Raw genomic sequence first — 57,671 nt, 5'->3', positions numbered from 1 at the left:
ATAATCTGTGTCACACTGCCTTAAATCTGAGGGCGTTCCCACCGACGGCACTTGAATGATACTGATCTCAAAAGTCGCCACTGCTCGGCAATAGGTGCCATCATCGATACGTGCGTAAATCGCCTGTGGATTGGTGCTGTTTGTGTAATTTAAGGGCACCGGGTTTAAATTGTTTTGCGCATCATATTGAGACTCGTGAAAGGAGACGTCCAGATCTTGTGGCGAACCTGCAATGATTTCGTCAACTTTTTGGCTGAGGTCATAGGTCTCAACGGCATCATTGCTTATGTCGTCACAAAGAAAAACACTGGTGGGTGCATTGAAAATGGGTAAAGCCCCAACCAAAACCACAAAAGAGGAGGTGCCAAAACAGCCTTCATCAGTAATGCTTTCAACCCGAACGTGAATGGTTTGGGGGCTGGATAGATTTTGATAAGCAACATATTTATCAATGATATCAACCCGATCAATGGCGTCTTGAGCGGTTTCAAAATAGAGCACCTGCTTCCCGGTTTGGTCGTTTAGAATGTCTTGATCCTTCAGATAAAAAAAGAAATCTGCTATGGCATTACCATCGGCCTCACAGTTTTCAAAGTCTGCGATGGCTTCAAATACGGGTAAGGTATTGATATCAGCATAAAAGGACACCACGCTAAAGCAGCTGGTCGTCTCATCCTCAACACGCACATAAATAAATTGGGAGATGGAATCATAATTTTCCGGAGTGTCAATGGCATTGGAGGCGCTAAGTGCTTCATCGTAATCGGTATGGAAAGAAAACGCGATTCCTGTGGTATCGGTAGTGATTTCGGGGATTTTGCTTTCCAGATCAATCGTATAAATCCCATCTTGATCGTCGTCACACACAATAAGATTTGATGGTGTATTGGCAACAGGCGAATTTAAAACGTTGATGGTTAAGGGAGCAATGTCAAAGCAATTGGAAAGGGAACTCTCCACGCGAACCCAAACTTGTTGTGGGTTTTCAAGATTGTAGTAAAATGGAGGCAATTCATTGTCTTGAGCTATGGCATCCATTTCTGTGAGATAATAGGAAACGCTGGCGCCATTGACTCCAGCTGCCACTTGGGTGTTGAAACTGTCCAGTGCTATGGATGTAAATCCATCGGTATCGTTATCACAGTAATTCACATCGGCAAGCCCTTGAATGTTGATTGGCGGTACAACGTCAAGCACGATGGTTGTTGAAGTTTCGCACTCATCGTCTATGACCGTTACATACAATGTCTTAGAATTACTTACCGAATAGGGCAGCTCTTTATTTAAAGGATTGCTGCCAGCATTTAGATCCTCTTCAGATTCATAAAATAGAATCCCGTAGGTCTCATAGCCGTTGGTAAGATAGAGTTCCACTTGATTGAGGTCGAAATTTTCTATGCCATCTTCCGAAGCGTCATCACAAAGATAGAACGGGATCGTACTAAAGCCAGTGATGGTAATGTCGGCATGCAATTCTAAGGGCAAAATCACAAAACAGCCGGTGGTATCGTCCACGATTCTTATATAAACTGTTTGTAAGCCTGCCACTACGTTTTGATAGTTATTGGCATTGGCAATGGGATTGTTGCCAGTTTGGGCTTCTGCCAATTGGGCATGGAAGCTTACCGTAACACCAGTTAGACCTTGCAGAATCTCGCCAATAATTGAACTGAGGTCAAAGGCCTCGGTACCGTCGCCATCCTGTTCACAGGCATTGATGTGAGCTGTGCTCTCAGGGTTTACGATTGGACTGTCTTGAACGCTTATCTCTACAGAAGTTGTATTGGAACATCCAGTTGTGGCGTCAAAAACCCTTATGTATAGCGTTTCGTTTGGATTGATGTTGGTGTACGGGGAATACAACGGGTTTTGACCAGATTTTGCGTCCTGCAGTGTATAGTGATAACTCACAAAAAGATTAGGGTCTCCTCCAGTGAGTTGATCGTTGGTGTTGCTAAGATCGATTTGGGTAATGCCATCTGGAAGACCGTCATCGCAAACAGTGATTGCAGTGGGAGGGTTGGCCTCTGGCAATGGGTTGACCACTAAATTGAAGCTTGTGAAAACAATACAGCCATTCAATGCATCTATGCTTCTAACATAAATGGTTTGCGGGGAAGCCGTGTTTTGATAGGGGCTAGGCAAGGGATTTAGGTTATTTTCCGCATCTTGTTGAGAAAGATGATAGGTCAATAGGTACGTGGAGGGAGTCAGAGCATTGAGCACTTCTGCATCTTTGGAGTCTAATTCGAAGGATTCTATGGCATTATTGGAGCTATCATCGCACAATATATAATCGGATATAGGCGCTAAACTTGCTTCTGAATTAAGGGTAACCAAAACGCTATCTTGAATCACACAGGACGTTTCGTTGAGCTGAATACTGATTTGCACCTGATAATTACCGGAAGCATTTGCCTGCAAGCTGGGATTGGTTTCTCCAGCAATGGGCATCCCATTTAAAAACCACTCATAGGTGGCCAAGCTGTTTTCAATATCTGCGTTGAGTTGGTAGAAATTGGCACAGGTCACAATATCTGGTCCTAAATCCGCCGAGGGTTGAAAACTGTTGCTTTCTATAAATACTGCGGAATCGTAGAATTTATCACCTTGATCTGCAATAACCAATTTGATACGGTACTTCACATTGGGTTGCACTGCAGCAGTTGCGGCTAGAATTGTGGTACGACCATTATAATTGGTGTCGCCAAGATTGTAGCCTGCAAAGTATTCAGGGTTTGAAGCCGGACAAAACTCTACAATCTCGTTATGAATGGTATTGGTGTTTACAGGAATATTAGTGCCAGGGATCAAGGCAATATTGGTGTAAGGTTGACTGGATCCAACAGGACGGATTAAAAAGGCAAATCCATCAGAATAAGAACAGGGATTCGCATCCAGATATTCTTCAGATGCCAACAGATAATTGAATTCAATTTGGTTCGCCGCTGTGGTAAAGTCGAATTCTACGGAAGTAGCGTTCATTACATCTGAAATCCCAAGCGCAGTCTCAAGATCAGGATCTGTGCCCCAATTATCATCGCCTTCATTTAAAGGATTGGTGTTTAAAACATTTCCTGCGGAAGAAATCGTCCCGGTGCTTAAGATAATCCCGCTTTGAAAAGGGAAATCGGAAGATGCCCGATTGAACGAGCCATAACTATCAATGCCACTGGCTTGCCCATTCACGGTTGAGGAAATGTTGGTTATCTCCACACAACCTTGCCCCAGATTTTGCTGAATAAGCGCCTCAAGCGGGATGGAAGCGTCCGTTGTAATTTGCTGGGCAAATACAAGGTAGCAGCTCCCTAAAAGTATTAGGAACAACACAGAGTCTCTCATTCTCATCATAATAGCAGTGGTTGCCACAAATGAGGTTATTAGTTTTGATAGAATTTAGGGAGTTGTAAAATTACAATTTTTGAAACTATGAAAAAATCTATGGTAAAAAGATTTTTGCACCAAAAAATCCATTTTATTAGTTGTATCGCAAATATAAAGGTTCAAGCAGGGTCAGGAAACTATTTATCTTCTTAATGTAAAATGGCCCTTCAATTCAAATACTTGGTCGCCCTGTCTTACTTTAGCTACATACCAATAATCTGAAGCTGGCATCGCTTGACCATTGTAAGTGCCATCCCAACCTCTGGAAAAGGCTGAAAGCTGTTTCAATAATTTGCCATAGCGATCGTAGATATTTATGATCGTTCCAGGTAAATTTTCAACACCTGTGATATGCCAGGTATCAAAATAAGTATCGCCATTGGGTGTCATGAATTTTGGCGTATCCATGACCACAATCTCTCGGCTGACTTCCCCACAACCATTTTGATCTATGATGGTAATGGTATGGTAACCTAAGGGCACATTCTGAAAAACATTAAATTGCTGTGGTGGCAAGTTGTCCAATTGATAGAGGTAATCACCACTACCTGTCACGGTCACCGTCACATTGTTGGGGTCGTCAAAATTGATGACTTCTGTGAATTCTATGGAGGCAATTTCAGATTCTGTTACCTCAAAACTTCTGGTGGTGGCACAACCTAAAGCAGAAGTCACGGTAACGCTATAATTGCCAATGCTGCTTATTTCAATTTCGGGAGTGGTTGCCGTAGTGGACCAAAGGTAGCTGTCTCCAGGTATGTTTGTATTTGCGCTAACCAATAAAGGGGAGGTTTCCAGACAGAGGATTTGATCATCAATATTGACCACTGGCAACGGATTGACAAACACCGTAAAGGATGTGATGTCATAACAACCGGTAAATTTATGTTCTAAGCGGGCATAGAGCGTCTCATTATTTGAGGCTGCATAACTTACGTAAGTAATAGGATCAAAACCTTCTTGCGCAAAAACCAAATCGTTGTAATAATAGATAAAGAAATCGCTCGGGTTTGCACTTCCTAAAATGCTGGCATTTTGTTGGTTTAGGTCAAAAGCCAAAAGCCCATCGTAATCATCATCACAGGCTTCAAGATCCATGGGTGGGCTGGCTATTGGCGTTGGGTTTACTTTCAGATTAAATTCCTTGATGAATAAACATTGCGTGGTTGAGAACTGCACCCTTGCAAACAAGGTATCGTTATTGCTTGCATAAAAATAGGTGTCGTCTAAGACATTTATTTGATTTATTGCATCGCTTTCCGAAGCATAATAACTTACCAGTACATTAGCCGTTTGCTCCAATAATTGCTGATTGAAGCTAGAAAGTTGGGTGCTGCCTTCATCATTGCTGCATATCTCAACAGTATCAATAGCACTCAAAGCGGGTGGGCCGTTGGCTATAAGCGCCACGGGAACAATCGCTGCACAATTGGACAGGATGTTGTTTACTTTTAAATAAATGGTTTGTGGGTTGACGGTATTGTCAAAATCCGTGGCTGTGGGTATGATTTGAGTATCGGTTTCAGCACCTTCAAGGCTCAGGTGATAGGTTATATCCACGTCGCTAAAACGCACTTCTGTGATTTGCGTTACTACACTGGTAATGTCCCAGTTGACTAAACCGTCGTAATCAACATCGCATTGTACGAGTTCATAAGATGGGTTTAAACTAGGTACAGGAATTACGTTGACCAAGATATCCACTAGCGAGAAGCAACTTTCGCCTTCATCAATCCTGGCGAAAACTTGCTGGGGATTATTTGAAGTGGTATAATTCAACGGTAATTGGTTCACTTGATTTATGGCATCAGCTTTAGACTCATAAAACGCAATGTTCAAATCATCGGTGATCCCACTGGTAATTTCTATAAGCTTGTCATTCAAATCGATGCTGGTAATCCCGTCATTACTAATGTCATCGCAGATAAAAAGATCTGTGGGTTCATTGAAATTAGGTAAAAAACCAATCGCCAAATCAAATTCGGAAGTGCCAAAACAAGTCACATCCGTAATGCTCTCGACCCGCACATAAATGGTTTGTGGAATGGAAATGCTCGTATAAGCACTAAATTTATCGATAGCATTCACACGGTCTATGGCGTCTTGTTCGCTTTCAAAATAAAGCACGTCTTTCCCGGTCTGGCCATCTAAAACATCCTCATCTTTAAGGTTGAAGAAGAATTCTGAAACTACCGAGCCATCGGGCTCACAGTTTTCAAAATCGGCAATATCGCCAAATACGGGGGTGGTATTTATAAAGATTGGTAATTCAACAACGCTAAAACATCCCGTGGCCCCAATAGTTACTCGTGTGTAAATGGTTTGTGTGCTTGCATTATAACTGCTTGGGCTCAAAATAGGAGCTTCTTCATTTTCGGCATTGATTTGGCTTTCGTAAAACTTTATCTCCAGATTGGCAGTGCTGCTTACAATTTCTGAAATCTTACTGCTCAGATTTACGGTAAAGAATCCATCTTGATCGTTATCGCAGATAATAATCGGACTTGGTTCTGAAGTTACCGGAGCCGGGTGGATATCAATCGTCAACGGGGCGACATCAAAGCAGCTTGTGGCATTGTTGGTCACTCTCACGTAGAGCAGTTGGGGATTTGCAGTATTAGTAAAGTTGTTGCCGAGATTGTTCTCGTCGTTGAGCGCATCAGTTTCGGTTAAATAATATCTAACTGAAGGTGAACTAATCCCTACATTCACGATGGCATTAAAGCTGGGCAAGGAGATGTTGGTAATGCCGTCTTGATCGTTGTCACAATAATCCACGGTGCCAAAAGCTTGAATTTCAATTGGCGGATTGATCCCTAAATCCAAAACCACCTCTCCCGAACAGGATCCATTGGAAACACTCACATAAATGGCTTGGGGCGCTGTGCTTATAGTATAGGGCACCGATGTATCGATTGCATTGCTATTGCTGTCTTGATCGCTTTGTGATTCGTAAAATATAAGATTGAAACCTTCCAAATCACCAACGATATCTGCTTCAACTTCAGTAAGATCAAAATCCACAATGCCATCTAAAGAAGCATCGTCACATTCAAACGCCGTGTTGAGGTTGAGACCGGTATTGAAAATATTGGTATGCAATTCAATGGGTTCTACGGAAGGGCAGCCAATGGTATTATCCACAACCCGCATATAAACCGTTTGAAAATTGGCATTTGTGTTTTGGTAATTGCTGCTATTTGTTATTGGGTTTGCGCCAGTTTCAGCCTCTGTTTCCAGTTCGTGGAAGCTTACGTCCACACCTGTTAAGCCGTCAAGAACAGCGGCGGTAACGGAATTTAAATTGAAGTCGGCAAATTGGCTTCCGTCAGAGAGGCAGGCATTGATATAATGGGTAATGCTGCTGTCTAGCGTTGGTTTTTCAAGTATCGTAATGTCTAAAGTGGTCACAGCGGAACAGCCGGTTTCGCTATCGGTCACTCTTATGTAAAGCACATCATTAAAGGGTCTGGTATTGTAAGGCGAATTTATGGGATTGCTTCCGCTTAGCGCTCTTACATAGGAGTTGTGATACGTCAACGTGAAATTAGGATTGCTACCAAGAATTTCCGCAGTACTGTCGTCCAAATCTATGCGCGTTCTTCCGTCGGGAGCATCTTTATCACAAACTACTATTGGAGTTGGTGCACTAACCACTGGCGGACTTATCAATACCAAATCGAAGGTGCTAAAGGCCAAACACCCACTGAAGACGTCTTTGATGGCCACATAAATGGTTTGTGGATTTGAAAGGCTGGTGTAATTATCTGGAAGCGGATTGATATTATTGCTCGCATCTGCTGCAGAAGCATGATAGGAAATCGTGTAATTGGAGTCTGGCACGGCAGCCAGTGCTTCATCAGTTTTAGTGGATAGGTCAAAAACCTCCACGCCATCGCCTGAAGGATCATCGCATTTGATGAAATCGGAGATCACACCCGCAGATTGCTCGGCGTTTAAAACGATTTCAACCGCATCTGTTATGCTGCAGCTGGAGCTCAAAAAAGGAATATTGATTGCTACGGAATAAGTTCCAGATTCGGTTACCGTTAAATTGGGATTGGTCTCTCCCGGGATAAGCGTACCATCTTTGAACCAACTGTAAATGGCTGCGTTATTTGGAAAACTGCCGTCAATGGTCAACGATTCTGCACAGGTGGTAATATCCTCGCCCAAATCTACGGAAGCCTCAAAACTACTGCCTTGAATAAAGACCGCACTGTCAAAAAAGGAATCTTGTTTATCGGCAATCGCAAATTTAATGTGATAGGACACATTGCGATTAATGTTGGCAGTGGCAGTCAATACGGTGGTGCGACCGTTAAAATTGGTGTCGCCAATACTGTAACCTTCAAAAAATTCAGGATTTTGTGCTTCACAAAACCCAAATATTTCTTGTCTTATGTTCTGCGAATTTGTTGGGAGGGTGGTGCCAGGCACTAAAGCAAGATTGGTATAAGGGCCAGTGCTGCCAACTTCCTTGATTAAGATCACAAAAGCATCAGACTCATTACAGGGGTTGGTGCCAAAATATTCTTCAGAAGCCAAAATGTAATTGAATTCAACGGTGTTGTTTGCTGAAATGAAATCAAATTCTATAGAAGTCGCATTCAAGGTATTGCTTAAGCCTAAAACGGTTTCGAGGTCACTATCGGTTTGCCAGCTAGCGTCGCCTTCACTCAAGGTGGTGGCGTTGAACGTATTTGCTGCGGAAGCGATACTGCCTGTAGAAAGTATCAAGCCATCAACAAAAGGAAAATTGGAATTTACTTGCTGAAATTGTCCATAACTATCTATGCCGGTGCTGCTTCCGTTCACAGCTGAAGACACGTTGGAAATCTCAACACAGCCTTGGCCCAAACTGTTTTGGACGAGATCAGTCAAGGACGAATTAGTGTTGGTGCTGAGTTGTTGCGCCCTCACGGAATGGCAAAGTGAAAAGAACAATACCGCGTATAGGAAACAACTTTTGTTGAATTTTAACACAAGATCGATAATTGGGGTTAAGTTAAGTATTCTGTAAATGGTTGGGACATCAAAATTAACGAAAAAACTTAAGTAACTGTGATTTAAAAGATGTAACTACTCATTTCTTAGCTGTATAGCTAAAATGGAAGTATTCGATTAAAATCCTGCCCCTATATCAATGTCTTATTGCAAAGTGGCCCTTGACTTCAAACTCGATGCTGTTCTTCTTCACTTGCGCGAGATACCAGTAATCTGCAGCCGGCATTTTCTGACCGTTGTAATAGCCATCCCAGCCTTCAGAATTGGCGGTTAGTTTTGTGAGTAGCTTGCCATATCTATCATAGATGAAAATGACGGTGCCTTGCAAGGTTTCCACACCAGTGATGTGCCAGCTGTCAAAATAACCATCGCCATTTGGGGTCATGAATTTGGGTGCGTCAATCACAACAATTTCCTTGCTCACACGTGAACAACCGTTGAGGTCGATAATGGTCAAGATGTGATAGCCTAAAGGCACAGATTCAAAAAAGTTGGATTCCTGTGGCTCAAGATCGTCGATTTGGTAAAGATAATTCCCAATACCACTTACGGTAACCGTCACGTTGTTTGGGTCCGAAAAATCAATCACTTCAGTAACTTCAATGTTGGCGGCCTCAGATTCTATAACAGAAAACACTTGCGTAGTCTCACAACCAAAAGCAGAGGTCACGGTTACAGAGTAGCTGCCCACCTCAGTAATCTCAATTTCTGGAGTGGAGGCATTGGTAGACCATAAATAAGAGTCGCCAGTAATGTTGGTGTTGGCGCTTACCACTAAGGGTAGGTTTTCTAAACAAATCACTTGGTTATCAATGTTTACGATTGGTCGCTCATAGATGATGAGTGTAAACTGCGTGATTTCATAACAATCGGTGAATTTATTCTCCAGTCTAGCGTAGATGATTTCGTTGTTGATGCCTTCATAGATCGTACCGATATCGGCAACACCTTCTTGGGCAAATACCACATCGGTATAAAAAGTGATTTCAAAATTATTTGGGTTCTGACCACCTAGAATACTGCTATTCTGTGTGCTAAGGTCAAAGTTCAAAAAGCCATCAAAATCATCATCACAAGCGGCCATGTCACTCGGTTGATTCGCAACTGGCAAAGCATTGACTTTTAAGTTGAAATCGTGGATGATAAAACAGTGTGTGGTAGAAAACTCGACACGGGCAAATAACAGGTCGTTGTTGCTTTGGTAATTATAGTTGTTATCCAACACGTTTGTTTGATTGCGTGCATCTTCTTCCGAAGCATAATAATTGACCAGCACATTCGCCGTTTGGTCTAATAAGCTGCTGTTGATTTCGGTTAGATCGGTACGTTGATCTTCAGTAGCGCAAATGTTGTAATTGTCAATAAAATTAATAGTTGGTGGGCGATTTACAATTAACCCGACTGGGACGTTCACAAAACAGTTTGAGATGGTGTTGCTCACGCGCACATAAACGGTTTGTGGGTTTGAGGTATTTGTAAAATTCGCTGGATCGGTTATTTCATTGCTTTCCAAGACGGCATCAGCTTGGGTTCTATAATACCCGACTTCAATATTGTCCTGTCTTACATCTAAGATATCCAATGTGGATAGTGTGAGGTCAAAGCTGGTAATGCCATCATAATCGGCATCACATTGCTCCAGGGGATCAGGAATGTTAACGTCTGGTGCTGCAATCACGTTGAGTACAAAGGAGGTGTAAGATTCACAAATAGAGCCGTTATTGATACGTGCATAAATTTGTTGCGGGTTGACATTGTTCTCAAAATCCAAAGGTAACGGATTCACGTTATTGATTGCATCCTGCTGCGAAGCATGTAAGGTCACTTCCTCAATGTCTTGAATACCGGCAGTGATTTCGCCCATTTGAATGCTGAGGTCAAACATAACGCTGCCATCATTGGTAATGTCATCACACACAAAAATATCGGTGGCTTCGTTGAAATCAGGATTGGTGCCCACTTCAATAGGAAAGGAGGAAACTGCATAGCAACTTGGGTCACTAATGTTTTCAATTCTTATGTGAATGGTTTGTGGGTTGGAGGAATTGACGTAGACGTCGTTCTTATCAATGGCATTGGTATTGTTTTCGGCATCCATGGCAGTTTCATAGTAAAATACCACTTTACCTGTCTGAGCCTCTAGAATATCGGCATCTTGTGATGAGAATACAAACTCCCCAAAACCATCATCGCCAACTTCGCAAAACTTATATACGCTTATTGGGTTGATCACGGGTAAGGTATTCACTATGATTTCAAGATTCTGAAGGCTATAGCAACCTGTAGAGACATTTTCAATTCGTACGGTTAGATCTTGGGTTTGTGCATTGAAATTTGAGGCGTCCAAAATTGGATTGCTATCTGTTTCAGCATCTGCAACACTGGTATGAAACGTTACCGCTCGGTTGGCGGTATTGCTAATCACTTCTGGAATTTTCGCATTGAGATTCACAATAGAAAATCCATCTTGATCGGCATCACAAATAATGATGCCTGTAGGTGCGGCACTAATTGGCGCTTCTAGTACGGTGACTTCAAAAGCCTTGACATCGGCACAACCGGTTTGATTGAATCGTGCCCGGTAATAAAAGAGCTGCGGGTTGCTAATGTTGGTATAACTTGATGGTACGGCACCTGAGTTGTTGATGGCGTCTTCTTCGGTAAGGTAGTATTTTACATTAAAACCAGGTTGGCCAGCAGTAATCACATCGTTGAACTGGTTGAGGTTTAAGGAGGTGAATCCGTCTTGATCTTCATCGCATACCAATTGGGAGCCTATGGCAACGCCTTCAATAACAGGGTTGATGATCAACTCGATCGCAGCGACTTCGCTACAGGTTGGATTGCTAAGCGTGATGTACAAGAATTGCGGATTGGAAGTTGGCACAAAACTGACCGTAGGGTCTAAAGGGTTTGTGTTGGTGTCGCGATCCTCTTCAGTAAGGTAAAAATCAATAGTCACATCTTCCAAACCATTAATGATATCCAGTGCAATGCCCCCAAGATCAAAAGATTCTTGGCCATCGTTATCGATGTCACATTGCGTGACCTTTTTTATATCTGTCCCTGTTAAAAGTAAGTTCGTGTGTATTTCAATGGCAGTGATCGCGGCACAGCCTGTATTTTGGTCTTCAACTCTTATGAAAACGACGCTGTCATCGGCAACCACATTGGCGTAGTTAGTGGCATCTGCAATGGCATTGGCGCCGAGATTGGCATCTTCAAGGGTTTGGTGGAAGGTCACGTTAACGCCTGTCAAACCTTGAAGCACATCATCAGTGATCGTGGTAAGGTCAAAAAACGCAAAGCCATCATGGTCTTGGTCACAGGCATCAATCATATGCAAACCGGCATTGATCACGGGTTTGTTGATCACTTCAATCGTTAGTGTTGTTGTGCTCACGCAACCCGTAACCGTATTGGTCACACGCACGTACACTTGTTCGTTGGCATTGCTGTTAACGTAAGGCAGTGGGATGGCATTCACACCATTTTCTGCATCTAGGGGGTCCAAATAATAAGTCACGTTCAAATCTGGATTACCACCAGTGATTTCTTCGTCTTTTTCTGATAAATCAATTATGGCAGAACCGCCAGCATCTACTTCGGCACAAGCCACGAATACGGTTGGTGTAGTAACAACTGGCAAGGCATTGACTTTGAGTTGAAAGGAGGAATAGGCCAAACATCCATTCAAACTGTCTTCAATTCTCACAAAAATGGATTGTGGATTGGACGTATTCTCGATAGGTGTCACAATAGGGTTACTATTGTTTTCTGCACTTGCAGAAGTGTAGTGATACGATATCACATAGCTGGAATTGGGAACTGCATCCAGCACCTCCGCATCCTTGATGGACAGATCAAAAATTTCCCTACTGTTTCCATTGTCGTCACATAATTGATAATCGGTAATGGCTTCGGCAGATTGGGTAGAGCTTAAAGAAATCGCAACACTATCTTCAATCACACAATTGGATCCGGCCAATGGGATTTGGATTTCAATTTTATAAATTCCAGAGGCGATGGCTTGTATCGTGCTTGTAATTTCACCAGGAATCAAAACGTCATCCAAATACCAGGCATAGGTAGCCTGTGGGTTTGAAATATCACCTTCCAAAGTCACATTGCTCGCGCAGGTGGTGATGTCTTCCCCCAAATCGACGTTGGAATTGAAACTGTTGCCTTCAATGAATACTGCGGAATCGTAGTTTTTATCGGTCTGGTCGGCAATAACCAACTTGATGCTATATTGGGTGTAAGGCGTGATGGCGGCAGTGGCACTCATTACGGTGGTACGCCCGTTGTAATTTGTGTCGCCAACATTAAAGCCTTCAAAATAGGCTGCATTTGAGGCAGGACAATAGCCCACAATCTCGTCATGTATGGTGTTGGTGTTTACGGCGGTTGTGGTTCCTGGGATGACCGCAATGTTCACATAGGGATCGCTTGAACCCGCTTCTTTGATCAAAAATGCAAAACCATCGGAATATTCGCAGGGAAAGTTCCCAAAGTATTCTTCGGAAGCTAAAATATAATTGAACTGAATGCGATCGGTTATGGAGGTAAAGTTGAATGAAATGGAGGTGGCATTGAGCGTATTTGAAATTCCCAAAGCCGATTCTAAATCTGGATCTGCAATCCAGTCGTCATTGCCTTCGTTGAGAATGGTATTGTTTAAGGTGTTGCCGCCAGACATTGGATTTCCTGTGGAAAGCATGATGCCATTTTCAAACGGAAATTCAGAACTGCCTTTTTCAAAATAAGCATAACTGTTGAATCCGTTGACGCTTCCATTAAAATCGGATACCACATTTGAGGTTTCTACGCAACCTACAACTAGGTTATTGGTTATAAGCGCTTCGGCAGTAAACGAGTTATCCACGGTAATTTGTTGGGCGAGGGACGCGCTACCGTAAAGGCATATAAGCGCAATGAGGGTTTTTTTTAGAAATACCATATTAAAGCGGTTAAGTTCATTAGAGAAAGGCTCAAATGTTTGGGACTGAGAACCTCTTGAAGAACAAATGTGATAAAATTTATTTGATTTAACAGGTAAAATACATAATAATACGATGAATTACATTTTTATTTAACATCTTAAGGTTTAAATTGCGTTTATTGTAAGAAAAAGAATACTAATTAACAATTGCTTGTGATGCTGAAAGCCAATATTTTATATTTTTTTAGGAGGCTCCAGCTTGTGAAAGCATTACAGATGCCTTGCTCAAGTAGATTTTATAACTAAATTTAATGTGGTAAGTATTCTGACAATCAGTTAGTTGAGGAATAAAAAATCGGCAATCTGCGATGGTCTTAGTAAACCTATTGATGGGTTGTGCTGGCAGAGCTCCTAATCCAAGGCGCGTTTGGTCACAAAAACCCGCCACCCGATTAGCGCCATTTGAAATTTTGAGGCCTTGCTGAGGTCCAATTCTTGTTTGGAGTAGCTCGGCAATACCAACTTGTTGAGTTTGGCTAGTAGTTTAAAGAAGTTATGCTTCATGGGTCTCAAGTAGTCTTGAAAATTGATCTAGGGTAAAAGTAAGCCTTTTGATAAAAGCAAGCAATTAAATCACATGCTTTGTTCCGTGATCATTTGATTATCAGTTCTAAAAACTGACTTAATTGGATGAATAATGTAAAACCCATTCTAGACTGAGTTTTACATTTTAATACTGTCATTTTTTCTGCTGAATTAAAACAGAATTGAAAAAATAATGGCGATTGCTACTTTTGTTAGGGTCATCATAATCATTGATTTTAGTGGGTTAAATTGCATTTTATTCCTCCCGATGTCTCGGAAGAATTTTCAATATATAAAAGTAGCAAGGCATCTTCCAAACGTTTCAAGCAAATTCTATCAAACTGAATGCGATAGTATAACTAAAATGACAGATAGTATTTCAGTATGAAATAAGTTATCTATAAAAGGGAACATTTTGTAATATGAATTTATGTTTTAGGCTCTAAATGTAACTAATCAAGGGCTGTTTTAAACCTTTTTCTAAATTTCTAGGCCACTTTCATTACAAAAACCGCCAATTTGCTTCGTTTTGTCTTTTTGCTGCGGCTTCCACGCGCTAAGTTGGAGCGGTTTTTCTTGGCTTCTGTGTGATCGGCATTAGATTTTTGAAGAATTAGCTCATTTTGAATGCGTTATATTGAAATGCTGCTTATTTTTACTAAAACTAAATGACCAGATGAAACAATTGTTACTTATTGTGAGTGCCTTGATTTTTATGCCTTACAGTTTTGCCCAAGTGGTCATCAACGAATTGGATTGCGACACCCCAAGTACCGATGACCGGGAGTTTGTTGAATTATTGACCGCCACGCCAGAAGCGGCATTGGATGGCTATGTGTTGGTGTTTTTCAACGGTTCCAATTCTGGTGGCAATTCCAGTTATTTTGCGCTGGATCTCGATGGTTATGTGAGTGATGTCAACGGACTCCTACTTATTGGCAGCAATGATGTGAGTCCTGTGCCTCAAGTGTTGATTTCAGCCAACACCATTCAAAACGGTCCAGATGCGGTCGCCATTTATCAGGCCGATGATCTCGATTTTCCAGAATTCACGGTGGCGACCATCGACAATTTGATTGATGTGTTGCTGTATGACACCTCCGATCCCGATGATCAAGATATGATCGCCATTTTTAGTGCAGATCCCAGATTTACTTCCATTGAACAAATTAACGAGGGCCCTGGTAATAACACCAACTCCATCCAAAGATTTGAAGATGCCAGTGGCAATGTGACTTATACATCCACAGTGCCAACGCCTAGGCAGCTCAATGATGGCAGCGGGATTGTTCTCAATGGCATTCGCATTGACCTGGAGCAACGTCAATACGATGAAGACGCAAGTTTTAACATCACATTCACTTCCGAAACGCCGGTTGTAGAGACTCTTGACTTCAACATTCTCTTTGATAATGACACTTTTGATACCAACGATTTTACCGGAAACACCTCGTTGAGCATCCCAATGGGAACAACAAGTACCATGACCAGCATAAATCTAATTGACGATGCGCTTGATGAAGGGGACGAGGTGACCCGATTGCGTTTTGAGAGCTTGCCAAGTGGTTATTTGGCGCTTAATAATAACATCGCCATCCGTATTGTGGATAACGACTATACAGCTTCCGGTTTTGGAACACCAGTCAATCCTACCTTCGGTAATGTGTCCAGCACGCAGCCTTCTGGGTATTATAACAGTCTAGACGCCTTGGGCGATACCAATTTGCGTCAAGCCTTACAAGACATCATTGCAGATCCAAGCATTGTGCGCGAGCAGTCTTATGCCGATGTGATCGATATTCTCAAGGAAGCCGATCAAAATCCAGAGCACAGCAATCAAGTTTGGTTGGTCTATACCGAGCAAGGTCGCCCAAAATTGGATTTTCAGGTCAATAATCAAATTACTGGTAAATGGAATCGCGAGCACACCTTCCCGCGCTCTAGGGGTGGTTTTTTTAGCATTGAGGAAGATGAGATTGCCGATGGGAAGGACCTGTTTTGGACCACAAGTGCCGATTCACTGCGCCACGGAAACTCTGATGCGCATGCACTTAGAGCAGCAGATGGTATTGAGAACAGCACCCGAAACAATCAGTTCTACGGGCAGTATACGGGCCCCGCAGGTACGCAAGGCAGTTTTTATGGCGATGTGGCGCGCAGTGTGTTTTACATGGCAATTAGATACAACGGCTTGGAGGTGGTCAATGGCTATCCCGAGGGCAACCTTGGCCAAATGGGGGATCTCGCGACTTTGTTGGATTGGCATAGAAATGACCCGCCAGACGATTTTGAAATGAACCGAAATAACCTAATCCAGACCTGGCAATTCAATAGAAATCCGTTTATTGATCAGCCCGATTTGGTGGAATATATTTGGGGTAATAATACAGGCGATCTTTGGAGTCAAGCGTTGGGCGTTACAGATTTTAATGCCAACAATATCTTCATATATCCCAATCCTGCAGGCAATTCAATCTATGTGAAGGGGCTTGTGGCAGAAACCACCATTGCTGTTTTTTCTATGGAAGGTAGAAAGATCAAAACCTTTCGAAGGGATGCAAACTGCAAATTGGATTTGGATTTGCCACCTGGAATCTACTTGCTTCACTTTTATTCGGAAAACAAGCAACGTGTGAAAAAATTAGTGATCAAATAAAAGTTCAATTATAAGAGTAAACCCTTCAGGATTTGATGTCTGAAGGGTTTTTTTAGTTGGTTTGGACAAAAGCTTAGTGTTCAACTGGGCTAATGAACAATGTGTCATCTTTGGATTTCCCCATGACAATATCTGGTATTGCCTGCTCTTTTTCGTTCCAGATCGAACTTGATTTCCTGCCTTGATTATCGTTTAGCGTGATTTTCAAGCTTGTTATTTCTCCTGCATCATTTCTTTCGATTTTAGAAAATTTCGCTTCGATACCGTATGTTTTCAAATCGATCTTTTGTTTCTCTAAAAATGCATCTGAAGCATCTTTGGTGATTACAAGCGCTATGGTTTTCACCTCTGAACTGTCAATTGGATTGAATGGCGCAATCGATCTTGAGCGCTTTGCGCTTTGAGTTTCTTCACTTGACATTGCAGTTTTTGTATTTTTCGAGTCGGTTTTTTTCTGATCATTGAAAACAACGAAGCTCGGTTTGCTTTGCGCGTCTGCAGGAGGAGCATTAAGATTGTAAGTGTTCCATATGCGAGTTTCTGAAGCGTGTATTAGGAGATCATTCTCTAGTTTAAGATAGAAGGGCTTGATGGGTGTGTTGCTCTTCGTGTTAAAGTTCCACTTTTCAAAGAATGTCCTTTCGGTTTTTTTAAATTCGATGCTGATAGAAAATATTTCGTTCAATGCATTTCGTTTTGTGTTTGGAAATTTCAGATCGACACCTTCAGCTTTAAATTGGGATTTGATGCGCTCTAACTCTAGATCTGTTGTTTCCTTTGTGATTTTGTGGGATTGGCCAACGATGACAGGCGCTAACAGGCTAAATTTGCTTAGTTTGACAATTTGGGTGTTCTCCTTATTGAAACCCATCATTGAAACAGCCAGAATAGCCAGTGCAAAAAAGGCTGTCAATTTTATTTTTGAATTATGCATTGCTGAATGATTTTAAGTTAATCGGTTGAAAAATCATGACCCACATAAGTTGGAAGGCGTTATGAAATTTAATCTATTCACTAATTTAGTGAAATTATAGATTGCTAGTGCCAATCTTTAAGCAATAGGTTTTCAGTTTCTTTCACCTTTCACAATAGTTGAAGGATGGGTTTGTTGCACTTTCCTTCGGAAAAAAAAGCAAACTATGGAAAAATGGTTAATCGGTTGGAGGGTGCCATTACGATTGATAACCATTCAGGATTTTAAGTCTTGAAGGGTTTATTGATTTTGGTCTAGAATAAAAGTGGCTTATTGTCCAATTGCTCTAATAAACATTTTGTCATCTTTGGATTTTCCCATGACAATATCAGGTATTGCCTGATCTTTTTCGTTCCAGCTCGAACTTGATTTCCTGCCTTTATTATCGTTTAGTGCGATTTTCAAGCTTGTTATCTCACCTGCATCATTTCTTTTGATTTTAGAAAATTTTGCTTCGATACCATATGTTTTCAAATCGTTCTTCTGTTTTTCTAGAAATGGGTCTGAGGATGTTTTGGTAACTATAAATTCTATAGTCTTAAGTTGGTCTTCGTGTTCGATGTACTCTACTTTGGCCAAGCTAACACTCCTTTGGTTTGCATTTTTTTCAGCTACATTGAGCCTGTGGTTTCCAGCAAGCATTTTTGATTTATGACTTTCTTTGGTTTCAATTATGATAACTCCATATTTAGCTTTGTCTCCATAAATACTTGTTGCTTTATCTTTTAAAATACTCATGATTTCTATATCATTGGGTTCAATACGTTTGAATTCCGTAAGAGACACAATTTTGTCGTCTATAATAAAAAGTGGTTGCGGCTTATAGGTTTTAGTAGATATAATATCTGAAATGACTTTGTCATTGTCAGTGACAGAAACGCCCTCACTAAAATTATAAACAATCGAGTCGTTCAATGCTGAGGTTGCAACTGTTTTTATCTTAAAAGTATTTCCCAACACCCAAGGACGAGCAATAGTGTTTTTCTCATTCTTTTTTGCTTCAGTGGTATCAGTTGGGGTCTTAGCAATTTCTTTTACGATGAAATTAGTGTTGTTTGCTGCTTTCGTAACAGCGCTGCTATCACTAGTAATGGGCTTGTTATATTGATCTGTGAGTATGTCATACATGATGTCTTGCCCCTTGACCAAAGTTCTTGCCTTGAACGTATCTGCGCCGCTCTCAAAAATGAAGGGTTGGATAGGCTCATTGCCATTGACCTTATATTCGGTAGTTTGGGTTTTCGATTTAAAAGTAACATGGATTGCTGTGATCTCATTGCTGCCATTCCGGTTGATGTCCTTATAGGTAAAAGTGATGCCCTTTTTAGCGAGAGACGCTTTTGCTTGTGCAAAATAAGACTCTTCTGCATCTTGAGTGAATGTTACAGTCAAACGGTCTTGCAAGAGGCTTGAGCGCGTCTTTGGATTTTCCAATGGATTTGAGGTCTCCACATAGATGGCTTCCGTATTGAAACTCATCACGAAACCTGCTAATAAAGGTAAAATGACCAAGAGTTTTAACTTGTGTAAGCGCTTTGATTTTGATTTGTGTAGCATAAGGATTCGTGTTTTGATTAATGAGGTATAAAAATTATTGGTGAGCTGAAAGGGGTTCGTTTGCAGACAGGTTTTTAAAAGCACGGTCTGGTAAGCCTTGTTTTCTTCGGAAGTGCCCTGCGCCACATCATCTGCAATGAATTCCAGATTTTGTTGTATCGCTCGTTTATAGCCCCAAATAAACGGATTGAACCAAAAAAGAACGCAGCAAATTTGAGCAATCAAAAGATCTAAGGAATGCCACTGCGATACGTGCACCTTTTCGTGATTGATGATGTGTTTTAATTCCTCACTATCAAATTGTTCGGGATTATAGACAATGCGATTAAAAAAGGAGAAGGGCGTGATGGCTTCAGAAGTTTCCAAAAGCTTAAAGCCTGCATTCGATTTTAATTGGGTAGCGTTTAAAAGGTTCCGAAGCGAGAACAGTTCAACGCAAAGCTTTCCGAAGAAAAACACAATTCCAGAGATATAGAGCCACATTAAAAGTTACGCATAGTCAAACGGTTCTTGAGTTATTGGAGTAGTGCCCCTTGTGCTGGTCGTGTTTGCGAAACCCGTAAGGTCTAGAGGAACGTATTCAATATACATAGGGATGACCAAAAACGGAATGCAAATGCTAACCACCAATCCTGCCAATAAAAACCAGCGATTGGTCTGGAAAAAGGTTTCTCTCCTTAAGAATAAATAATAACAGACATAGAATATAATGAGTACTGCCGATGCTTTTAATAGATAATCCATGCTGCTATAGTTTTTTGTCTTCGGAAGTGTTTGCTGCTGTATTCTTAGTTTCAATGAGTGCGATGATCTCCTTGAGCTCATCAACACTAATCTTTTCTTCTTTGGCAAAAAAGGACACCAGGTTTTTGTAGGAACTATTGAAATAATGCTCAATGGCAGTGCTCATGAAGCGCGCTCTATAGGCTTCCTTGCTCACAATAGGATAGTATTGGTGGGTTTTGCCAAAGGCGTTGTAGCTTACAAATCCTTTCTCCTCCAAATTTCTAATAATAGTTGAAAGCGTGTTGTAATGCGGTTTGTCTTCCTCGATTTCCGCAAGCACATCCTTGACAAAAGCGTTTTCGAGCTTCCATAGAATGTGCATGATTTCTTCTTCTTTATTGGTGAGTTTTTGCATTTTATTGAGAGTTGTATTTCTGTTGCAATGAAAACTATTACAGCTTCACAAAGCTACAACTATTTTTTCAGTTATACAACTGCTTTTTTAGTTGTTTGACTATTTTTTTAGTTTTAAATTAGGGATTAGGGATTAGGGTTTAGGGATTGGGAGTGGGGTTGTGGGTTGTAGGTTGTAGGTGGTAGGTAGGTGTGTGGTGCTAGGTTGTAGGTCGTAGGTGGTGGGTGTGTGATGGGTTGGGTTTTTGGTTTAGTTGGTTGTGTTGGATGAAAAAAAACTGGCATCAACCTCATAGTTGATGGTTGATGGTTGATGGTTCTGCAGTCTTTATATGTGAGAAGTGTTACTGAGTATCGCTCAAATGTCAAGTGGTTCTTGGTGGCTCGCTGTCAACACTGTCTTAAATGATTTGGTTTGGTTTTGGTTGTAAGATGGAATAGTAAGCAGTAAAACGCCAGCCTGAGTTAGTGTTAGTTGGTTTTTTGTTGTCCAACAGCGAGTGCCCGCCCCTCATTTTTCATAAATCGGATTACGCTTGAAACTCCAAAAAATGTATCTTCGCAAAAACTTATTTTATGAGTATCCTTTTATTGGTTTTAGGCTTAATTCTTTTGGTCATTGGCGGTGAGTTTTTGGTAAGGGCTTCTGTGGCGCTGTCATTTAAGATGAACATTTCCAAAATGGTCATTGGGATGACCGTTGTGAGTTTTGCGACTTCTGCGCCAGAGCTTTTAGTGAGTCTTAATGCTGCATTAACCGGTTCTCCTGCCATAGCATTAAATAATGTGATTGGCTCGAACATTGCCAATATTGGTTTGGTTCTTGGCATTACCGCGATCGTAAGTGCCATTGGTGTTGATAAATCCTTCTATAAAATCAATTGGCCAGCAATGATGTTGTTCTCAATTGCGCTGTATTATTTTCTTTACAATGATAATGAGCTTAGCCGAATAGAAGGCGGTATTTTGTTTTTGGGATTGATTGCATTCATGATCTTTTTGATTAAAGTCGCAAGAAAAGACGTTGAAACAGATGAAGTGGATGACAGCCTAGCGGTGGTGTCCAGTTTTAAAATTGCAACTTGGCTCTTGATTGGTGCCGCAGCCTTGTATTTTGGTTCGGTCTGGTTGGTTGACGGTGCTAAGGAACTGGCCATTTCATTAGGGGTTAGCGATGCAGTGATCGCAGCAACGGTTATCGCCATTGGCACCAGTGTGCCCGAGTTGGCAGCTTCTGTTATTGCAGCGGTAAAAAAGGAAAAGGCCTTGTCTTTGGGGAATCTCATAGGTTCGAATATTTTCAATATTGGCTCCGTGTTGGGCTTGACCTCGATCATAAAAGCGATTCCCGTAACCGATCCGTCCATCCTAAACTCTGATATTCTCTGGATGTTGGGCTTTTCAGCAGTATTGATTCCATTGATTGTAATTCCGAAGAAATTTGAAATCGGCCGTCTCAAAGGCATCTTACTCGTGGCCTGTTATGCTGCTTTCCTCTTTTTGGCATTTAAGGGCTAAAAATCAATTTAGTTTCGTCCGGATTGTTTTCATCTCCAAGCGCTTAGACTTATTTGCGCCGTAGGATTTATTAAATGCTAAGCCTATCGGTGTATATTATTGATATACAGTGTGCTTAGCATTCTATGGCCCTACCCACGGCATTTATTCAAAAGCGGCTTTCCTGAACTCCAACCTTTATTTTTGTGCTAATAATCTGATAAAAATGGAGGGGTGTTACTGCTTATATGATATTTTCTTTAGTTCATACCCTAAAAAATACAGGGTGTTTGCCTATGGGTTTTTAAATTTTATTAAATTTGCCCTATCGAAATAAATAAATTAAAACAAAACCACAACATGTCAACATTAAGATTCCACGCATTAAAACAGATCTACAATCTAAAGCCGGTTCTCATAGAAGAAAAGGTTCGACGTTCCGAAATATTTGGAGCCAATGTATTCAAAGAGTCCACCATGCGCCAATATTTAACAAAAGAAGCGTACGACAGTGTGATAGATGCCAATGTGAACGGTTCTAAAATAGACCGTGTGGTTGCAGATCATATTTCTACAGGGATGAAGGAGTGGGCAATTTCTAAGGGTGCAACGCATTATACGCACTGGTTTCAACCATTAACTGGAGCCACTGCCGAAAAACACGATGCCTTTTTCGAAACCATTGGTGGCGGATTGGCCATAGAAAAGTTTGGCGGAGGGCAATTGGTGCAACAAGAGCCAGATGCCTCCAGTTTCCCAAATGGCGGCATAAGAAATACGTTTGAAGCAAGAGGCTACACGGCTTGGGATCCTACGTCTCCGGCATTTATTGTTGGTACCACTTTATGCATTCCAACCGTTTTTGTGTCCTATACTGGTGAGGCACTGGATTTCAAAACGCCATTATTACGTGCTTTGCAGGCTGTTGATAGTGCTTCAGTGGCAGTTTGTAAATATTTTGATAAAAACGTGAAGCGGGTCAACGCCTCTTTGGGATGGGAACAAGAATATTTCTTGATAGATAGTGGTTTGGCAATGTCCAGACCAGATATCGTACTTACAGGAAGAACCCTTTTGGGACATTCCCCAGCGAAGGGACAGCAATTGGATGATCATTATTTTGGAACCATTCCAAATAGAGCCTTGGACTATATGAGGGATTTGGAAACCGAGTGCATGTTGTTGGGCATACCCGTGAAAACGAGACATAACGAGGTCGCGCCCAACCAATTTGAATTGGCGCCAATTTATGACGAAGCCAATTTAGCGGTAGATCATAACTCCCTATTGATGGATATAATGGATCGCATTGCCGAGCGTCACAAGCTTAAAGTGCTTTTTCACGAAAAACCTTTTGCAGGCGTAAATGGTTCTGGTAAGCACAATAACTGGAGCTTAACTACCAATACCGGGGTAAACCTTTTGGGCCCTGGGAAAACACCAATGAGCAACCTTCAGTTTTTAACCTTTTTCATCAATACCATTAAAGCGGTTCATGATAATGAGGAATTGCTTCGTGCAGCCATAGCTTCTGCTGGTAACGACCATCGTTTGGGTGCCAATGAAGCGCCTCCAGCTATCATATCGGTATTTATTGGTGAGCAACTCACTAAAGTATTGGATGAACTGGAAAATGTGACCGATGGCAAGTTGTCGCCAGAGGAAAAAACAGATCTTAAATTAAATGTGGTTGGGAAAATCCCGGATGTTTTATTAGACAATACCGATAGAAACCGAACCTCTCCATTTGCCTTTACCGGTAACAAATTTGAGTTTAGGGCAGTAGGCTCCCAAGCCAATTGCGCCAATCCAATGACGGTCTTGAACGCGATAGTGGCCAAGCAGTTGATCGACTTCAAGAAACAAGTGGATGCGCTTATCAAGAAAGACGATATGAAGAAGGATGATGCCATCTTCAACGTGCTGCGCGAATACATTAAAAAATCCAGAAACATTCTGTTTGAAGGGAATGGTTACGGTGAGGAATGGGAAAAAGAAGCTAAAAAACGCGGTCTTAGTAATAACAAAACAACGCCTGAAGCTTTAAAAGTCAAGAAATCTGACAAAACCGTTAAATTATATGAAGATTTAAAGGTCATGAATAGGATCGAAACCATTGCGCGCTATGAAATTGAAATGGACGAGTATGCCTTACGCATCCAAATTGAAGGTCGTGTCTTGGGGGATATTGCAAGGAACCATGTGGTGCCAACCGCAGTGCGCTACCAAAATATCCTTATCGAGAATGTGAAAGGATTGAAAGATATTTATGGAGATGATTTTAAAAACCTGGCTAGCGAACAAATGAACCTAATTGAGGAAATTTCTGGCCATATCGAGTCCATCAATTCAAACGTCACAAAAATGACCGATGAAAGACGCACTGCAAACAAAATAGAGGATATTGAGGAAAAAGCAGATTCCTACTGCCATAAGGTGAAACCTTATTTTGAGAAAATTCGTTACAACTGCGATAAATTGGAGTTGTTGGTAGATGATGAGCTTTGGCCATTGACCAAATACCGTGAACTTTTATTTACCTATTAAAGTTGAAATTATTAATGACAATTCAAAAAAGCCTCCTTGTGAGGCTTTTTTTTGTGCTGACTGTGTTCGTGGAAATTTCAATTTGGCTTTACATATAGTGCCAATAACTTCGTAAATAATAAGTGCAAGGCCAAAAGGCTGTGTTTTCTGAATAAAGGAATACCCATCAGTATTGTCCGGTTAAACACCATATAACGTCCGCCGCGGCGGACAATATGCCCTTAGGCATTTAATAGGGGTAACTCAATAGAATCCCTGCAAAGGCTAGACCCGTAGGGATTGAATATAGAATGGGGTTTCCCAGAATCATATATTACTTTTATCAGACAACAATAAATGCCAATAAGAACTTTTCTTTACGGAAGCACTTTAATGATTTACAATTCTTATTTTTGTCGATTAATTTCATGCCATGAGTGAAGATACAAGTAAAAGATATGCACAACGCGGGGTTTCGGCCTCAAAGGAAGATGTGCACAATGCCATAAAAAACATTGATAAAGGCTTGTTCCCTAAGGCATTCTGTAAAATTGTGCCCGATTATTTAACCAATGATGAAGATTATTGCCTCATCATGCATGCCGATGGTGCCGGTACAAAATCGTCCTTGGCATACATGTATTGGAAAGAAACCGGCGATCTTTCCGTTTGGAAAGGCATTGCACAAGATGCGCTCATCATGAACATTGACGATTTGATCTGCGTTGGTGCTACCAGTGATATTCTATTGTCATCAACCATTGGGCGCAACAAAAATTTGATTCCCGGTGAAGTCATTTCAGCACTTATAAATGGCACTGAAGCCTTGATTGCAGATCTCAAGAATTTTGGGATAAGCATTCATTCCACAGGAGGTGAGACTGCCGATGTTGGCGATTTGGTGCGAACAATTATCGTGGACTCTACCGTTACTGCTCGTATTAAACGATCTCATGTGATTGATAATGCCAATATAAAAGCTGGCGATGTGATTGTTGGGCTTGAGAGTTTTGGCCAAGCCACTTATGAGACAGGATATAATGGTGGTATGGGCAGCAACGGACTCACATCGGCAAGACATGATGTTTTTGGTCACTATTTAGCTGAAAAATATCCAGAAAGCTACGACGCTTCAGTACCAAAGGAGCTCGTGTATTCTGGCCACATGAAATTAACCGATGCGGTTGAGGGCGCTCCAATAGATGCTGGTAAACTTGTGCTTTCGCCAACCAGGACTTATGCGCCAATCATCAAGAAAATCCTGGATGTTTTTTCTTCGGAAGACATCCATGGCATGATCCACTGTTCTGGTGGTGCACAAACCAAGATTCTTCATTTTGTGGAGCAACTTCACATCATAAAAGATAATATGTTCGAGATTCCACCGTTGTTTAAACTCATCCAAGAACAATCCAAAACCAGTTGGAAGGAAATGTACCAAGTTTTCAATTGTGGCCACCGTATGGAGCTTTATGTGAATCCAGAAGTTGCTGAGCAAATCATTGGCATTTCAAAAAGCTTCAACGTCAATGCTCAAATTGTTGGTCGTGTGGAAGCTTCCGAAGAAAAAAAACTGAGTATCAAAAGCCAATTTGGTGTTTTTGAATATTAAGAACATGTTCCCCTAAATTTTCGCTATAATGAAAAGAGCTGTATGCATTTTATTGATGCTCACATTTCAACACTTTTACTCACAAAACAATTTCCCTGAAGTTCCAAAAGATTACACCTGGTTACAGACCAATCAGGCCAACTTGGATATCAGTGAGGTTACTTTTGTAAACTGGAATGCAGGTGGGAGCAATTCCATTTCCGCATTGCTTAACGTGCTTTCAGAGCTTAGATACCAAGACACCTACTATAAATGGCGCAACTCGGCAAAGCTCAGGTATGGCATCAACAAGCAGGAAAACCAAAGATTGAGAAAAACTGAAGACGAGTTGGAACTGATATCAACATTTGGCTTTAGAAACGATACGCTTACCAATTGGTATTTTTCTGGGCGTGCCAATTTTAAGACGCAATTCACAAACGGTTATCAATACCCAAATCGGGACAATGAAATCTCAAAACTAATGGCGCCAGGATACTTGTTTCTAGGAGGTGGTACCGAGTACGGCAAAAATCTCGAAAAGTTTTCAGTTTACATGTCGCCATTGACCTTCAAAGCCACCTTTGTATTGGATGCAGACCTTTCTAACGCAGGATCATTTGGCGTGACACCGGCCGTAATCGATGCTGAGGGCAATATTATAAAGCAAGGCGAGCGCGTAAGAACCGAAATGGGAGTGCTATTCACCAACTTTTATGAGAAGGAAATCTTTGAGAATATTCGGGTAAGGCATAATCTGAGCCTGTATTCCGATTATATCAATAACTTCGGAAACATTGATGTGGATTGGGAGGTCGTCTTTGATTTTAGAGTCAATCAATATGTTAAGGCCACGTTGGGCTCACACATTAAATATGATAATGACATCAAGATTTTGGAAGAGACCGCCGTAGAAGATGAATTTATAGAGAATGGTGCCAAGGTACAGTGGAAACAGCTTTTGGGAGTTGGTGTTGTGGTCGGTTTTTAAGATTTAAGAAAACGTAACTGTGGTTGCTTGATTGGGAAATTTCAGCAGCTTCAGGTCATCGATTAATTTACGATGACCATTTTCTAAGAGATACTAGACATTTGAAGTTTCGATGATCTGCTCCTTCAGGTGGTTGGTAATGAGACCAACATTCTTGTAAAAAATAACTTGATCGTTCACAATCGAAAATAGCTGGATTGATCATCCAAATGATTTCCGTGATTATTAATGACTAAGGTTAAGCGGTTTATGGAATAGCAACATAAGCTTGAGTGGCGTCATTTGGACGAAAGTAAGCGTTTTTTTCCTTAGTCCGAAATTTATGAAATTGTATAAAAAGGCTCTAGTTTAAAACAGGTATTATGACTGAGCACCACAATTTTCGGCATCATGTCGCCCTTTAGTCCCGATATCCATCAGGAGGGGCAAGAACATGACGCCGAAAATTCAATTAATTTTGCCCTGACCCTTAAGGGAATAATTGAATCTTCTAGAATTGAGACCGCTCAAAATATCTGGATTTTAAATTAAATTCAAAAAATCAACGCTTGGTTGAACTAGAGCCTATAAAACTTAAAAAAACAGCATTTCCTTCCGCATCAATCAATCGTTTTTTAGATGAAGCCACGAACCACTATAAAAAATAGACTCGTTAAAAACGCATCAAAAAGATACAGTATCCCAAAAAATCTCACATTCGAAATGCCGCTGATTCGATAGAAATGAAGGCGTTGTCGCATATTTATGTCGCTCATCACAAACCAAAATGCTAAAAGTAAACAGAGCTTGCAAAGCAAAGCCAGGATCAAATTTGGTTGGATGACAATTAGAATAAGAGTCGCCATGAAAGACCACAGGGCAATCGGTTTATAATAATTCAAAATTGAGCGCAATTGATATCTCATGTAGCCCTTAACGACAGGCAATCCCTTTTTATTTTACCAATGGAAATATTTCCTGCTGCCAACAAATCCATAAATTATCGTATTTTTGAACTACAATTTCAAAAATAAATGTTAGATAAATTACAGATAATAAAACAGCGTTTTGACGAGGTGAGTGATCTTATCATCCAACCCGATATCATGACCAATCAAAAGCGCTATGTATCCCTTAACAAAGAATACAAGGATTTGCGAAAGCTTATGGACAAGCGTGAAGCTTACATTGAGTTGACAGATAATCTCAAGGAAGCGGAAGCGATTATTTCCGACGGAAGTGATCCCGAAATGGTCGAAATGGCGAGGATGCAATATGACGAAGCCAAGGAAGGCATCCCGAAACTGGAAGAAGAGATTCGCTTTATGTTGATTCCAAAAGATCCCGAAGATTCTAAAAATGCGGTTGTTGAGCTACGTGCAGGAACAGGCGGTGATGAAGCCAGTATATTTGCAGGCGATCTTTACAGAATGTACAGCAAGTATTGTGAAAGCAAAGGTTGGAAAGTGGATACCGTTGATTATAGTGAAGGCACCAATGGTGGTTTCAAGGAAATTCAATTTGAAGTTTCTGGTGATGACGTGTATGGCACTCTAAAATTCGAGGCTGGTGTGCACCGCGTGCAACGTGTGCCACAAACAGAAACCCAAGGGCGTGTGCATACTAGTGCAGCAACTTGCATGGTTTTTCCTGAAGCTGAAGAATTTGATATTGAAATCGATCCCAAAGATGTGCGCATCGATTTTTTCTGTTCTTCTGGTCCTGGAGGTCAATCGGTAAATACCACCTATTCTGCCGTGCGATTAACCCACGAACCTACTGGTTTGGTGGCCCAATGTCAAGATCAAAAATCACAGCATAAAAATAAAGAGAAGGCTTTTAAAGTGTTGCGTTCGCGCTTATACGATATGGAGTTGGCCAAAAAGCAGGCCGAAGATTCTGCCAGACGCGGTAGTATGGTAAGTTCTGGTGATCGAAGCGCTAAAATTAGAACCTATAATTATCCCCAAAGTCGGGTAACAGATCATAGAATAGGCTTGACCCTGTATGATCTTTCCAACATTATCAACGGCGACATCCAAAAAATCATTGATGAATTGCAGTTGGCTGAAAACACCGAGTTGTTGAAAGCTAGTGATGACCATATTTAAACCAAAAATAAGCCCAATCTTAAACTTTCCCAAAGGGAAAGAAACTGTTGGGAATAATACAGCGCAAAAGCCCAAGATTATTAGAGTAGGCCCATAACAGTTTCCCTCCCTTGGAGTGATTAAGAGAGGAATTAAAGGAAGGAATGACAACACAAGAACTCATAGCGCAAATAAAAAAAAAGAAATCCTTTCTTTGTATTGGATTGGATGTGGATTTGGAGAAAATCCCAAAACATTTATTAAATGATGAAGATCCTATCTTTGCTTTCAACAAAGCCATAATCGATGCCACGCACAATCTTTGCGTTGCCTATAAGCCCAACACCGCTTTTTATGAAGCTTACGGACTCAAAGGCTGGAGAGCGCTCGAGAAAACCGTCAATTATCTCAACGAAAAACATCCTGAAATCTTTACAATAGCCGATGCCAAACGAGGCGATATTGGCAATACCAGCACGCGTTATGCTAAGGCGTTTTTTGAGGATTTAGGTTTTGATAGCGTCACGGTGGCACCTTATATGGGAAGAGACTCTGTAGAACCATTTTTGGCTTTTGAAAATAAGCACACCATTTTATTGGCACTCACTTCCAATGAAGGCGCTTTTGATTTTCAAACGAAGCTGGTAGATGGCAAATCGCTTTACAATCAGGTTTTAGAAACTTCAAAAGCATGGAAAAACGCTAAAAATCTCATGTATGTGGTTGGAGCTACAAAGGCGGAATACTTCAAGGATATCAGAAAGATCATTCCAGATGCTTTTTTACTGGTGCCGGGTGTAGGAGCTCAAGGCGGAAATCTGCAAGACGTTTGCAAATATGGATTGAATGCGCAAATTGGCTTGTTGGTCAATTCATCAAGAGGCATCATATATGCTTCAGAAGGTGTTGATTTTGCTCAAGCAGCTGCAACTAAGGCGGAAGCATTGCAGCAGGAGATGGCAGCTATTTTGAGCTAATCTCAATTGATAATTGTGGCAAGAGCTCAATCCCGCTAAAGACTTTTTCTAAGCATAGTTTGTTTATCAGGACTCCTAAGGCCTAGGATAAATTTTGATTAACTTTGGTAGGCGTCGGTTTTTTAAGAGTTAGCAAATCTTCAGTACGCAATCTTAAGCGGCCAATATAGTAGTTAAAAAAGCAACACTCATGAAAGACCAATTGGGCAACCTATTCAAATTAGCATCGACACCAAAAAGAATCGTGTCTTTGGTGCCTTCGCAAACCGAACTTTTGGTTGATTTGGGTTTGGAGTCCTCTCTCGTCGGGATTACAAAGTTTTGTGTGCACCCAGAGGAATTGCGCAATACCAAGGTCATTGTTGGGGGCACAAAGCAGGTGCATTTAGATGAGATAAGAGGCTTAAAACCAGATGTTATTCTGTGTAATAAAGAGGAGAATACCGAAGAAATGGTCAAGGAGTTAAAAAGCATAGCTCCAGTTCACATTAGTGATGTCCATACTTTTGAGGACGCGTTGGAACTCATTAAAATGTATGGGGAAATGTTTTCCGCAGCGCAAAAGGCGCAGCATTTAATTGAAGGTATCCAAAAGGAAAAACAACAATTCTCGAAATTTCTCAAAGAGCGGCCAAGATATAAAGTCGCTTATTTGATTTGGAAAAAACCATGGATGGTTGTTGCAAAACAGACGTTCATTGATGAGATGTTAAGCCTCAATAATTTTGAGAATAGTTTTAAGGATTTTGAGCGCTATCCAGAAATTGAATTGGCTGAAATTGGGGAGCGCCATCCAGATGTCATACTATTATCGAGTGAACCTTATCCTTTTAAAGAAGATCACCAGCAAGATTTGGAAGCCATTTTTCCCAAAACGAAAATTGTATTGGTTGATGGCGAGTACTTTTCTTGGTATGGTTCCCGATTATTGAAGGCCTTTGACTACTTTAGAAAGCTGCATCAAAATCATTTGGATTAGTACCCTTCAAATTGAGTATTTGATCTCTAAGCTTGGAAGCCTCATGATATAAGGTGTCACTCAAGTTAGCATCGTTGTGCATGGCATTGTAAGCATCTTCAGTGAATTTTATGTATTTTTCCTCGAGATCCTTAAGCGAAAATCGCTTGCTCAAATTAGGTCTTACGTTTCCTACTTTACAAAAATGTGTATTCATAATAACTTATCTTTAAATCTTATATACGACCGAAAAACTGCTTTAGCTTTTGGCTATAAGTTAATATTATGTCAATTTTATCTGGGGGAAATTTTCTTAGGTTCGCGGTTGAGGTAATTTAGCTTTTGTAGTTTGGATAATAATTTTATGGCCTTAAATTCTGAAATATCACTTAATGCAGAATCAGTCTGTCTGAAGTTGTATGCTTGTTCCATCAATTGCTTGTAACGGAACATAAGCTTTTGCTGATGTTTTTGAATATGTTCAAAAGGGTCCATTGCATCGTGAGGTTTGAATTTTCAATATATCTAAAATATTGTAAAACAGCAACAGGAAATAAAACAAAATCGTCAGAATTTTTACATGTTTATTGGATTCCGTTAATAAAAAAATCAATAGAGCCACTTCTGTGCATACTGAACTGTTAAACAAAAAAAAAATCGATCTTATAAAAGACCGATTTTAAGACTAACATACTAATTCAATCAAAGCATGAATGGATATTCATTAAACTAACACTGCAAAGATCATAGTATTTAGTCTAATCTATGTTAAGCTAACATTAGCCTTGTATTAACTTTATCCCTTTAAGTACTTTATGTATTAATAAGCCTTTGTAGATAGATGGCTTTTGATTTTTGGAATTTGAAATTTGACATTAGAGAATTAAGATTTGTCATTTCTTGTATCCACTTTGGTTCAATTCATTTATGATAGTGCGCTTTTATTATGGCTTCAGTCTCTTCTAGTGATTTGAACACATCAAAACCTTTGCCTTGCGTGCGTCTAGAACCAAGTGTATTCGCATAATGTGCAGCTTTGATTGGGTCATTATAAACCGTAAGCCCAAAGGCTAAACCACCTGCAAACGAGTCGCCACAACCTGTGGTATCAATGACATCCTTCACTGGTACCGATGCCACGAAGTCCTTTTGTATCGTTCCCTCTTTTTTTGAATAAATAGCACAGCCTTTGGAGTCTAAAGTCACATAGAGAACTGTAACACCTTGGTTTAATACATTGGCTGCAAAATCATCCAGATGCTCTCTGCGGTCTTCATCGTGAAAATGCACATCACTGTAATCTTTTTCAAACCAGCAGCAGAGCGATTCTTCTAAATTCATTTTAAGAACGTCAATGTATGGCAACCAATCTTCGCGGTCTTTCCAATATTTTCTAAGGCGTTTTTGCTCATTATCGACGTAGGTCGTCGTGCCATGCGCATCAAAAATAATTTTGGCGGCGCTATTGTTCTTGATATGCTTCAAAGCATCCAACTCGATCTCAAAATCGGTAATGGGCACAAAAACAAAGCAATCGGCATCTAAAAAAGGAGCAACGCTTTCCGCAGTTATGGGATGCATGTTTGCAAGCTGCTTTTCAAGTCGGTTGTTTTGATCTATAAAATTGAGTTCTATTATGGTGCCTTGGTCTTTTTCTGAATTTATGCCGCTCTTATTAATAGCTGGATAAGGTTCAAACAAAACATTGATGGCATCATGGTCTTTTTTGTGGATATTAGAGATAGGAATCACTTCGCCCTTGCCTTCCAATAATTTCGCCAAGGCAATGGTTGGGTGGGATACACAACCGTATTTAGTAATGACCTCATTTTTATGCGTGATAATGGTATCCTGCGGAATGGGACCAACAACTGCTATCTTGTATCCTTTATTCATAATCTTAATCCTGCAATGCGAAAACTCTCCTTAATAGGTCGGTACCTCGTGAGGAAAGTTTTGTTCGTATATCCTTTTCTTCCACCGCAATCATTTTATAGACACCCTTTAGTGCCTCGCCTGTGACATAATCGGTCAAATCTGGATTTACGTCACTGGTGAAGGGGATGGCGTTGTATTTCGTGATGAGATTGGACCAAATTTGGTCGGCACCCACTTTTGTGAATGAATTGTTGATTACGGGCTGAAATTTATTGTAAAGCTCGGTCTGTGTTTTTGCAGTCAAATATTGGGTTGCGGCATCATCCTGCCCCAGCAAAATAGTCTTGGCATCATTGAAGCTAATCTGCTTTACCGCATTCACAAAAATGGGTGTGGCCTCGCCAACGGCATCCTCTGCTGCTCTATTGAGTACTTTGAGACCTTCATCTGCCAAGCTGCCCAGGCCAATGTCGCGCAAGCCTTTATCGACCTTCTGCAGTTCTTCAGGCAAAAGGATCTTAACCAGATCATTTTTGTAAAATCCGTCGGGTTTGGTAAGTTTTGTGACTTGTTGCTCAATGCCTTGATCCAGTGCCTGTCTAAGCCCTGCGGCGATATCGGCATTGCTTAGCACGCCACCACCTTGCGGTAATTGGTCAACAACGCTTTGTAATTCAGCACAAGCAGTGAGATTGAAAATGCAAACGAGTAGGATAAATTTTTTATACATAAAAGTGTGGGTTTCTTACAAATATAGAATTTATGCTCAGATTTGCATTTGTTTAAGCGCTTAAAATTCGAGCAATAATGATTAAACTATTCTTAATCGGCAGGTGGTTATTTTCAAAATTCCGTAAATTGCAGACTTAAAATCAAAGTAAAATTCCGAATGAAGCAAGCTACACCCTATACTCCAAAACACAATGTAAGAATCGTAACCGCGGCCGCTCTTTTTGATGGGCACGATGCCTCCATAAATATCATGCGTCGCATCATCCAAAGCACTGGTGTTGAAGTCATCCATTTGGGGCATGACCGTAGCGTGGAAGAGGTTGTAAATACTGCCATTCAAGAAGATGTGAATGCAATTTGCATAACCTCTTATCAAGGTGGCCACAACGAGTACTTTAGGTACATGCACGATTTGCTCAAGGAAAAAGGAGCAGGTCACATCAAGATTTTTGGTGGTGGTGGCGGCGTCATCTTACCTTCAGAAATTAAGGAACTCATGGATTATGGCATCGACCGCATCTACGCTCCAGACGATGGTCGTGAAATGGGGTTGCAAGGCATGATCAACGATCTCGTGGAGCAATCTGATTTTGAGAGTCCGGCGCTAAGCCTTCCGAAGAATAAGGATGTTAGAACTTCTGTGAAGGATAAAGACGTGCCTACCATTGCGCGTTTGATTTCTTTTGCTGAAAGTCAGCATGATAAATTTAAGACACATTTTTCTTCCATTGAGAAACTTCCGAAAACTAAAGATGAAACCGTAGTTCTTGGGATCACAGGGACTGGAGGCTCTGGGAAATCCTCACTTGTGGATGAGTTGGTAAGACGCTTCCTCATTGATTTTCCTGAAAAAACCATCGGTATCGTATCTGTTGATCCTTCAAAACGAAAAACTGGCGGCGCTCTATTAGGCGATCGCATTCGTATGAATGCCATTAATTCCCCTCGGGTCTATATGCGCAGTTTGGCGACTAGACAGTCTAATTTAGCACTTTCAAAATATGTGAATGAAGCTGTAGAGGTCTTGAAAGCTGCGGAATATGATTTAATTATCCTTGAAACATCTGGAATAGGTCAAAGTGATACCGAAATCGTTGAGCACAGTGATGTGGCCTTATATGTGATGACACCAGAATTTGGTGCTGCCACTCAGCTTGAAAAGATTGATATGTTGGATTTTGCCGATTTGGTATCCATCAACAAATTTGATAAACGCGGGTCTTTAGATGCCTTGCGTGATGTGAAAAAACAGTACATGCGCAACCACCAGTTGTGGGACACGCCACAAGATGATTTGCCCATTTTTGGAACGATTGCTTCCCAATTCAATGATCCTGGGATGAACAAATTATACCGAGCGGTAATGGATAAATTGGTCGAAAAAACCAATACCGATTTAAAATCGACTTTCCATGTCTCTGAAGAAATGAGCGAGAAGATTTTTGTGATTCCACCGGCGAGAACCCGCTACCTATCTGAAATTGCTGAAAATAATCGCGCTTATGACAAAACCGCGAGTGAGCAACAAGAAGTAGCACAAACGCTCTACGGAATCTTCAAAACGCTGGCTTCCGTTTCAGGTCAAACCCCAACAATGGATAAAGCTGGGATTGATAGTGATTCGCTCGCGGCTACTTCCGAAGACAGCAAACCACTGGTAAAATTATTGGTTTCAGAATTTGACCGTGTCAAACTCAATCTCGACCCCTATAACTGGGAGATTATCACAAGCTGGGATGAGAAAGTAAATAGGTATAAAAATCCGGTCTATACGTTTAAGGTCCGTGACCGTGAAATAAAGATCGATACGCAAACCGAATCCTTGTCGCATTCAAAAATCCCAAAAGTGGCCTTGCCAAAATATCAAGCTTGGGGCGATATCTTAAAATGGTGTCTTCAGGAAAATGTGCCTGGAGAATTTCCTTACACTTCAGGATTATACCCATTTAAGCGTACCGGTGAGGATCCTGCGCGTATGTTTGCTGGCGAAGGTGGCCCAGAACGAACCAACCGACGTTTTCATTATGTGAGCATGGGACTGCCTGCGAAACGCTTATCTACTGCTTTCGATAGTGTTACCCTCTACGGAAACGATCCAGGCCTTAGACCAGATATTTACGGTAAGATTGGTAATGCAGGTGTTTCGATTTGTTGTTTAGACGATGCCAAGAAATTATATTCCGGTTTTGATCTTGCCAGTGCCATGACCTCGGTAAGTATGACTATCAATGGGCCTGCCCCAATGTTGTTGGGCTTTTTCATGAATGCTGCCATCGATCAACAGTGCGAGATTTATATCAAGGAAAATGGTCTTGAAAAGGAAATCGATGCCAAAATTACAAAAATTTATAAAACCAAAGGGGTCGATAGACCTAAATACAATGGCGAATTGCCTGAAGGTAATGACGGTCTCGGGTTAATGCTGCTCGGCATTACTGGCGATTTGGTGTTGCCTCAAGCGGTCTATGAAGACATCAAGATGAAAACCATTGCTCAGGTAAGAGGTACGGTTCAAGCCGATATTTTAAAGGAAGATCAAGCGCAAAACACGTGTATTTTCTCTACGGAATTTGCGCTGCGTCTTATGGGTGATGTTCAGGAATATTTTATTGAGAATAAGGTGCGTAATTTTTATTCGGTCTCTATTTCTGGTTACCATATCGCGGAAGCTGGAGCTAACCCGATTTCGCAGTTGGCCTTTACCTTGTCAAATGGTTTCACTTACGTGGAATATTACTTATCGCGAGGCATGGACATCAATGACTTTGGGCCTAACCTCTCCTTCTTTTTCTCTAACGGAATTGATCCTGAATATGCAGTGATTGGTCGTGTAGCCCGTAAAATCTGGTCTAAAGCCTTGAAAAATAAATATGGTGCCAATTCTAGAGCGCAGATGTTGAAATACCATATTCAGACTTCTGGAAGAAGTTTGCATGCCCAGGAAATCGATTTTAATGATATCCGTACCACGCTTCAAGCGCTGTATGCGATTTATGACAACTGCAACTCATTGCACACAAACGCTTACGATGAGGCAATTACAACCCCTACTGAAGAATCGGTAAGACGTGCCATGGCGATTCAGTTGATTATCAATAAGGAATTGGGCTTGGCAAAAAATGAAAATCCCATCCAAGGTTCGTTCATCATCGAAGAACTTACAGATCTTGTGGAAGAAGCAGTTTTGCTTGAATTTGATCGCATTACCGAACGTGGTGGCGTTCTTGGTGCTATGGAAACCATGTACCAACGCTCCAAAATCCAAGAGGAAAGTTTGTATTACGAAACACTAAAGCATAATGGGGAGTTCCCTATAATTGGTGTGAATACGTTCTTGAGTTCAAAAGGCTCGCCAACGGTGGTTCCTGCGGAAGTCATTCGTGCTACGGAAGAAGAGAAGCAAATGCAGATCCAAACCTTGGAGAATCTACACAAAGCTTTTGAGGATCAAATTGAAGCGACCTTAGATAAAGTGCAGCAAGCGGCGATTCATAATGAGAATATTTTTGAAGTGTTGATGGAAGCCACCAAAGTGTGTTCCCTAGGCCAAATCACGAATGCCTTGTTTGAGGTTGGTGGTCAATATAGGCGAAATATGTAATGCATAGGGACAGCTCGCGAGCTGTCCGTGGTGGTCAATATAGGCGAAATATGTAATGCGTAGGGACAGCTCGAGAGCTGTCCGATAATGATGGGGTAATCAATCATGATTTTTTTCTCGGACAAGTCGCGACTTGTCCGTACCGGATTGCGGGGCGCAATTTTTTATTCTGAAATATTCCATATCAATTTCCAGATTTCCATATTTTCATCAATTCATGAATTTATATATGAGGATCCCATTTTTTTAGGAATCAAAAGGGATCATAAAAATTAGAGTTTTGCATTTGCATCAAATATTTTCATATCTTAATGGTATTCAATCCATTAAAATGAAAAATCGCAAAGGTAATCGCATGAAGGGGTATGATTATTCAAGAAATAATCTGTATTTCGTTACCATTTGTGTGGATCAAATGAAATGTTGTTTGGGTCAGGTTGTGGATGCAGATTTGATTGATGAAAATCATCCCGTAGGGACAGGTCGCGACTTGTCCGTTCATTCCGATTCGAAAAATAATCCCGTAGGGACAGGTCGCGACCTGTCCGCACGGCGTGCAGATGCAGTACACCCCCAATTAAAAAAATCCAAAGAATTTTCAATAGTGCCATCCAGAAAAGTCATGGAGTTAAATGCGTATGGTAAAATTGTTGAAGAGCGATTGCAATGGTTGGCAGGGCAATATCAATATGTTGTTTTGCATAATTATGTGGTCATGCCAAATCATGTGCATGCCATCATCGAAATCAATAAGCATTTGGTTACTGAGGTCGGCATAAAAATCAAATCATTGTCAGAGCTGGTAGGAGCTTTCAAGAGTACATCCTCAAAATGGATTCATGAGCTGAATTTTCCAGGTTTTAAATGGAAGCGTTCCTTTCATGATAGTATCATCAAAGAGGATAGGGCCCATAGTATGATTTCGAATTATATAAGCGAAAATCCGAATAAGTGGATTAATGATAAATTTTATGCGTAGGGACAGCTCGAGAGCTGTCCCAATTATTAAGGATAAATTTTATGCGTAGGGACAGCTCGAGAGCTGTCCCAATTATTAAGGATAAATTTCATGCATAGAGACAGCTCGAGAGCTGTTTGATCATGATTTTTTTCAATATTTATTGAGTAAGAGGGGACAGGTCGCGACCTGTCCGTACGCAATGAGATGGCATTGAAATGCCAAATTGATTTTTTTAATTGGCATTAAAATGCCAAATCTATTGCTTTTATAGATTGATGCTCGATTTATCTTGAAATGATTCCTTCGGAAATGATTAGGAATGAATGGGAAATGAAATTTAGATTGTGGAATTAGAGCGTCAATACCCAATGGCGTTGCAGTTTTCTAAATTTTCTCAACTCGCTTCGTAAAATAGGCAAGTACTCGCTACCGTTGCTATTACAGCGCTCCAACCGATTGCAATTGATGTGAAGCCTTTGTGTCAACCGCTCGATCGAAGCCAAATGCTGGTCTTTTTTTTCGGAATAACGTCCAGCTTGTGCCTTCTCGATTTCTGGCACCAAAGATTCCGATTGTTGGATGATGTCTCCTGAAAAGTAAATATGCGCATCCTCGCTTCCGTCAGGGTTTAAATAGGAGAGATCCTGACTGAGATATGTTGAGATATTCCGCGAAAGCATTAAAATGTCCATAGCCTTCCTATAGATAGGAAGATCTGATAAATGAGATGGCAAATTATAATACATAAGTTATTACTTAATCGGTAACACCAAAATTACCGAGAAGTATCGACACTTCGCTTTAGAATTTAAACCATAATCGTATATTTGCCTTAGGATTTAAGTTATTTTTAAAATTTACTTTAAATGCATATAGACAATCTTAATTGGAAGATTTTAAAGTGTCTTCAACTAAATGCACGGCAATCGAATACCGAAATTGGTAGAACGGTCGGCATTAGTTCGCCGGCAGTATCAGAGCGCATAAAAAAGATGGAGGAGGCTGGCGTGATTCAAAATTATAATACCTTGGTAAGTCCGTTTGAGGTAGGCTATCAACTGAAGGCTTTAATTACATTGAGAGCCTTCATGGGCATGTTGAAGCCTTTTCTTGAAAAAGTGAAGACTTATGATGAGGTAATCAATTGCTATCGCATTACTGGCAATGAGAATATTGTTATGGAGGTGGTCTTAAAAAACCAAAAGCATTTGGAAGCCTTTATCGATCAATTGATTGTTTATGGTGAGACCAAAACGCAAATCGTATTATCCCACGTGATCAAACACAATGAGGTTAAACCCTTGAAATAGCTGGTAGTTTTCGTTTTAATGTCTCAAGTCTAAGTGTTTATTGATCTGTATTGACGCTGCTTTGAATACTAACTATACCTTGATTCAATCGAATGTCAAAATTTATTACGTTGCCATTCGCAAGTTAGCTGCAGTTCAAAAAAGCTAAAAGATGGTCTCGGCGATTCATAATCTTGAAAAGTGAGGGTTACAATCCCATGGCATCTTTTGCCAGTTATTAGGTTTAGTGGCTTGCGATAGCAGATGGCGATGGTTGATTCCGCAAGATATTTGAAACACAATTCTATTTTTGAAGCAGATATATCTTTGAAGCAGAATCCATTCTATTAATTGCAAATTGAAATTATAAACGAAAGCTTCGGCGGTACAAAAGCATGCTCTTTATTAAGTAGGTTAGGCCATAGAACTGATTTCTATTATTGTTTTCCCATAGTCCTATAAAGCGTCATATTTGTAAACTATAAAAGCCACTAACAAAAGGTAGTGGCTTTAAAATATCGTGTTGGTTGCGCTTTAGCTCAAGGCTTCCTTGATGCGTTTTATGGCTTCAATAATTTGTTCTTTTGAAGCTGCATAAGACAAGCGAATACAGTTTGGACTGCCAAAAGCCTCTCCTGTAACCGTCGCTACGAGTGCATGCTCTAAAAGGAATAGTGAAAGTTCTTCAGCATTGTTTATGGTTTGACCCTTAATCGTTTTTCCGAAGTAATAGGAGATGTCTGGGAACACATAAAAAGCACCTTCTGGTACATTGGTCTTAAAACCTTCAACCTCATTAAGCAAATCTAATATCAAATCACGACGTTCCTTAAATTGGTCAACCATGAATTGAATCTTCGATGGCGATTCATTCAATGCGGTAATAGTAGCCCGTTGAGCAATACAATTGGCGCCACTGGTAATTTGTCCCTGCATTTTGGTGCAGGCTTTCGCGATTTGTTCTGAAGCCCCAATGTAGCCTATGCGCCATCCGGTCATCGCAAATGCTTTGGAAACACCGTTTACGGTAACTGTACGATCGTACATGTCTTCAAATTGTGCCATGCTTTCGTGTCCGCCACCCAAGTAATTGATGTGCTCGTATATTTCATCAGAAACTATAATGATTTCTGGGTAATCTTTAAGTACATCTGCTAAAGCTCTCAATTCAGCCTTACTATAAACCGATCCGCTTGGGTTGCAGGGAGAACTGTACCAAATCATTTTCGTTTTAGGGGTAATTGCGGCCTTAAGTTGCTCAGGTGTCAACTTGAAATCATTTTCAATGGCCGTTTTTACTTCTACAGGAACACCTTCGTTCAAGGCTACAATATCACTGTAACTTACCCAATATGGGCAGGGTAAGATCACTTCATCGCCTTTGTTTAAAAGTACCGCAGCAATGTTGGCTAAAGATTGCTTGGCGCCGGTTGATACGACAATTTGAGAACGTTTATAATTAAGTTGATTGTCGCGCTTGAATTTGGTAATGATGGCATCCTTCAATTCGGTATAACCATCAACTGGTGTATAGCCATTGTAATTATCATCAATCGCTTGTTTCGCGGCTTCCTTTATATAATCTGGTGTATTGAAATCTGGCTCGCCTAAACTGAGGCCGATAATATCTTTACCTTCTTCTTTTAATTCTCTTGTTTTGGCGGCCATTGCTAAGGTAGCAGAGGTCGCCATATTCAATACGCGTTCTGAAAGTTGTGTCATTTCACTAAAGTTGATTGATATTTTAAGCTGATACGGCCGGTTTCATGCCCATGGTCTTCAAAAATTTAAAATGGGCGACAATTGCTTTTCTTGTAGTTTCGTATTCTTTATACGGAAGATTAAATTCTTGAGCTGTTTCTTTAACGATTTTAGCGATCTTCCCGTAATGAATATGACTGATATTAGGGAAAATATGATGCTCAACTTGGTGGTTGAGGCCGCCAGTGTACCAATTGATGATCTTACTTTTAGCACCAAAATTAATTGTGGTTTCCAATTGATGTATGGCCCAAGTGTTTTTCATGGTGCCATTTTCAGCAGGAAGCGGCATTTCTGCTTCGTCCATGACATGTGCCAATTGAAACACGACACTCAAGATGAGACCTGCAACATAATGCATGATGAAGAAGCCTAATAGAATTTTCCACCAAGCGGCGTCTAAAACGAGCATAGGCAAAACAATCCAAAGCGAAACATAAATAATTTTTGAGATCACGAGTTTACTCCAGTTAGCAATAGGACTTGGCATTTTTCCGTAGGAAAGCTTGCGCTTCATGTAACGGGTCATTTGCTGCCAATCTGTAGTAATTGCCCAGTTAATGGTAAGTAATCCGTAGAGTAATACTGAATAATAATGCTGAAACTTGTGATGTTTCGCCCATTTGGTATGCTCTGAAAATCTCAAGATGCGTCCTGCTTCCAAATCCTCATCATGACCGTGAATGTTGGTGTATGTATGATGCAAAACATTATGCTGTACTTTCCAATTGTAGACATTGCCAGCCAAAATGTAAATGCTGCTTCCCATAAGGCGGTTAACCCAATCTTTATTGGAGAACGCTCCATGATTGCCATCGTGCATCACGTTCATCCCCACGCCAGCCATACCAATGCCCATTACAACAGTAAGTAAAAGTTGTAACCAACCAGGAATATCTAAAGTAAGAATCAATAAATAAGGCAATAAGAAAATGGTAAACATAATGATGGTCTTCAGCCAGAGCTTCCAATTACCAGTACGTTTAATATTGTTTTCCTTGAAATAGTTGTTAACGCGTTTGTTGAGTGTCCTGAAAAATTTCGCAGAATCAGCTCGAGAGAAGGAAAGGGTTTGCTTAGTCATCCAATGTATATTTTGAAATCAAACGAAAATCGCTCAATCCGCATATTTAATAGCAAAGATAATTAATAAATGCTCTAATTTTGCCAATTATAATGTAAAAATATGGGTTGAAAAATGCCTATTTTTGCAATTAAACCAAAGTCAATGGAGCTTATACAACGCTATTTCCCTAATTTAAGTGAGCAACAAATCAAGCAATTTCAAGATTTAGATCGCCTCTACCAAGATTGGAATCTTAAGATCAATGTGGTTTCTAGAAAGGACATTGAAGAATTGTATCTGCGACATGTTTTGCACTCTCTAGGCATTGCAAAGGTCATCACTTTTAAGCCAGGCTCTAAAATACTTGATGTGGGCACTGGAGGTGGATTTCCAGGAATTCCCTTGGCCATTTTGTTTCCAGATTCTCGGTTCCATTTGGTGGATAGTATTGGCAAGAAATTAAAAGTGGTTGATGAGGTTGTTGCTGGATTGGATTTAAAAAACGTCAAGACCACCAATAGCAGGGTTGAGGAAGTTGATGACCAATTCGATTTTATTGTGAGTAGGGCAGTGGCTGCCATGCCTACTTTTGTGCATTGGGTAAAGGGTAAAATTGCCAAAAAGCAAAACCATGAGCTTAAAAACGGTATCTTATACCTTAAAGGTGGCGATCTTTCTGAAGAATTGGCAACCTATCAAACAGCTACTATCTATGAGCTGAGCGATTATTTTGAGGAAGCCTTTTTCGAAACCAAAAAAGTGGTGCACCTACCCATTAAATTCCGCACTTAAAAAAACACCATCGTTTGTAATGGTGTTTGATTTAATGTATTTATTGCTTCGGAAGCAATCTAGTTCACGATAAACTTAATCCTAATTTGAGTTTGATTCTTGGGTTCGATGTTGAGAATGTACATACCAGATTCTAAGTCCAAAGGAATACGGTTCCGTTGTGTTAAAACCATATTGGTGGCCTTGTACACATGTTTTCCGGTAATATCAATGATGCTCAAATTGGTTCTTCCCAAGAGCTTGTCACTCAAGATTACAAGTGCATCATTTATAGGATTGCTGGCAATTCGAACATCTGCTGAATTTTCAAACGATACATTGGATAAAGATCCCTGTAAAATTTCACTAAGTGCAAAAGCCACGTTAGCTTCGTTGAGTTGCACGTGAGGTTGATTCTCGGTGGGTGCATGCCAATTGACAAAGGGTGTAGTCGCATTTGGGCTGGTGGGCGTTCCCAAATCAATATCGTACCAATCGATTTCATTATTGGGAAATTCTACCGCCATAGCACTAACAGAAGGAATAAAACTGAATTCATCCAATTGCAAGGCATTTGAAAATAGGCCAATGATGCCATCGTTTCCAAGGCCTTCCGTAAAGGCATTGAGATCAAAGAGTCCGCCAGAGGCTGCATCCACGCCATCAGAATAGCTATTGGCTTGGGCATTGGCTTCTACGTCAACCAAAGTGGTGGTTCCAATAAAGTTGATCTGCACCAAAATCTTACTTATGAGTGCAGCACCTGTAGCGCTTGCAGGTGTTAAATTGAGACCGATTTGTGCAGTGGTTGGCAATGGCGAGCCAGGTACAGCAAAAGTATCATCGATTGCAGTAAATCCAGGTGTGACCTCTGTGCCATTAGATGAAAGATAAGGGTTGCCCACGCCGCTGCCGTTAACTATGGCCACGTTTCGAGTATTTTGAGGAAAACCTGTGGCGGTCAAACCATTGACGCTTGAGTCAAAAATGGCTTTATATGGATGTGCTTCGGGCAATAGTTTTGCAGGATCAAATGCCACATTGCTGCCAGTTTCCAAATGGGTCTCGAATTGGTCTATCAACATCTGTCTTGCAGCAGGTGCTTTGAGGAGACCGTTGACTACGGGTTGTAATTGGGTAATATTGAGGTTTCCTAAACCAAAGCCCAAGAAGTTGAATTGATGCTGAAATCCCAATGGCACATTGGCGCCCAAATGAGGTGCGTCAAAAGAAATCCATAATCGGGTCTCGTGGGCAATGGATTGGTTCTCCATGTAATTGAGTGTATATTTGGAAATGATGCCGCCCATACTTGGGCCAATGATTACCAACTCTTCCTCGCCAACCTTATCGGCGTTGAGCGTGTTGATGAGGTCGAGCAAAAGCATGGCATTCCGCTCTAAAAAGTCGGCACCGCCATCAATTAAACTACTTCCTGCGGGAAAATCGCTTTCATCAATAATGCTGTCTCCGTTGGTGTCTGCCACATCGGAAAGATTCAGCAAAGTGGCATCTGCCAATCGCAAATACCGCGGAAAATTAAGGATGACCACATCAAACCCTTCGGCTCTAACGAGGTCTCCTAGGTTTTGATTGCCGCTGGCATCAGTAAAATTGAGTAAATCATAAATGCCTGAAATCGTTCGCGTATCTCCTGGATCAAAGCCGTCTAATAGAATTATGGGCTTGTCTAAAATACCATCGTTGCTGTCTAAAAAGAGTTCGTACTCGCCAAGACCTGAAAAGCTGGTTGCCCCAGAATAGGCAGATAGGTCTGCAGATATCGTGGATTCAAATGCTACCGTTTGGGAGAAGGCTATAAACGGTAAGGCAAAAAGTAGTAAAGCGTAGTGTTTTATCATTGGTGTGGTTTTTATGTGCTCACAAGATATAAATTTAAGGTAATATTTTGTAGAATAAGGGCTTAGAACAACAAAAATCCCCAAACAACTAAATGTTTGAGGATTTATTTTTAAGTAAGCATCACATTTTATTTCATGTAAGGATAGCGATAATCTGTTGGTGTTACGAAGGTTTCCTTGATCATTCTTGGCGAAATCCAACGCAATAGGTTGAGAACGCTACCCGCTTTATCATTGGTGCCGGAAGCTCTCGCGCCACCAAATGGCTGATGGCCTACAACTGCACCAGTTGGCTTGTCGTTGATATAGAAGTTACCGGCCGCATTTTGTAATGCGGTAGTGGCTTCAGCAATAGCATAACGGTCTTTGGCTAAAATAGCTCCTGTTAATGCATAAGGGCTCGTTTCATCCACCAATTTCAATGTTTCGCTAAATTTGTCCGCATCATACACATAAATCGTAATGATTGGGCCAAATAATTCAGTATGCATTGTGGTGTATTTAGGATCTTTGGCCACGATCACGGTTGGGTCAATGAAATAACCCTTGCTTTTATCGTAAGTGCCGCCTACAATGATCTCTGCATCAGCATCGGCTTTGGCTTGGTCGATGTATTTTGCCAATTTATCAAAAGAGGCTTCGTGGATTACTGCGGTTGTATAGTTTTCTAAATTGTCTGGTGATCCTTTTTTAAAGGATTTGACATCGGCAACCACGTATTTTTTGACTTCTTCCCAAATGTTGGAAGGCACATAAGCTCTTGAAGCCGCGCTACATTTTTGACCTTGAAACTCAAAAGCACCTCTCGTGATGGCGGTTGCAACTTGTTTGGCATCGGCAGTTTTATGGGCGACTATAAAATCCTTACCACCAGTTTCACCAACGATTCTTGGATAAGTTTTGTAATTGTCGATATTGTTTCCTATTTGTTTCCAAAGCGCTTTAAATACGTCGGTAGAACCTGTAAAGTGTAAACCAGAAAAATCTGGACTTGCCAAAATAGTATCTGTAATCATTTTGGGATCTCCAAACACTACGTTGATGACGCCGGGAGGTACACCTGCTTCATCAAACACATCCATAATCACTTTTGCTGAATATATTTGGCTGTCACTTGGTTTCCAGACTACAACATTACCCATCAATGCCATGCAGGATGGTAAATTGCCGGCAATAGCGGTGAAATTAAATGGTGTAATGGCATAAGTGAAACCTTCCAATGGTCGATATTCCAAACGGTTCCATGCTTCGGAAGTACTTTCCGGTTGGTCGTGGTAGATATCGGTCATGTACTGCACGTTGAAGCGTAAAAAGTCAATGAGTTCACAGGCGGAATCAATTTCAGCTTGATGCACCGTTTTTGATTGCGCGATCATGGTAGCAGCATTGATTTTGGCTCTGTATGGACCTGCAATCAATTCCGCAGCTTTTAAAAATATGCCTGCTCTTTGTTCCCAATGGAGTTGAGACCAAGCCTTGCGGGCTTCCATCGCAGTGGAAATAGCGTCTTCAACATGGGATTTTTCAGCTAAATGATAAGAACCCACCACATGTTGGTGGTCGTGTGGTGCAGAAAGCGTCTTGGTATTGCCCGATTTGACATCCTTGCCATTGATATGCAGCGGAATCTCGATTTTGCTATTGAACATGTCTTTATAGGCCTTGAGCACCTCGTCACGTTCCGGACTTCCGGGAGCGTAAGTTTTTACGGGTTCGTTGATGGCTATTGGTGTGTTGAAAAATCCTTTTCCCATGTGAAATTTTAGGTTTTTATGGTTTATTGTAAATTGAATCGTAAAGGTACAATTTTTTGACAACTGCCGATTTCGAATGGTATTAAATCGGCGTTAAAATAGCCTGGGGATTGGAGTTAATCTGTTCGTTATGAAAACAGAGCAAAGCTTTTAGCTTATTGGGTGCTTCAAAATCAACTTTAATTAGCCAATCGAATTGTAAAGATAAATACCTTAACTGGGGCATTTTTCGTATTAATTGTTGATAATAAATTCTTTTTTTTTAAGAATGTGAAGATAGTCGCGATAGTGGCTTAAATGTGAATATGCTTCAGTAAAAAAATTGTGTGAGTTGGAAGTCAAAGTCAAATTGGAAGAACAAATCTATTTCTTATTGAAAGCTATGATCCGGTTCTGTTTCAAGATAAGTCAATTGCAAATGATATCGAAAATAAACGACTCATAAGGAAGGATGACACTTTTATGGAATTCACACTAAACGAATAAATGGTTAGCGGTTGCCAAATGGGTAACCGCTTTTTTAAAGTATGGAGGAATAGCGAATTAATTGAGTGCATAAGGCGCACTCAATTTAAATGAAGGAATAAAAACCTTGAAATCATCTTGGGTATTTAGATTGATCATGTTGTAGTGACCTTGCATCGCGCCAAATGGGGACGTGAGTAAACAGCCTGAACTGTAAGTGTGAGAGGCGCCAGGTCCTAATACGGGTTGCTGCCCAATCACACCATCGCCTTCAACGGTTTCCACATTATTGAGTGCATCCAAAATCGTCCAATATCGAGAAGCAAGCTGCACAGAATCTTTGCTTTGGTTTTCTATGCTAACGCGGTAACCAAAGGCGAAGTGCACTTTGTAGTTTTTGTAAAAAGTGCCTTCAAAAGTGGTTTCGACTGAAATTTTTATACCGCTAGTGACTTGTTGTACCATAATTTGGAATGCTTACGTGAATTGTAAAGATAACGAATTTTGAGAAACAAGGGAAGTTTTTCCGTTGAACAGGACTTTTAGACTGTGATTGAAGCTGAGATCGTGACGGAAACTTCAAATGTTTGATTCTGACCGTATTGTATCATTTTGAAAATTTCAGGAAGAACTTCAAAAGAAGAGCGCTTCAGTTCCGTTTAAGTCATGAGCTTTGAGCTTTGAGCCCTGCATCCTAGGTCTTAAGTCAAACAGTCCTACGTCATAAATCTCAAATCTTCGTTTCAAATTAAAAGTCGTGGTTCATTCTTCATCAATGACCTGCGAGTTTCCAACGAGTTCTTTGTTTTCGGGCTTGTTCTCAAATTCAAAGGCTTCAATCGTTTTGAAAAAAGCAATCATATCTTGCTCTTGAATCAAACTGTTGATGGTTACCAACCTCACAAATTCTTGTTCCTTAAACTTTCCGAAGCCTACCATCAATGCTGCCTGTTCATAGAGTTGCGTGCACAAGGTTTTCGCAGGAATATCTTTATAATTGAAACACACCGAAATGGAATCGTCAAAACTATACAGCGTATAATCTGGATGGTTTTTGATGTATTTGCGTGCCACATCGGCAATCATGAACTGGTGGGCCACAATTTTTTCGAGCCCTTTGCTGCCTACCGATTTCCAGAGTGTCCAGAGTTTTAGGGCGTCATTGCGTCGCCCGCATTGAATGGAGGTTTTCCCCAGGTTGTAATCGTCGTCGTTGGTTTGGTACAGATATTCGGCATCGTTGGAAAAGGATTGGTATAGATGTTTTTTATCCTTGGCCACAATAATGGAGCAACTCAATGGCGTGCCCAACATTTTGTGTGCATTTACGCTAAACGAATCGGTAAGTGCTATGCCTTTAACCAGATGTTTATAGGCATCACTAAAAATTACCGACCCACAATAGGCACCGTCCAAATGCAGCCAAAGGTCATGAGCCTTACAAACTTTACTTATGGCCTCCACATCGTCAAAAGCGCCTAAAACAGTAGTACCTGCCGTGGCATTGACGAAAAATGGCTGTAAATTAGCGGCAATATCTTTTTTAATCTGAAGATCTAATTCCGACGGAATCATTTCGCCCACGGCATTGACTTTAATGGCTTTGACCTGATTTCTGCCCACACCAATGAACGCAGCATTTTTTGCAATAGAATAATGCGAACATTCTGATGTGTAAAGCGTCATTTTATGGCTCATTCCTTCCGTCTTAGCTTCAGGGTTATATTTATCACGTGCCATCAAGACCGCCATGAAATTGCTCATGGAACCGCCAGGAGCAAAGGTGCCGTCACTGGTTGCTGTATAACCGATCATGTCGCAGATTTTTCGAAGCAAGACTTTCTCAACGCCAACTTGCGGGCCTGCAACCTTATAAGTGTACATGCTGTTGTTGAGCATCACTGCCAACAAATCACCCAAAGTGGCTCTGCTGATGCGCCCTCCAAAAAGCTGATTGAAAAACGAAGTGGAAGCGGTTTTGGGAGTGCGTTTGATGAGTTCGGTCAAGGTGGCCTTGAAATCGTTATCAATGCTAGCGTCCTCTGGCAAGCTCAAATCGATACTATCGTATAAATGTTGGGAAGGTATGGGTTTGGCTACAGGTGTTTCGCGTTCTTCGGTTAATAAAATCTCGGTAAGCTCTTGAAATAATTTTAAGTCGTTGAGCATATGCTAATGTTCATTCTGTGTTTTGGCTACTGCAAATTTATCCCTATTTTGTTGGAAAATTCAGGAATTAACAAGATACTAAAAATTAAGATATATTGAAAACACCAAGACAGATTCAAGCTTTTATAGATGCTTTGAAACAAGCGGGGATTGCCGATTATAATGGCATCTTCAATACTTTTGACTTTAGTGAGGTTAATTTTAAGGACTTTACAAGTTGGAGTGATAAGAGCTACACCCGCAATTGCCTTTACCACGACAGCGATTTTGAGTTGATTTTATTGTGTTGGTGTGAAGGACAGGAAACATCGGTGCACAATCACGATGGGGAGGACTGTTGGGTGCGTATCTTAAAAGGCGAGATCGAGGAGGAGTTTTTTGATTTTAATGCCGAAGGGGATTTGAATCTGCTGCGTTCACAAATCGTAACAGCAAGCGAAACCACCTTCATCAATGATGAAATTGCGTTGCATCGTCTCAAGAATAATTTTGAGGGTCGCAGCATGAGCTTGCATCTTTACGCGAAACCCATTGAGCAATGCAGAAGTTACAATGAGGCTAATGGCGAATTTGTGAAAAAGGAGTTGCGTTATGACAGTGAACAAGATGTACTCGATGGGACGGGGACGGCTTAAATCTTAAAGGATTTCACGGCGTTCTAGCAGTGGTTAAAGCACATTTGAAGTCGGTTCCAGATTGAAATTTCGATTGAAGACAGCGGCACAATATTAATTCGAAATATTGATGGAATTGGCTTCCCCAAAACCAATCAAACGATCATAGCGCGCGCCCAAATCACGATAATAAACCAATACTTTATAATTGTTTTCGGTCTGCCAGAAGTTTCCGCTAATGTGACCTTCATTCAATTCACCACTTTTATCGACAACCACATATTTATAGTTATAAAACCCTTGCTTTAATTTGAATTGGGATTCGTAAATACCTTCCGCAGCATTAAAAATCATTTTGTTCATGGGTTCAAGTCCGAAGTTATTGAAATTGCCGTAAACGTAAATATTGCTTCCGTCGGTAAACTTTGGATATTGCAGGCCAAAATGCACAACCGTGTAATCGGCCTCAAGCCTAAGGTCATCTACATCTAACGCATTGATCAAGAAATTGCCATTGATATCTGGATTGTAAGTATACGGTCTATCGGCTCTGGCGCCATTGACGAACAGGAAACTGTGGTATAGATCGCGTAAATCGGTAAACTGTACGCTCACATTGGAGGCTCTCACATCTTTATTCTCAAAGAAAAAATACTCATTACCACCCCAAAAAGTCGATTTCTCAACGTAACGATACACCAACTCATTGCCCAAAATAAATTGCGGCTTGAGGTAGTCAATGGCAGTGTTGAGGTTATTATTTTGAACCAGTAGCGTTTTTATGGTATTCTGCGGATTGTTGAGGTTGATACTGTTTGTGTTGATTATGATATCGACACTTTGTTTTTCGTCTATAAATTTCACATCCCTTGACCGTTTAATATCCACGCCAACGGCAACGAGTTCTTCAACCACCATAAACTTTCTACTGAACATCAATTCTTGATCGTCATTATATATGGATATCAAGTAATTGCCACTTTTAAGAAGGCCACGGGTTTGCTGGTTTGGAATACGTAATGTATAATGTGAGAAAATTTGAAAGGTATTAAAGGAATTCTCATAATCCCTAATGCGCTGGTTATCGAAGCCACTCAAGTATTCCATTTTGACGAGTTGTGAAGGTGTCCAGTCAAAGTTGTAATGTTCTATGATGTAATAGAAGTCGGCTTCCTCGCCATTCAATGCATCAAACTCCAAGAATAAAGGGTCGCCCAAATTGAGAATGGGTAACTTGCTTACCTGGGTATTGCCTCTAAACGAAATTGTTTTGATAAAGTCTGGCGGATTAACTTCAAATACCTGTGCTGCAAGAAACAAAGGGAAAATTAGAATTAAACTGAGAATTTTGAAAGTTAGTTTCATCGAATAGAGAATTTATTTTGTAAATATAAACAAAATCCATACCTTAAGTTTTGAGACTTATTTAGAATGTTTAAAAATAAGAAACTTAGATTGGCTAACTATTTTATTACTCAATTAATTCGTAAATTTGCACGGATTTTTAGACAATTAATTTCAATATAGAACGTATGTCAAACGACATTAAGATTAAAAAGGGTCTTGATATAAAATTGCAAGGCGAAGCTGAGAAAGTAGTAGAACAAGCTACTTTCAGTAACTTTTGTACTCTTAGACCTGAGGATTTTCACAGCGTTACCCCTAAATTGGTCGCTAAAGAAGGTGACATGGTTATGGCTGGAGATGTCGTCTTTCACGACAAGAGTTATGACGCTGTCAAATTTGTCTCACCAGTCTCTGGTAAGGTAGTAGAAGTTTTAAGAGGTCCTAAACGTCGTATCGACGCCATTAAGATCTTAGCCGATAAGGAACAATCACATAAAGATTTTGGGGTATTTGATAGCAACGCAAATGCTGAAACCACTAAGTCACATCTCTTATCATCGGGATGTTGGCCTTTTATCAAACAGCGGCCTTATGACGTGATTGCCGATCCTGATAGTGAGCCTAAGGCGATTTTTATCTCAGGTTATGACACCGCACCCTTGGCAGCCGATCTGGACTATACGCTCAGTGGCAAAGAAGCCGAATTGCAAGCTGCGGTTTCTGCTTTGGCAAAATTGACTCCAGGAAAGATTCACGTGGGAGTCAAATCCAATACGTCTCCTTTAGCTGGTCTAGAAGGAGTGACTGTTCACAAAGTTTCAGGTCCCCATCCTGCGGGAAATGTAGGCACCCACATCAATAAAATCAACCCGGTAAATAAGGGCGAAACGGTTTGGACCATTAATCCTGCCGATTTGGTAATTATGGGCGAATTATTGTTGACCGGTAAGTTCAATGCTGAGCGTATGGTCGCTTTGGTTGGATCTTCAGTACAAAAACCAAGATATTTCAAAACGCTCATTGGTAGCGAAGTGTCCACCATGGTCTATGATAATGGTGTAGATAAAAATGGGAATGATCGTATTATTTCCGGTAATGTATTAACCGGGAAACAAGTGAAGCCAGATGGTAACCTGGGATATTATAGCAATTTGATAAGTGTGATCCCTGAAGGTGATGATTATGAGTTTTTTGGATGGAACAAACCAGTATTTGATAAGGTTTCTACTTCAAGAGCCTTAACATTTTCTTGGATGCAGCCCAACAAAAAATACGATCTAAATACCAATACAAACGGCGAGCACCGCGCATTTGTGATCACAGGAATTTACGAAGATGTTTTTCCATTGGATATTTTCCCGATGCAAATCCTTAAGGCTTGCATGTATGAGGATTTAGATGAAATGGAAGCCTTGGGAATGTATGAAGTGGCACCAGAGGATTTTGCCTTAACGGAATTTGTTTGCGTTTCAAAACAACCCCATCAACAAATCATTAGAAACGGTTTGGATCTTATGCTGAAGGAAATCGGATAAACCAAAGCCTTCGTCTGTTAAAATACATCAAATAACTCAACACAACGGAAGCGTAGCCCGCCTCTAAATTGAAATAAAATTACAATGGGTTTAAAAAATAACTTACACACATTAAAGGAAAAGTATAAAGGAAAGAAGATGGCACCTGCCTTTAACGCATTGCACACTTTTTTATACTTACCGAATGAAACCACCCATAATGGGACTCATATCAAAGCTGCAGATGATCTAAAGCGTACGATGAATACGGTAATCCTAGCTCTAGTGCCTTGTTTGATTTATGGCATGTTCAATGCTGGGTATCAGCATTATTTGGCATTGGGCGAAATTGAAGCTTCCCATGGGTTCTTCGCATCCAGTTTCTGGACATTAGACAACTTAGTGGTTGGCCTATGGCAAGTACTGCCCTTGGTGGTAGTCTCTTATGGCGTTGGTCTTGCGGTAGAATTTGTTTTTGCCATTATCAAAGGCCATGAAGTTGAAGAAGGCTATTTGGTAACAGGGATGTTGGTGCCATTGATCGTACCTGTTGATATCCCATTATGGATGTTGGCAGTTGCTGTGGTTTTTGGAGTAGTGATTGGTAAAGAAGTTTTTGGAGGCACTGGGATGAACATCCTCAACCCGGCTTTGACCATTCGTGCCTTTTTATTCTTCGCCTATCCAACTTGGATGTCTGGCGATAAAGTTTGGGTGCATGGTGCGGTAGAGAGAGATCAAGCGATTGCTGCTGGTCAGAATCTAGATGCCATGTCTGGAGAGACCGTTTTGGGTAGCTATGCACAAAGCCAAGATGTGGCTTATAGTTATGCCGATATGTTCTTTGGGTTGATACCTGGCTCCGTTGGGGAAACCTCGAAACTGCTCATTATTTTTGGTGCCTTATTTTTGATTTTCACAAAAGTGGGGAGCTGGAGAATTATTTTGAGCACACTAGTTGGTGCCTTGGTAATGGGACTCATATTTAATGGTGTTGTTGACGCCGGATGGATTGGAGATACCAGTAAGTTCTACGGCTTGATGAGTGTGCCGTTTTGGCAGCACCTGATTATTGGTAGTATTTTATTTGGTGCCGTCTACATGGCCACAGATCCCGTCACTGCCTCACAAACCAATAAAGGAAAATACATCTATGGATTTTTGATAGGTTTTTTGTCCATCATGATTAGGGTCTTTAACCCTGCCTATCCAGAAGGCGTATTCTTAGCGATATTGTTGATGAATGTGTTTGCTCCAACCATCGACCATTATGTCATCCAGAGCAATGTTAAAAAGAGAAGAAAGCGTTTAAAACTAGCAACTGCTTAAAATTTGGTTTGATGATGCTGAAACTTTCAGCATTAAAAGACTTTAAAATTTAAAATATATAATTTCATAATTATGGAAAAAAGAACAGATAAAAATGTTTACACCATCTTATTTGCCATTGCGATGGTATTTGTGGTGGGATCATTGTTGGCTTATACAGCCTCTTCGCTTAAGCCTGCAATCACCGAAAATGAGCGTATAGAGAAACAACAAAACATCCTCTACGCTATGGGCTTCAATGAAAATGAGGAAAATACAATTGCTTTTGTATCTACAGATACTGTAGCAGGCCTTTTTGCCTCCATAGTAAAAGAACAGCTGGTATTAGAGGTTCAGGATGGTAAACTCATAAAAGAGCAAACCAGAGAAGAGTACATGGCAGCTAATAATGGTCAAGAACCTTACCTTATCGATGTCAAAAAACAACAAGCGCAAGCCAAACAAGGAAACCCAAGAAAGTTGCCTCTATTTGTAAGTGAGCATGATGGTGAAACGCTTTATGTTGCCCCTATTTATGGCAAGGGCTTATGGGATGCTATTTGGGGCTTTATCGCAGTGGACAAGGACATGATCGTGAGAGGGACATTCTTTGATCACGCAGGTGAGACACCAGGTTTGGGAGCCAATATCAAACAACGGTACTTTATGGATGATTTTTACGGTGAGCACCTATTAACTTCTCAAGGAGTTTTTAAAGGCATTGCAGTAGCAAAGGGAAATAATGATCCAAAAAATGAACGCAAAGAAGATTACAAAGTAGATGCTCTAGCAGGTGCCACCATTACTGGTGATGGCGTTTCTGCAATGATCAAAGCCGATTTGGGCCTATACGTGCCTTTTTTTCAGAACTTAAATAAATAATCAAACTAATATGGGACTACTATCAAAAAAGGATACGAAGCTAATCACAGATCCGTTAGCAGATAACAACCCGATTACCATTCAAGTACTTGGGATTTGTTCTGCACTTGCCATTACAGCCGAGTTGAAAGCCTCCTTGGTTATGGGGATTGCTGTTTTGTTTGTTTTAGGAGTAGGGAATGTGGTCATTTCGTTGATGCGAAATATCATTCCTTCAAAAATAAGGATCATCGTACAATTAATCGTGGTGGCGTCTTTGGTAATCATTGTGGATCAAGTGCTAAAGGCCTATGCTTATGAGCTGAGTAAAACACTCTCTGTGTTTGTGGGCTTGATCATCACCAACTGTATCATTATGGGACGTTTTGAAGCTTTTGCATTGGGAAATGGGCCATGGCGCTCTTTCTTGGATGGTATTGGAAACGCACTTGGCTATGCTGTAATACTTGTAATCGTAGGATTCTTTAGAGAATTATTAGGCTCTGGAACCTTATTTGGCATCCCTGTTTTAGGTGATGCTATTGAGAAAACGGGTGTGTACTCAACAGGTTATGAGAATAATGGGTTTATGCTCATGCCTCCAATGGCCTTGATCATCGTTGGTCTTCTTATTTGGATACAACGTAGTAGAAACAAGAATTTAATTGAAGATTAAATCATTCAAGAAGAAAATATAAAGGCATTGACTATCCAAAGATGCATCACTTTTAATATATAAGATAATGTTAGAACACATCGAGTTATTTTTCAAGTCTATTTTTATAGATAACATGGTATTTGCAGTCTTTTTGGGGATGTGCTCTTATTTAGCAGTTTCCAAAAAGGTATCAACAGCTATCGGTTTAGGTGCTGCGGTCATATTCGTTTTGGCTATAACCGTGCCTTTAAACTGGTTGTTGGATCAATATATTCTTCAGCCTGGAGCCTTAACTTGGATGGGAGATGAATATGCCGATTTCGACTTGAGTTTCCTCTCCTTTATTATGTTTATAGCAACTATTGCGACCATGGTGCAGTTGGTGGAGATTGTAGTAGAAAAGTTCTCTCCATCGCTTTATAACTCCTTAGGGATCTTTTTGCCGCTTATTGCAGTAAACTGCGCAATTTTGGGAGGCTCATTGTTTATGCAATCTCGCGAGATCCCAACTTTGGGCTTAGCAATTAACTATGGTATTTCATCTGGTATTGGTTGGTTTTTGGCCATTTTGGCAATAGCAGCGATACGTGAGAAAATTAGATATAGTAATGTGCCAGCACCATTGAGAGGTTTAGGTATTACCTTCATCATAACAGGTTTAATGGGAATAGGATTTTTGAGCTTTGGCGGTATGTTAACAGGAGGCGATGAAAAGGCTGCGGCAAAAGCAGAAGCACAAACAGTAGAAGTTAAGGTTGAAAATACACCTACTAAAGAACAAGTGGAATTGGCCAATAACACCAAAACAAACGAATAATTATGATTTTAGCAGCAGGAACATTAGGAACTGTAGTAGCAACAGTAGCAGCGTTTTTATTGATTACGTTGTTGTTGGTAAGTTTGTTGCTATTTGTAAAACAAAAGTTATCGCCATCTGGTCCCGTGACCATCAAGATTAATGGTGAAAAGGAAATAGAGGTTTCCTCAGGAGGAACATTGCTTTCTACTTTAAGCGGAAATAAAATATTTTTACCATCTGCATGTGGTGGTGGTGGAACTTGCATACAATGTGAGTGTCACGTACTTTCCGGTGGTGGTGAAGCATTGCCTACGGAAACGCCTCATTTCAGCAGAAAAGAATTGAAAGATGGCGCACGTTTATCTTGTCAGGTAAAAGTGAAACAGGATATGGAGATTACCATTCCTGAAGAAGTCTTCGGCATCAAAAAATGGGATGCAACGGTTGTACGGAATTATAACGTGGCTTCGTTCATAAAGGAATTTGTGATTGAGATTCCTGAAGATATGAATTATAAAGCTGGTGGGTACATTCAAATTGAGATTCCAAAATGTGAAATAAAATTTGAGGATATGGACATCACCGCGCACCCTGAAGAGCACGAAACACCTGATAAGTTTAAAGCGGAATGGGATAAATTTGCCTTATGGCCTTTGGTCATGAAGAATACTGAAACGGTAGAACGTGCATATTCCATGGCATCCTATCCAGCGGAAGGTAGAGAGATCATGTTGAATGTTCGTATCGCAACGCCTCCCTTTGATCGCAACAAAAACGGTTGGATGAGCGTTAACCCTGGTATTGCCTCTTCTTTTATTTTTGCGCAAAAGCCAGGCGATAAGGTGGTTATTTCTGGCCCTTACGGTGAGTTCTTTATTAATGAGTCTGAAAGCGAAATGCTATATGTTGGCGGAGGAGCTGGTATGGCGCCAATGCGTTCACATTTATATCATTTATTCAAAACCCTTCAAACTGGTCGTAAAGTCACGTACTGGTACGGCGGTCGTTCAAAACGAGAGTTGTTCTACTTAGAGCACTTTAGAGAATTGGAACGCGATTTCCCGAACTTCAAGTTTTACCTGGCCTTGTCTGAACCTGCGGAAGAAGATAATTGGAAAGTAAAAGAAAATATTGACGCACCAGGAGATGGTTTTGTAGGATTCATTCACAATTGTGTGATTGATAACTATCTGAATCATCACGATGCACCAGAAGATATAGAATTGTATTTCTGTGGACCACCATTGATGAACCAAGCCGTTCAAAAAATGGGTGAGGATTTTGGTATCCCAGATGAGCACATTCGTTTCGATGATTTCGGTGGATAAAAATAATTATAAATAAATTTTGTAGAGACGCGATTCATCGCGTCTTTGTAGTATATATATATATATATATATATATATAG

At 40.7% G+C, this 57,671-nt stretch carries 40 protein-coding genes (1 of these 40 running past the window's edge); 19 read left to right on the top strand and 21 right to left on the bottom strand.

Features of this window, described 5'->3' with window-relative positions; all coding sequences use genetic code 11:
- From ESY88_RS16940 to ESY88_RS16925, 4 genes are all read right to left on the bottom strand, one after another.
- Nucleotides 1-3,369: the 5' portion of a T9SS type B sorting domain-containing protein gene (locus ESY88_RS16940; RefSeq protein WP_223270871.1), read on the bottom strand. 1,482 nt of this gene lie to the left of the window's left edge; the window shows 3,369 of its 4,851 coding nt (coding positions 1-3,369); the start codon lies at nucleotides 3,367-3,369; the stop codon falls past the left edge of the window.
- A gap of 156 nt (nucleotides 3,370-3,525) precedes the next feature.
- Nucleotides 3,526-8,268 (bottom strand): T9SS type B sorting domain-containing protein, encoded by a 4,743-nt coding sequence (locus tag ESY88_RS16935; protein WP_147087791.1) that lies wholly within the window; start codon nucleotides 8,266-8,268, stop codon nucleotides 3,526-3,528.
- Nucleotides 8,269-8,527: 259 nt separating this feature from the next.
- Complete coding sequence (locus ESY88_RS16930) at nucleotides 8,528-13,351, bottom strand: T9SS type B sorting domain-containing protein (protein WP_147087788.1); 4,824 nt, start codon at nucleotides 13,349-13,351, stop codon at nucleotides 8,528-8,530.
- Nucleotides 13,352-13,744: 393 nt separating this feature from the next.
- Nucleotides 13,745-13,897 carry an SsrA-binding protein gene (locus tag ESY88_RS16925; RefSeq protein ID WP_189702638.1) on the bottom strand — a complete coding sequence of 51 codons (153 nt, stop codon included), beginning with the start codon at nucleotides 13,895-13,897 and terminating at the stop codon, nucleotides 13,745-13,747.
- A 697-nt stretch (nucleotides 13,898-14,594) separates the two neighbouring features.
- Here ESY88_RS16925 and ESY88_RS16920 point away from each other — a divergent pair.
- Nucleotides 14,595-16,574: an endonuclease gene (locus ESY88_RS16920; protein WP_147087784.1), complete on the top strand. Its 1,980-nt coding sequence runs from the start codon at nucleotides 14,595-14,597 to the stop codon at nucleotides 16,572-16,574.
- Nucleotides 16,575-16,647: 73 nt separating this feature from the next.
- Here ESY88_RS16920 and ESY88_RS16915 read toward each other — a convergent pair whose 3' ends face one another.
- The 5 genes from ESY88_RS16915 to ESY88_RS21160 all read right to left on the bottom strand — a co-directional run bounded on the left by ESY88_RS16915 (nucleotide 16,648) and on the right by ESY88_RS21160 (nucleotide 20,529).
- Nucleotides 16,648-17,508 carry a hypothetical protein gene (locus tag ESY88_RS16915; protein WP_147087782.1) on the bottom strand — a complete coding sequence of 287 codons (861 nt, stop codon included), beginning with the start codon at nucleotides 17,506-17,508 and terminating at the stop codon, nucleotides 16,648-16,650.
- 309 nt (nucleotides 17,509-17,817) lie between these two features.
- Complete coding sequence (locus ESY88_RS16910; protein WP_147087780.1) at nucleotides 17,818-19,587, bottom strand: M56 family metallopeptidase; 1,770 nt, start codon at nucleotides 19,585-19,587, stop codon at nucleotides 17,818-17,820.
- A 6-nt stretch (nucleotides 19,588-19,593) separates the two neighbouring features.
- Nucleotides 19,594-19,848: a hypothetical protein gene (locus ESY88_RS16905; RefSeq protein ID WP_147087779.1), complete on the bottom strand. Its 255-nt coding sequence runs from the start codon at nucleotides 19,846-19,848 to the stop codon at nucleotides 19,594-19,596.
- Nucleotides 19,849-19,852: 4 nt separating this feature from the next.
- Entirely contained in the window at nucleotides 19,853-20,245 is a 393-nt protein-coding gene (locus ESY88_RS16900; protein WP_147087778.1) for a BlaI/MecI/CopY family transcriptional regulator, read from the bottom strand.
- A gap of 125 nt (nucleotides 20,246-20,370) precedes the next feature.
- Nucleotides 20,371-20,529, bottom strand: coding sequence for a hypothetical protein (locus tag ESY88_RS21160; RefSeq protein ID WP_189702637.1), 159 nt, complete (start codon nucleotides 20,527-20,529; stop codon nucleotides 20,371-20,373).
- A 291-nt stretch (nucleotides 20,530-20,820) separates the two neighbouring features.
- Between ESY88_RS21160 and ESY88_RS16895 the strand changes: the two genes are divergently transcribed.
- From ESY88_RS16895 to ESY88_RS16865, 7 genes are all read left to right on the top strand, one after another.
- The gene (locus ESY88_RS16895) at nucleotides 20,821-21,762 is read left to right on the top strand and encodes a calcium/sodium antiporter (protein WP_147087777.1); all 942 of its coding nucleotides are present in this window, start codon (nucleotides 20,821-20,823) and stop codon (nucleotides 21,760-21,762) included.
- A gap of 339 nt (nucleotides 21,763-22,101) precedes the next feature.
- A complete protein-coding gene (locus ESY88_RS16890) occupies nucleotides 22,102-24,288 on the top strand; it encodes a glutamine synthetase III family protein (protein WP_147087776.1) in 2,187 nt (728 codons plus the stop codon).
- Between the two features lie 412 nt (nucleotides 24,289-24,700).
- Nucleotides 24,701-25,879: an AIR synthase related protein gene (locus ESY88_RS16885; RefSeq protein ID WP_147087775.1), complete on the top strand. Its 1,179-nt coding sequence runs from the start codon at nucleotides 24,701-24,703 to the stop codon at nucleotides 25,877-25,879.
- A 28-nt stretch (nucleotides 25,880-25,907) separates the two neighbouring features.
- The gene (locus ESY88_RS16880) at nucleotides 25,908-26,849 is read left to right on the top strand and encodes a DUF3078 domain-containing protein (RefSeq protein WP_147087773.1); all 942 of its coding nucleotides are present in this window, start codon (nucleotides 25,908-25,910) and stop codon (nucleotides 26,847-26,849) included.
- A 1,013-nt stretch (nucleotides 26,850-27,862) separates the two neighbouring features.
- Complete coding sequence (prfA, locus tag ESY88_RS16875; RefSeq protein ID WP_147087771.1) at nucleotides 27,863-28,939, top strand: peptide chain release factor 1; 1,077 nt, start codon at nucleotides 27,863-27,865, stop codon at nucleotides 28,937-28,939.
- A 143-nt stretch (nucleotides 28,940-29,082) separates the two neighbouring features.
- Nucleotides 29,083-29,895, top strand: coding sequence for an orotidine-5'-phosphate decarboxylase (gene pyrF / locus ESY88_RS16870; RefSeq protein WP_147087769.1), 813 nt, complete (start codon nucleotides 29,083-29,085; stop codon nucleotides 29,893-29,895).
- Nucleotides 29,896-30,085: 190 nt separating this feature from the next.
- The gene (locus ESY88_RS16865; RefSeq protein WP_147087768.1) at nucleotides 30,086-30,874 is read left to right on the top strand and encodes an ABC transporter substrate-binding protein; all 789 of its coding nucleotides are present in this window, start codon (nucleotides 30,086-30,088) and stop codon (nucleotides 30,872-30,874) included.
- Here ESY88_RS16865 and ESY88_RS16860 read toward each other — a convergent pair.
- The 4 genes from ESY88_RS16860 to ESY88_RS16845 all read right to left on the bottom strand — a co-directional run bounded on the left by ESY88_RS16860 (nucleotide 30,843) and on the right by ESY88_RS16845 (nucleotide 33,461).
- Nucleotides 30,843-31,070, bottom strand: coding sequence for a Lacal_2735 family protein (locus ESY88_RS16860; protein ID WP_147087766.1), 228 nt, complete (start codon nucleotides 31,068-31,070; stop codon nucleotides 30,843-30,845). The two genes, ESY88_RS16865 and ESY88_RS16860, sit on opposite strands and share 32 nt — an antisense overlap.
- A 77-nt stretch (nucleotides 31,071-31,147) precedes the next feature.
- The gene (locus ESY88_RS16855) at nucleotides 31,148-31,348 is read right to left on the bottom strand and encodes a Lacal_2735 family protein (protein ID WP_147087764.1); all 201 of its coding nucleotides are present in this window, start codon (nucleotides 31,346-31,348) and stop codon (nucleotides 31,148-31,150) included.
- A gap of 426 nt (nucleotides 31,349-31,774) precedes the next feature.
- Nucleotides 31,775-32,749 (bottom strand): carbohydrate kinase family protein, encoded by a 975-nt coding sequence (locus ESY88_RS16850; RefSeq protein ID WP_147087763.1) that lies wholly within the window; start codon nucleotides 32,747-32,749, stop codon nucleotides 31,775-31,777.
- 4 nt (nucleotides 32,750-32,753) lie between these two features.
- Nucleotides 32,754-33,461: a DUF4197 domain-containing protein gene (locus ESY88_RS16845; protein ID WP_147087762.1), complete on the bottom strand. Its 708-nt coding sequence runs from the start codon at nucleotides 33,459-33,461 to the stop codon at nucleotides 32,754-32,756.
- Nucleotides 33,462-33,620: 159 nt separating this feature from the next.
- Between ESY88_RS16845 and ESY88_RS16840 the strand changes: the two genes are divergently transcribed.
- Nucleotides 33,621-37,064, top strand: coding sequence for a methylmalonyl-CoA mutase family protein (locus ESY88_RS16840; RefSeq protein WP_147087760.1), 3,444 nt, complete (start codon nucleotides 33,621-33,623; stop codon nucleotides 37,062-37,064).
- 331 nt (nucleotides 37,065-37,395) lie between these two features.
- Complete coding sequence (locus ESY88_RS16835; RefSeq protein WP_223270870.1) at nucleotides 37,396-38,043, top strand: transposase; 648 nt, start codon at nucleotides 37,396-37,398, stop codon at nucleotides 38,041-38,043.
- A gap of 332 nt (nucleotides 38,044-38,375) precedes the next feature.
- Here the strand turns inward: ESY88_RS16835 and ESY88_RS16830 are convergent, their stop codons facing one another.
- The gene (locus ESY88_RS16830) at nucleotides 38,376-38,771 is read right to left on the bottom strand and encodes a hypothetical protein (RefSeq protein ID WP_147087758.1); all 396 of its coding nucleotides are present in this window, start codon (nucleotides 38,769-38,771) and stop codon (nucleotides 38,376-38,378) included.
- A 120-nt stretch (nucleotides 38,772-38,891) separates the two neighbouring features.
- Between ESY88_RS16830 and ESY88_RS16825 the strand changes: the two genes are divergently transcribed.
- Nucleotides 38,892-39,335: an Lrp/AsnC family transcriptional regulator gene (locus tag ESY88_RS16825; protein WP_147087756.1), complete on the top strand. Its 444-nt coding sequence runs from the start codon at nucleotides 38,892-38,894 to the stop codon at nucleotides 39,333-39,335.
- Nucleotides 39,336-39,848: 513 nt separating this feature from the next.
- Here ESY88_RS16825 and ESY88_RS16820 read toward each other — a convergent pair.
- Nucleotides 39,849-41,036, bottom strand: a complete 1,188-nt coding sequence (locus tag ESY88_RS16820) for a pyridoxal phosphate-dependent aminotransferase (RefSeq protein WP_147087754.1) — start codon at nucleotides 41,034-41,036, stop codon at nucleotides 39,849-39,851.
- A 22-nt stretch (nucleotides 41,037-41,058) separates the two neighbouring features.
- Nucleotides 41,059-42,159, bottom strand: a complete 1,101-nt coding sequence (locus ESY88_RS16815) for a fatty acid desaturase family protein (RefSeq protein WP_147087753.1) — start codon at nucleotides 42,157-42,159, stop codon at nucleotides 41,059-41,061.
- A gap of 144 nt (nucleotides 42,160-42,303) precedes the next feature.
- Here ESY88_RS16815 and rsmG point away from each other — a divergent pair, with 144 nt between their 5' ends.
- Nucleotides 42,304-42,933, top strand: a complete 630-nt coding sequence (gene rsmG, locus ESY88_RS16810; protein ID WP_147087751.1) for a 16S rRNA (guanine(527)-N(7))-methyltransferase RsmG — start codon at nucleotides 42,304-42,306, stop codon at nucleotides 42,931-42,933.
- A 59-nt stretch (nucleotides 42,934-42,992) separates the two neighbouring features.
- Here rsmG and ESY88_RS16805 read toward each other — a convergent pair whose 3' ends face one another.
- The 4 genes from ESY88_RS16805 to ESY88_RS16790 all read right to left on the bottom strand — a co-directional run bounded on the left by ESY88_RS16805 (nucleotide 42,993) and on the right by ESY88_RS16790 (nucleotide 49,162).
- Complete coding sequence (locus ESY88_RS16805) at nucleotides 42,993-44,774, bottom strand: T9SS type A sorting domain-containing protein (protein WP_147087749.1); 1,782 nt, start codon at nucleotides 44,772-44,774, stop codon at nucleotides 42,993-42,995.
- Nucleotides 44,775-44,902: 128 nt separating this feature from the next.
- Complete coding sequence (gene pruA / locus ESY88_RS16800) at nucleotides 44,903-46,528, bottom strand: L-glutamate gamma-semialdehyde dehydrogenase (protein ID WP_147087747.1); 1,626 nt, start codon at nucleotides 46,526-46,528, stop codon at nucleotides 44,903-44,905.
- A 543-nt stretch (nucleotides 46,529-47,071) separates the two neighbouring features.
- Entirely contained in the window at nucleotides 47,072-47,458 is a 387-nt protein-coding gene (gene apaG / locus ESY88_RS16795; protein WP_147087745.1) for a Co2+/Mg2+ efflux protein ApaG, read from the bottom strand.
- A gap of 297 nt (nucleotides 47,459-47,755) precedes the next feature.
- The gene (locus ESY88_RS16790; protein ID WP_147087744.1) at nucleotides 47,756-49,162 is read right to left on the bottom strand and encodes a pyridoxal phosphate-dependent decarboxylase family protein; all 1,407 of its coding nucleotides are present in this window, start codon (nucleotides 49,160-49,162) and stop codon (nucleotides 47,756-47,758) included.
- Between the two features lie 95 nt (nucleotides 49,163-49,257).
- Here ESY88_RS16790 and ESY88_RS16785 point away from each other — a divergent pair, with 95 nt between their 5' ends.
- Nucleotides 49,258-49,797 (top strand): cysteine dioxygenase, encoded by a 540-nt coding sequence (locus ESY88_RS16785; protein WP_189702636.1) that lies wholly within the window; start codon nucleotides 49,258-49,260, stop codon nucleotides 49,795-49,797.
- 93 nt (nucleotides 49,798-49,890) lie between these two features.
- On the opposite strand, the gene ESY88_RS16780 is transcribed toward ESY88_RS16785, so the two are convergent.
- Entirely contained in the window at nucleotides 49,891-51,141 is a 1,251-nt protein-coding gene (locus ESY88_RS16780) for a type IX secretion system plug protein (RefSeq protein WP_147087740.1), read from the bottom strand.
- Between the two features lie 167 nt (nucleotides 51,142-51,308).
- Here ESY88_RS16780 and ESY88_RS16775 point away from each other — a divergent pair, with 167 nt between their 5' ends.
- The 6 genes from ESY88_RS16775 (at nucleotide 51,309) to nqrF (ending at nucleotide 57,591) form a co-directional block, all read left to right on the top strand.
- A complete protein-coding gene (locus ESY88_RS16775) occupies nucleotides 51,309-52,658 on the top strand; it encodes a Na(+)-translocating NADH-quinone reductase subunit A (RefSeq protein WP_147087738.1) in 1,350 nt (449 codons plus the stop codon).
- A gap of 84 nt (nucleotides 52,659-52,742) precedes the next feature.
- Nucleotides 52,743-53,966, top strand: a complete 1,224-nt coding sequence (locus ESY88_RS16770) for an NADH:ubiquinone reductase (Na(+)-transporting) subunit B (RefSeq protein WP_147087736.1) — start codon at nucleotides 52,743-52,745, stop codon at nucleotides 53,964-53,966.
- Nucleotides 53,967-54,038: 72 nt separating this feature from the next.
- Nucleotides 54,039-54,827 (top strand): Na(+)-translocating NADH-quinone reductase subunit C, encoded by a 789-nt coding sequence (locus tag ESY88_RS16765; RefSeq protein WP_147087734.1) that lies wholly within the window; start codon nucleotides 54,039-54,041, stop codon nucleotides 54,825-54,827.
- A 10-nt stretch (nucleotides 54,828-54,837) separates the two neighbouring features.
- A complete protein-coding gene (locus tag ESY88_RS16760) occupies nucleotides 54,838-55,482 on the top strand; it encodes an NADH:ubiquinone reductase (Na(+)-transporting) subunit D (RefSeq protein ID WP_147087733.1) in 645 nt (214 codons plus the stop codon).
- Between the two features lie 67 nt (nucleotides 55,483-55,549).
- Nucleotides 55,550-56,281, top strand: a complete 732-nt coding sequence (nqrE, locus tag ESY88_RS16755) for an NADH:ubiquinone reductase (Na(+)-transporting) subunit E (RefSeq protein ID WP_147087731.1) — start codon at nucleotides 55,550-55,552, stop codon at nucleotides 56,279-56,281.
- Nucleotides 56,282-56,283: 2 nt separating this feature from the next.
- Nucleotides 56,284-57,591 carry an NADH:ubiquinone reductase (Na(+)-transporting) subunit F gene (nqrF, locus tag ESY88_RS16750; protein WP_147087729.1) on the top strand — a complete coding sequence of 436 codons (1,308 nt, stop codon included), beginning with the start codon at nucleotides 56,284-56,286 and terminating at the stop codon, nucleotides 57,589-57,591.
- The last annotated feature ends 80 nt before the right edge of the window (nucleotides 57,592-57,671 follow it).

It is taken from the genome of Subsaximicrobium wynnwilliamsii (genome assembly GCF_007997225.1).
In the GTDB taxonomy this organism is placed as follows: Bacteria; Bacteroidota; Bacteroidia; order Flavobacteriales; family Flavobacteriaceae; genus Psychroserpens; species Psychroserpens wynnwilliamsii.
The sequence above is the reverse complement of the archived record's forward strand: the minus strand, read 5'-3'. Positions and strand labels throughout refer to the sequence as shown.

Coding starts and splice junctions, on each gene's coding strand:
- ESY88_RS16895 (WP_147087777.1), top strand. CDS start 20,821: ATGAGTATCCTTTTATTGGTTTTAGGCTTAATTCTTTTGGTCATTGGC.
- ESY88_RS16865 (WP_147087768.1), top strand. CDS start 30,086: ATGAAAGACCAATTGGGCAACCTATTCAAATTAGCATCGACACCAAAA.
- ESY88_RS16850 (WP_147087763.1), bottom strand. CDS start 32,749: ATGAATAAAGGATACAAGATAGCAGTTGTTGGTCCCATTCCGCAGGAT.
- ESY88_RS16775 (WP_147087738.1), top strand. CDS start 51,309: ATGTCAAACGACATTAAGATTAAAAAGGGTCTTGATATAAAATTGCAA.
- ESY88_RS16860 (WP_147087766.1), bottom strand. CDS start 31,070: ATGAATACACATTTTTGTAAAGTAGGAAACGTAAGACCTAATTTGAGC.
- rsmG (WP_147087751.1), top strand. CDS start 42,304: ATGGAGCTTATACAACGCTATTTCCCTAATTTAAGTGAGCAACAAATC.
- nqrF (WP_147087729.1), top strand. CDS start 56,284: ATGATTTTAGCAGCAGGAACATTAGGAACTGTAGTAGCAACAGTAGCA.
- ESY88_RS16835 (WP_223270870.1), top strand. CDS start 37,396: ATGAAAAATCGCAAAGGTAATCGCATGAAGGGGTATGATTATTCAAGA.
- ESY88_RS16900 (WP_147087778.1), bottom strand. CDS start 20,245: ATGCAAAAACTCACCAATAAAGAAGAAGAAATCATGCACATTCTATGG.
- nqrE (WP_147087731.1), top strand. CDS start 55,550: ATGTTAGAACACATCGAGTTATTTTTCAAGTCTATTTTTATAGATAAC.
- ESY88_RS16880 (WP_147087773.1), top strand. CDS start 25,908: ATGAAAAGAGCTGTATGCATTTTATTGATGCTCACATTTCAACACTTT.
- ESY88_RS16770 (WP_147087736.1), top strand. CDS start 52,743: ATGGGTTTAAAAAATAACTTACACACATTAAAGGAAAAGTATAAAGGA.
- pruA (WP_147087747.1), bottom strand. CDS start 46,528: ATGGGAAAAGGATTTTTCAACACACCAATAGCCATCAACGAACCCGTA.
- ESY88_RS16780 (WP_147087740.1), bottom strand. CDS start 51,141: ATGAAACTAACTTTCAAAATTCTCAGTTTAATTCTAATTTTCCCTTTG.
- ESY88_RS16805 (WP_147087749.1), bottom strand. CDS start 44,774: ATGATAAAACACTACGCTTTACTACTTTTTGCCTTACCGTTTATAGCC.
- prfA (WP_147087771.1), top strand. CDS start 27,863: ATGTTAGATAAATTACAGATAATAAAACAGCGTTTTGACGAGGTGAGT.
- ESY88_RS16845 (WP_147087762.1), bottom strand. CDS start 33,461: ATGTATAAAAAATTTATCCTACTCGTTTGCATTTTCAATCTCACTGCT.
- ESY88_RS16915 (WP_147087782.1), bottom strand. CDS start 17,508: ATGCATAATTCAAAAATAAAATTGACAGCCTTTTTTGCACTGGCTATT.
- ESY88_RS16790 (WP_147087744.1), bottom strand. CDS start 49,162: ATGCTCAACGACTTAAAATTATTTCAAGAGCTTACCGAGATTTTATTA.
- ESY88_RS16905 (WP_147087779.1), bottom strand. CDS start 19,848: ATGGATTATCTATTAAAAGCATCGGCAGTACTCATTATATTCTATGTC.
- apaG (WP_147087745.1), bottom strand. CDS start 47,458: ATGGTACAACAAGTCACTAGCGGTATAAAAATTTCAGTCGAAACCACT.
- ESY88_RS16760 (WP_147087733.1), top strand. CDS start 54,838: ATGGGACTACTATCAAAAAAGGATACGAAGCTAATCACAGATCCGTTA.
- ESY88_RS16840 (WP_147087760.1), top strand. CDS start 33,621: ATGAAGCAAGCTACACCCTATACTCCAAAACACAATGTAAGAATCGTA.
- ESY88_RS16925 (WP_189702638.1), bottom strand. CDS start 13,897: ATGAAGCATAACTTCTTTAAACTACTAGCCAAACTCAACAAGTTGGTA.
- ESY88_RS16765 (WP_147087734.1), top strand. CDS start 54,039: ATGGAAAAAAGAACAGATAAAAATGTTTACACCATCTTATTTGCCATT.
- ESY88_RS16930 (WP_147087788.1), bottom strand. CDS start 13,351: ATGGTATTTCTAAAAAAAACCCTCATTGCGCTTATATGCCTTTACGGT.
- ESY88_RS16820 (WP_147087754.1), bottom strand. CDS start 41,036: ATGACACAACTTTCAGAACGCGTATTGAATATGGCGACCTCTGCTACC.
- ESY88_RS16920 (WP_147087784.1), top strand. CDS start 14,595: ATGAAACAATTGTTACTTATTGTGAGTGCCTTGATTTTTATGCCTTAC.
- ESY88_RS16830 (WP_147087758.1), bottom strand. CDS start 38,771: ATGTATTATAATTTGCCATCTCATTTATCAGATCTTCCTATCTATAGG.
- ESY88_RS16890 (WP_147087776.1), top strand. CDS start 22,102: ATGTCAACATTAAGATTCCACGCATTAAAACAGATCTACAATCTAAAG.
- ESY88_RS16910 (WP_147087780.1), bottom strand. CDS start 19,587: ATGTGGCTCTATATCTCTGGAATTGTGTTTTTCTTCGGAAAGCTTTGC.
- pyrF (WP_147087769.1), top strand. CDS start 29,083: ATGACAACACAAGAACTCATAGCGCAAATAAAAAAAAAGAAATCCTTT.
- ESY88_RS16855 (WP_147087764.1), bottom strand. CDS start 31,348: ATGGACCCTTTTGAACATATTCAAAAACATCAGCAAAAGCTTATGTTC.
- ESY88_RS21160 (WP_189702637.1), bottom strand. CDS start 20,529: ATGCCAGTTTTTTTTCATCCAACACAACCAACTAAACCAAAAACCCAA.
- ESY88_RS16885 (WP_147087775.1), top strand. CDS start 24,701: ATGAGTGAAGATACAAGTAAAAGATATGCACAACGCGGGGTTTCGGCC.
- ESY88_RS16825 (WP_147087756.1), top strand. CDS start 38,892: ATGCATATAGACAATCTTAATTGGAAGATTTTAAAGTGTCTTCAACTA.
- ESY88_RS16815 (WP_147087753.1), bottom strand. CDS start 42,159: ATGACTAAGCAAACCCTTTCCTTCTCTCGAGCTGATTCTGCGAAATTT.